This is a genomic window from Streptomyces sp. bgisy159, assembly GCF_965341775.1.
Taxonomy (GTDB): Bacteria; Actinomycetota; Actinomycetes; order Streptomycetales; family Streptomycetaceae; genus Streptomyces.
The window spans coordinates 54514-110080 of sequence record NZ_CBDQZH010000015.1 but is presented as its reverse complement, the minus strand read 5'-3'; the positions used below and the strand labels follow the sequence as shown (position 1 = coordinate 110080).

At 74.4% G+C, this 55567-nt stretch carries 54 protein-coding genes (2 of these 54 running past the window's edge); 23 read left to right on the top strand and 31 right to left on the bottom strand.

Annotated features, from left to right (window positions below; genetic code table 11):
• Positions 1-87 carry the 5' portion of an undecaprenyl-diphosphate phosphatase gene (locus ACSLTV_RS17230; protein WP_432157092.1) on the bottom strand. The gene continues 789 nt to the left of window position 1, outside the view, so only the first 87 of its 876 coding nucleotides appear in the window; it begins with the start codon at positions 85-87; the stop codon falls past the left edge of the window.
• Between the two features lie 149 nt (positions 88-236).
• A complete protein-coding gene (locus ACSLTV_RS17225; protein ID WP_432136852.1) occupies positions 237-1022 on the bottom strand; it encodes a TVP38/TMEM64 family protein in 786 nt (261 codons plus the stop codon).
• Positions 1023-1380: 358 nt separating this feature from the next.
• Here ACSLTV_RS17225 and tuf point away from each other — a divergent pair, with 358 nt between their 5' ends.
• A complete protein-coding gene (gene tuf, locus ACSLTV_RS17220) occupies positions 1381-2550 on the top strand; it encodes an elongation factor Tu (RefSeq protein WP_432136853.1) in 1170 nt (389 codons plus the stop codon).
• A 154-nt stretch (positions 2551-2704) separates the two neighbouring features.
• Entirely contained in the window at positions 2705-3550 is an 846-nt protein-coding gene (locus ACSLTV_RS17215; protein WP_432136854.1) for a spermidine synthase, read from the top strand.
• On the opposite strand, the gene ACSLTV_RS17210 is transcribed toward ACSLTV_RS17215, so the two are convergent.
• From ACSLTV_RS17210 to ACSLTV_RS17200, 3 genes are all read right to left on the bottom strand, one after another.
• Positions 3512-4846: an MFS transporter gene (locus ACSLTV_RS17210; protein ID WP_435612438.1), complete on the bottom strand. Its 1335-nt coding sequence runs from the start codon at positions 4844-4846 to the stop codon at positions 3512-3514. The genes ACSLTV_RS17215 and ACSLTV_RS17210 overlap by 39 nt on opposite strands.
• A 60-nt stretch (positions 4847-4906) precedes the next feature.
• The gene (locus tag ACSLTV_RS17205; RefSeq protein ID WP_435612437.1) at positions 4907-5968 is read right to left on the bottom strand and encodes a hypothetical protein; all 1062 of its coding nucleotides are present in this window, start codon (positions 5966-5968) and stop codon (positions 4907-4909) included.
• Between the two features lie 78 nt (positions 5969-6046).
• Complete coding sequence (locus tag ACSLTV_RS17200; protein WP_435612436.1) at positions 6047-7027, bottom strand: hypothetical protein; 981 nt, start codon at positions 7025-7027, stop codon at positions 6047-6049.
• A 416-nt stretch (positions 7028-7443) separates the two neighbouring features.
• On the opposite strand from ACSLTV_RS17200, the gene ACSLTV_RS17195 reads away from it, so the two are divergent.
• Complete coding sequence (locus tag ACSLTV_RS17195; protein WP_432136955.1) at positions 7444-7881, top strand: DUF4442 domain-containing protein; 438 nt, start codon at positions 7444-7446, stop codon at positions 7879-7881.
• Between the two features lie 175 nt (positions 7882-8056).
• Here the strand turns inward: ACSLTV_RS17195 and galU are convergent, their stop codons facing one another.
• Positions 8057-9028 carry a UTP--glucose-1-phosphate uridylyltransferase GalU gene (gene galU / locus ACSLTV_RS17190; protein ID WP_435612435.1) on the bottom strand — a complete coding sequence of 324 codons (972 nt, stop codon included), beginning with the start codon at positions 9026-9028 and terminating at the stop codon, positions 8057-8059.
• Positions 9029-9354: 326 nt separating this feature from the next.
• Between galU and ACSLTV_RS17185 the strand changes: the two genes are divergently transcribed.
• Both ACSLTV_RS17185 and ACSLTV_RS17180 read left to right on the top strand, forming a co-directional pair.
• The gene (locus tag ACSLTV_RS17185) at positions 9355-10680 is read left to right on the top strand and encodes a hydrolase (RefSeq protein ID WP_435612434.1); all 1326 of its coding nucleotides are present in this window, start codon (positions 9355-9357) and stop codon (positions 10678-10680) included.
• An 86-nt stretch (positions 10681-10766) separates the two neighbouring features.
• On the top strand, positions 10767-11405 hold the full coding sequence (locus tag ACSLTV_RS17180) for a DedA family protein (protein ID WP_432157098.1): 639 nt from the start codon (positions 10767-10769) through the stop codon (positions 11403-11405).
• Between the two features lie 110 nt (positions 11406-11515).
• Here the strand turns inward: ACSLTV_RS17180 and ACSLTV_RS17175 are convergent, their stop codons facing one another.
• Positions 11516-12043 (bottom strand): gamma carbonic anhydrase family protein, encoded by a 528-nt coding sequence (locus ACSLTV_RS17175; RefSeq protein WP_432136862.1) that lies wholly within the window; start codon positions 12041-12043, stop codon positions 11516-11518.
• 109 nt (positions 12044-12152) lie between these two features.
• Here ACSLTV_RS17175 and ACSLTV_RS17170 point away from each other — a divergent pair, with 109 nt between their 5' ends.
• From ACSLTV_RS17170 to ACSLTV_RS17160, 3 genes are all read left to right on the top strand, one after another.
• Positions 12153-13049: an acyltransferase gene (locus tag ACSLTV_RS17170; protein ID WP_435612433.1), complete on the top strand. Its 897-nt coding sequence runs from the start codon at positions 12153-12155 to the stop codon at positions 13047-13049.
• Positions 13050-13209: 160 nt separating this feature from the next.
• Complete coding sequence (locus ACSLTV_RS17165; RefSeq protein WP_432136863.1) at positions 13210-13782, top strand: helix-turn-helix domain-containing protein; 573 nt, start codon at positions 13210-13212, stop codon at positions 13780-13782.
• 43 nt (positions 13783-13825) lie between these two features.
• The gene (locus tag ACSLTV_RS17160) at positions 13826-14383 is read left to right on the top strand and encodes a YbaK/EbsC family protein (RefSeq protein ID WP_432136864.1); all 558 of its coding nucleotides are present in this window, start codon (positions 13826-13828) and stop codon (positions 14381-14383) included.
• Positions 14384-14636: 253 nt separating this feature from the next.
• Here ACSLTV_RS17160 and ACSLTV_RS17155 read toward each other — a convergent pair whose 3' ends face one another.
• Positions 14637-15755, bottom strand: a complete 1119-nt coding sequence (locus ACSLTV_RS17155) for a cation diffusion facilitator family transporter (RefSeq protein WP_435612432.1) — start codon at positions 15753-15755, stop codon at positions 14637-14639.
• 66 nt (positions 15756-15821) lie between these two features.
• Here ACSLTV_RS17155 and ACSLTV_RS17150 point away from each other — a divergent pair, with 66 nt between their 5' ends.
• Positions 15822-16205 carry an ArsR/SmtB family transcription factor gene (locus tag ACSLTV_RS17150; protein WP_432136866.1) on the top strand — a complete coding sequence of 128 codons (384 nt, stop codon included), beginning with the start codon at positions 15822-15824 and terminating at the stop codon, positions 16203-16205.
• A gap of 56 nt (positions 16206-16261) precedes the next feature.
• Here ACSLTV_RS17150 and ACSLTV_RS17145 read toward each other — a convergent pair whose 3' ends face one another.
• Entirely contained in the window at positions 16262-16675 is a 414-nt protein-coding gene (locus tag ACSLTV_RS17145; protein ID WP_435612431.1) for a CoA-binding protein, read from the bottom strand.
• Positions 16676-16869: 194 nt separating this feature from the next.
• On the opposite strand from ACSLTV_RS17145, the gene ACSLTV_RS17140 reads away from it, so the two are divergent.
• The 5 genes from ACSLTV_RS17140 (at position 16870) to ACSLTV_RS17120 (ending at position 23157) form a co-directional block, all read left to right on the top strand.
• Complete coding sequence (locus ACSLTV_RS17140) at positions 16870-17604, top strand: hypothetical protein (protein ID WP_432136868.1); 735 nt, start codon at positions 16870-16872, stop codon at positions 17602-17604.
• Between the two features lie 27 nt (positions 17605-17631).
• On the top strand, positions 17632-18225 hold the full coding sequence (locus ACSLTV_RS17135) for a SixA phosphatase family protein (RefSeq protein WP_432136869.1): 594 nt from the start codon (positions 17632-17634) through the stop codon (positions 18223-18225).
• A gap of 67 nt (positions 18226-18292) precedes the next feature.
• Entirely contained in the window at positions 18293-18919 is a 627-nt protein-coding gene (locus ACSLTV_RS17130) for a YigZ family protein (RefSeq protein ID WP_432136870.1), read from the top strand.
• Between the two features lie 51 nt (positions 18920-18970).
• On the top strand, positions 18971-20134 hold the full coding sequence (locus ACSLTV_RS17125) for an exonuclease SbcCD subunit D (RefSeq protein WP_432136871.1): 1164 nt from the start codon (positions 18971-18973) through the stop codon (positions 20132-20134).
• Positions 20131-23157: an AAA family ATPase gene (locus ACSLTV_RS17120; RefSeq protein ID WP_435612430.1), complete on the top strand. Its 3027-nt coding sequence runs from the start codon at positions 20131-20133 to the stop codon at positions 23155-23157. The genes ACSLTV_RS17125 and ACSLTV_RS17120 overlap by 4 nt, the downstream gene beginning before the upstream one ends.
• Here the strand turns inward: ACSLTV_RS17120 and ACSLTV_RS17115 are convergent.
• Positions 23118-23564 (bottom strand): Lrp/AsnC family transcriptional regulator, encoded by a 447-nt coding sequence (locus ACSLTV_RS17115; RefSeq protein ID WP_432136873.1) that lies wholly within the window; start codon positions 23562-23564, stop codon positions 23118-23120. The two genes, ACSLTV_RS17120 and ACSLTV_RS17115, sit on opposite strands and share 40 nt — an antisense overlap.
• Before the next feature lie 94 nt (positions 23565-23658).
• Here ACSLTV_RS17115 and ACSLTV_RS17110 point away from each other — a divergent pair, with 94 nt between their 5' ends.
• Positions 23659-24162, top strand: coding sequence for a rhodanese-like domain-containing protein (locus ACSLTV_RS17110; protein ID WP_432136874.1), 504 nt, complete (start codon positions 23659-23661; stop codon positions 24160-24162).
• Positions 24163-24164: 2 nt separating this feature from the next.
• On the opposite strand, the gene ACSLTV_RS17105 is transcribed toward ACSLTV_RS17110, so the two are convergent.
• The 3 genes from ACSLTV_RS17105 to ACSLTV_RS17095 form a co-directional block, all read right to left on the bottom strand.
• Positions 24165-24959 carry an ATP-grasp domain-containing protein gene (locus ACSLTV_RS17105; protein WP_435612429.1) on the bottom strand — a complete coding sequence of 265 codons (795 nt, stop codon included), beginning with the start codon at positions 24957-24959 and terminating at the stop codon, positions 24165-24167.
• 174 nt (positions 24960-25133) lie between these two features.
• The gene (locus ACSLTV_RS17100) at positions 25134-26828 is read right to left on the bottom strand and encodes a DUF885 domain-containing protein (protein ID WP_432136876.1); all 1695 of its coding nucleotides are present in this window, start codon (positions 26826-26828) and stop codon (positions 25134-25136) included.
• 63 nt (positions 26829-26891) lie between these two features.
• Complete coding sequence (locus tag ACSLTV_RS17095; protein WP_432136877.1) at positions 26892-27386, bottom strand: Lrp/AsnC family transcriptional regulator; 495 nt, start codon at positions 27384-27386, stop codon at positions 26892-26894.
• Positions 27387-27446: 60 nt separating this feature from the next.
• On the opposite strand from ACSLTV_RS17095, the gene ACSLTV_RS17090 reads away from it, so the two are divergent.
• Positions 27447-28682 carry a trans-sulfuration enzyme family protein gene (locus ACSLTV_RS17090; RefSeq protein ID WP_432136878.1) on the top strand — a complete coding sequence of 412 codons (1236 nt, stop codon included), beginning with the start codon at positions 27447-27449 and terminating at the stop codon, positions 28680-28682.
• Here the strand turns inward: ACSLTV_RS17090 and ACSLTV_RS17085 are convergent.
• The 3 genes from ACSLTV_RS17085 to ACSLTV_RS17075 form a co-directional block, all read right to left on the bottom strand.
• Positions 28672-30063, bottom strand: coding sequence for an N-acetyltransferase family protein (locus tag ACSLTV_RS17085; protein ID WP_435612428.1), 1392 nt, complete (start codon positions 30061-30063; stop codon positions 28672-28674). The two genes, ACSLTV_RS17090 and ACSLTV_RS17085, sit on opposite strands and share 11 nt — an antisense overlap.
• A 232-nt stretch (positions 30064-30295) precedes the next feature.
• The gene (locus ACSLTV_RS17080; protein WP_432157104.1) at positions 30296-31870 is read right to left on the bottom strand and encodes an alkaline phosphatase D family protein; all 1575 of its coding nucleotides are present in this window, start codon (positions 31868-31870) and stop codon (positions 30296-30298) included.
• Positions 31871-32000: 130 nt separating this feature from the next.
• The gene (locus ACSLTV_RS17075) at positions 32001-33560 is read right to left on the bottom strand and encodes a PLP-dependent aminotransferase family protein (protein ID WP_435612427.1); all 1560 of its coding nucleotides are present in this window, start codon (positions 33558-33560) and stop codon (positions 32001-32003) included.
• Positions 33561-33607: 47 nt separating this feature from the next.
• On the opposite strand from ACSLTV_RS17075, the gene ACSLTV_RS17070 reads away from it, so the two are divergent.
• Entirely contained in the window at positions 33608-34606 is a 999-nt protein-coding gene (locus ACSLTV_RS17070) for a DMT family transporter (protein WP_432136882.1), read from the top strand.
• Between the two features lie 52 nt (positions 34607-34658).
• Here the strand turns inward: ACSLTV_RS17070 and ACSLTV_RS17065 are convergent, their stop codons facing one another.
• Positions 34659-35489: an alpha/beta fold hydrolase gene (locus ACSLTV_RS17065; protein WP_432136956.1), complete on the bottom strand. Its 831-nt coding sequence runs from the start codon at positions 35487-35489 to the stop codon at positions 34659-34661.
• A 242-nt stretch (positions 35490-35731) separates the two neighbouring features.
• On the opposite strand from ACSLTV_RS17065, the gene ACSLTV_RS17060 reads away from it, so the two are divergent.
• A complete protein-coding gene (locus tag ACSLTV_RS17060) occupies positions 35732-36493 on the top strand; it encodes a GntR family transcriptional regulator (protein ID WP_432136883.1) in 762 nt (253 codons plus the stop codon).
• A gap of 171 nt (positions 36494-36664) precedes the next feature.
• On the opposite strand, the gene ACSLTV_RS17055 is transcribed toward ACSLTV_RS17060, so the two are convergent.
• The 3 genes from ACSLTV_RS17055 to ACSLTV_RS17045 form a co-directional block, all read right to left on the bottom strand.
• On the bottom strand, positions 36665-37834 hold the full coding sequence (locus ACSLTV_RS17055) for an ROK family transcriptional regulator (RefSeq protein ID WP_432136957.1): 1170 nt from the start codon (positions 37832-37834) through the stop codon (positions 36665-36667).
• A 100-nt stretch (positions 37835-37934) separates the two neighbouring features.
• Positions 37935-38597 carry a response regulator gene (locus tag ACSLTV_RS17050; protein WP_435612426.1) on the bottom strand — a complete coding sequence of 221 codons (663 nt, stop codon included), beginning with the start codon at positions 38595-38597 and terminating at the stop codon, positions 37935-37937.
• 102 nt (positions 38598-38699) lie between these two features.
• On the bottom strand, positions 38700-39854 hold the full coding sequence (locus ACSLTV_RS17045) for a sensor histidine kinase (protein ID WP_432136885.1): 1155 nt from the start codon (positions 39852-39854) through the stop codon (positions 38700-38702).
• Positions 39855-39962: 108 nt separating this feature from the next.
• Between ACSLTV_RS17045 and ACSLTV_RS17040 the strand changes: the two genes are divergently transcribed.
• Genes ACSLTV_RS17040 through ACSLTV_RS17030 form a run of 3 tightly spaced genes read left to right on the top strand, consistent with a single transcriptional unit; the run spans position 39963 to position 42111 of the window.
• Positions 39963-40883, top strand: coding sequence for an ATP-binding cassette domain-containing protein (locus ACSLTV_RS17040; RefSeq protein WP_432136886.1), 921 nt, complete (start codon positions 39963-39965; stop codon positions 40881-40883).
• 2 nt (positions 40884-40885) lie between these two features.
• Complete coding sequence (locus ACSLTV_RS17035) at positions 40886-41611, top strand: ABC transporter permease (protein WP_432136887.1); 726 nt, start codon at positions 40886-40888, stop codon at positions 41609-41611.
• A 56-nt stretch (positions 41612-41667) separates the two neighbouring features.
• Positions 41668-42111 (top strand): hypothetical protein, encoded by a 444-nt coding sequence (locus ACSLTV_RS17030; RefSeq protein ID WP_432136888.1) that lies wholly within the window; start codon positions 41668-41670, stop codon positions 42109-42111.
• Here ACSLTV_RS17030 and mug read toward each other — a convergent pair.
• From mug to ACSLTV_RS16990, 8 genes are all read right to left on the bottom strand, one after another.
• Entirely contained in the window at positions 42089-42667 is a 579-nt protein-coding gene (gene mug / locus ACSLTV_RS17025) for a G/U mismatch-specific DNA glycosylase (protein WP_432136889.1), read from the bottom strand. The two genes, ACSLTV_RS17030 and mug, sit on opposite strands and share 23 nt — an antisense overlap.
• Positions 42668-42680: 13 nt before the next feature.
• On the bottom strand, positions 42681-44123 hold the full coding sequence (gene purB, locus ACSLTV_RS17020; protein WP_432136890.1) for an adenylosuccinate lyase: 1443 nt from the start codon (positions 44121-44123) through the stop codon (positions 42681-42683).
• A gap of 73 nt (positions 44124-44196) precedes the next feature.
• The gene (locus ACSLTV_RS17015; RefSeq protein ID WP_432136891.1) at positions 44197-44988 is read right to left on the bottom strand and encodes an SGNH/GDSL hydrolase family protein; all 792 of its coding nucleotides are present in this window, start codon (positions 44986-44988) and stop codon (positions 44197-44199) included.
• A 165-nt stretch (positions 44989-45153) separates the two neighbouring features.
• Positions 45154-46167, bottom strand: coding sequence for a hemolysin family protein (locus ACSLTV_RS17010; protein WP_435612425.1), 1014 nt, complete (start codon positions 46165-46167; stop codon positions 45154-45156).
• Positions 46164-47621, bottom strand: coding sequence for a hemolysin family protein (locus ACSLTV_RS17005; RefSeq protein WP_432157110.1), 1458 nt, complete (start codon positions 47619-47621; stop codon positions 46164-46166). Before ACSLTV_RS17005 ends, ACSLTV_RS17010 begins: the two co-directional genes overlap by 4 nt.
• A 174-nt stretch (positions 47622-47795) precedes the next feature.
• Positions 47796-48221 (bottom strand): GNAT family N-acetyltransferase, encoded by a 426-nt coding sequence (locus ACSLTV_RS17000; RefSeq protein ID WP_432136894.1) that lies wholly within the window; start codon positions 48219-48221, stop codon positions 47796-47798.
• A gap of 120 nt (positions 48222-48341) precedes the next feature.
• Complete coding sequence (locus ACSLTV_RS16995) at positions 48342-50909, bottom strand: ABC transporter permease (protein ID WP_435612424.1); 2568 nt, start codon at positions 50907-50909, stop codon at positions 48342-48344.
• A 4-nt stretch (positions 50910-50913) separates the two neighbouring features.
• Entirely contained in the window at positions 50914-51756 is an 843-nt protein-coding gene (locus tag ACSLTV_RS16990; RefSeq protein ID WP_432136896.1) for an ABC transporter ATP-binding protein, read from the bottom strand.
• A 222-nt stretch (positions 51757-51978) separates the two neighbouring features.
• On the opposite strand from ACSLTV_RS16990, the gene ACSLTV_RS16985 reads away from it, so the two are divergent.
• Entirely contained in the window at positions 51979-52230 is a 252-nt protein-coding gene (locus ACSLTV_RS16985) for a toxin-antitoxin system HicB family antitoxin (protein WP_435612423.1), read from the top strand.
• Positions 52231-52234: 4 nt separating this feature from the next.
• Positions 52235-52609, top strand: coding sequence for a fic family toxin-antitoxin system, toxin component (locus ACSLTV_RS16980; RefSeq protein ID WP_432136898.1), 375 nt, complete (start codon positions 52235-52237; stop codon positions 52607-52609).
• A gap of 3 nt (positions 52610-52612) precedes the next feature.
• Here the strand turns inward: ACSLTV_RS16980 and ACSLTV_RS16975 are convergent, their stop codons facing one another.
• The 3 genes from ACSLTV_RS16975 to ACSLTV_RS16965 all read right to left on the bottom strand — a co-directional run.
• Positions 52613-53278 carry a class I SAM-dependent methyltransferase gene (locus tag ACSLTV_RS16975; protein WP_432136899.1) on the bottom strand — a complete coding sequence of 222 codons (666 nt, stop codon included), beginning with the start codon at positions 53276-53278 and terminating at the stop codon, positions 52613-52615.
• A 491-nt stretch (positions 53279-53769) separates the two neighbouring features.
• Complete coding sequence (bioD, locus tag ACSLTV_RS16970; RefSeq protein WP_432136900.1) at positions 53770-54489, bottom strand: dethiobiotin synthase; 720 nt, start codon at positions 54487-54489, stop codon at positions 53770-53772.
• On the bottom strand, positions 54477-55567 hold the 3' portion of the coding sequence (locus tag ACSLTV_RS16965) for an adenosylmethionine--8-amino-7-oxononanoate transaminase (protein ID WP_432136901.1). It continues 220 nt past the right edge of the window; 1091 of the gene's 1311 nt are visible here — the last part of the coding sequence; the start codon falls outside the window, past its right edge; it ends in the stop codon at positions 54477-54479. Before ACSLTV_RS16965 ends, bioD begins: the two co-directional genes overlap by 13 nt.

The following is a 55567-nucleotide window of genomic DNA, read 5'->3' as shown; positions in this document are numbered from 1 at the left end:
GAGGCGCAGGTGCGCGCTGGAGGAGACGGGAAGGAACTCGGTCAGCCCCTGGACGAGTCCGAGGATGAGGGATTCAAACCAAGACATGAAGTTACGGAGTCCAAGTGCCGATCGGTGGGAGGGGCGACAGACGGACGCGGCGTTCGCCGCGACTGATCACGTGTGCCGGGGGCAGCCTAGCGCCCCGGTATGACTGGTCCGTCACAGGGGCTTCGTGAACGCCCCCGTACCGCCTCTCACTTCGCGCGCAGATGGTGCCGCTTGCGCCAGGCCACCACCGCGCCCGCCACCGCCGGCACCGCGATCCCGGCCAGCGCCACCAGGAAGGCCGGTGAGGTCGGCGCCGACGCCCGGGCCCCCGCCACCGCGTACGCGGCCGTGTTCGGCACCGAGCCCAGCCCGGTCGCCACGAGGAACGGCAGCCAGCCCATCCGGGAGACCGCCGCGCAGTAGTTCGCCGCCCAGAACGGCACCCCGGGAAACAGCCGTACCGCCATCATCGAGCGGAAACCCCGCCGGCTGAGTTGTCCGTCCGCCGCGGTCAGCCACCGCCCCCGCAGCAGCGGCCGCAACGCGTCCTGGCCCAGCAGTCGGCCCAGCCCGAAGGCCAGGCCGGCGCCGATCACGGTGCCCGCCAGCGCCGCCCCCAGCCCCAGCTGGGAACCGAACAGCGCGCCGGCCGCCAGGTTCAGCAGCGGGCGCGGCACGAACGCCACCGTGCACAGGCCGTAGGCGACCGCGAACACCGCCGCCGCACCGACCCCGCCCAGGTGGGGTGGCCAGCCGTCGGCGAGCAGCCGTTGCGGCTCGAACATCAGCACCCCGGTCGCGGCCGACGCCAGCAGCGCGACCAGCAGGGCGAACCGGGACCACGGCGACAGCAGGACACGCGTGCAGCGCGTGGCGAACCCGGGGGACGGCGTGGGGACGACGACCGAGGCGGGGGCGAGAGCGAGCTCCGCGACGGCGGCCGGGGGTGCGGCCGCGCCGGTGCTCCCAGAGCGGATGGGTGCGTCGAGCATCCGGCGACAGTAACCGACGAACATGTCTGATCGCCGTATGGTCCGTCTCACGGGCGCCATCGATCCGGCCGTCGGCGACAGGACACCACCGGTCCGGGCGTTCGGAAAACCGTTCGACTACGGGCGGTGGGTCGGCGAGGATCGACGCCATGGTCCGGTACGCCTTCGTCGTCGCAGCATCCGCCGTCGCGGATGCTCCGAAGGCTGCCGCCGCGCACCTCCCGGCCGCCCTCGACGGCGCCCGAGGCTGACCCTCCCCGGATCGTCCGGCGGACCCCCCAGGGGGAGGGTCGGCGAGTGACTGGGGTCCCGCTTCCTTCTCACCGCGCACCGCGCGGAGGCTTCGAGGTACCCAGCCATGCCCAAGACGGCGTACGTCCGCACCAAACCGCACCTCAACATCGGCACCATGGGCCATGTCGACCACGGCAAGACCACGCTCACCGCGGCCATCACCAAGGTCCTCGCCGACCGCGGCAGCGGCACCTTCGTACCGTTCGACCGGATCGACCGGGCGCCGGAGGAGGCCGAGCGCGGCATCACCATCGACATCGCGCACGTCGAGTACGAGACCGACACCCGCCACTACGCGCACGTCGACATGCCCGGCCACGCCGACTACGTCAAGAACATGGTCACGGGTGCCGCGCAGCTCGACGGGGCGATCCTCGTCGTCTCCGCGCTCGACGGGATCATGCCGCAGACCGCCGAACACGTGCTGCTCGCCCGCCAGGTGGGCGTCGACCACATCGTCGTCGCCCTCAACAAGGCCGACGCGGGCGACGAGGAGCTCGCCGACCTCGTCGAACTGGAGGTCCGCGACCTCCTCTCCGCCCACGGCTACGGCGGCGACTCCGCGCCGGTCGTACGGGTCTCGGGCCTCAGGGCGCTGGAGGGCGACCCCCGGTGGACGGCTGCCGTGGAGGCGTTGCTCGACGCCGTGGACACCTACGTGCCGATGCCGGAGCGGTACGTCGACGCGCCCTTCCTGCTGCCGGTGGAGAACGTGCTGACCATCACCGGGCGGGGCACCGTGGTGACCGGTGCCGTCGAGCGGGGCGCGGTGCGCGTCGGCGACCGGGTCGACGTGCTCGGCGCCGGTGTGCAGACCGTCGTCACCGGCCTGGAGACCTTCGGGAAACCGATGGCCGAGGCGCAGGCCGGGGACAGCGTGGCGCTGCTGCTGCGCGGCGTTCCCCGGGACGCCGTCCGGCGCGGACACGTCGTCGCCGCGCCGGGCAGCGTGGTGCCGCGACGCCGCTTCACCGCGCGGGTGTACGTGCTCTCCGCGCGCGAGGGCGGTCGCACGACGGCGATCACCAGCGGGTACCGGCCGCAGTTCTACATCCGTACCGCCGACGTCGTGGGGGACGTGGACCTCGGTGAGGCGGGCGTCGCCCGGCCGGGGGAGACGGTGACGATGACCGTCGAGCTGGGGCGGGACGTCCCGCTGGAGCCAGGGCTGGGCTTCGCCGTCCGCGAGGGCGGCAGGACCGTGGGTGCGGGGACCGTCACGGCCCTCGGGTGAGGACGACGCGGACGGGGAGGGGAACCGCTGGCCGGACGGCACCGGCCGCGCGGTTCCCCGCGCCTCCTCGGGCTGCCTGCCGCCGGCGCCTCCTCGGGCCGACTGCCCGCCCGCGGCCGGCCGGGAGCCGGCCGGCCGCGGGCACAATGGGACGGTGAACGAAGCCGTCCCCGTCTCCCGCGCCGTCGACCACGGCACCGCCAAACTGATGCCCGACGTCGACCGGGCGCGGGCCTGGCTGCTGACCGTGGACGGGGCGCCCCAGTCGTACGTGGACCTGGACGACCCGACCCATCTGGAGTTCGAGTACGCCCGGCGGCTCGGACACGTACTGGACACCGCCGCTGAGGCGGGCCGCCCGCTGGACGTGCTCCACCTCGGCGGGGGCGCGCTGACCCTGCCCCGTTACGTCGCCGCCACCCGGCCGGGGTCCCAGCAGGACGTGGTCGAGGCCGACGGGGCGCTGCTGGCGCTGGTCGCCGAGTTCCTGCCGCTCGGAGAGGGCTCGGGGATCGTCCTCCACCACGGCGACGCCCGGCGCGGGCTGGAGAACGCCCCGGACGGCTCCGCAGACGTGGTGGTCGGCGACGTCTTCGGCGGCTCCCGGGTCCCCGCGCACCTGACCACCCTGGCCTACGCCCGTGAGGCCGGCCGGGTGCTGCGCCCCGACGGGGTCTACGTGGCGAACCTCCCCGACGGGGCGCCGTTCACCTTCCTGCGTTCCCAGCTCGCCACCCTCGCCGCGGTGTTCCCGGAACTCGTCCTCATCGCGGAGCCGGGCGTGCTGCGCGGGCGGCGGTTCGGCAACGCGGTGCTGGCCGCCGCGCACCGCCCCCTCGACGTCGCCGCGCTGGCCCGGCTGACGGCGGGCGACGCGTTTCCGGCCCGGGTGGAGTCGGGGGCCGCGGTCCGGGCGTTCACCGGGGACGCCCGGCCCGTGCGGGACGCGGACGCGGTCCCGTCACCCCTGCCCCCCGAGGGCTCCTTCGGGATCGGCTGACGACTCGGCCGGATACCCGCCCGGCGGCGGTCCGGCCTCGGGGGTCCGGCCCGTCACCCGCTGGGTGCGCCGGGTCAGGTGCCGTACGTCGGGGACACACAGCACCGCGGCCGTGACGACGACGACCAGCCCGGCGCAGCCCCACAGCGCCGCCGGCCGGCCGAACGCCGACTCCGCGGGACCGGCCAGCGCCGTCGCCGGCGGCACCAGCGCCACCGAGCCGAACCAGTCGTAGGCCGAGACCCGGGACAGCTTGTCCTCCGGTATCTCCTGGTGCAGCGCGGTCATCCAGGACACGCCGAACACCTCCAGGGTGACGCCGGTCAGGAACATCACCGCACACAGCACCGCGACCGGGACGGGGACCGCGAGCGCGGCCGACGGCAGCGCCAGCGGGAAGACGCACAGGGTGCCCACGAACAGCAGGCGGCGCGGCTTCCACCGGGTCATCAGCAGGGCGCCGGCCACGGTGCCGGCGCCGAAACAGCCCAGGGCGAGACCCCAGGGGCCCGGTCCGCCGAGGTGATCGTCGGCCACGAGCGGCCCGTAGACGGCGTCGGCGGCGCCCACGACGGCGTTCGCGATGGAGAACTGCAGCACGATGCCCCACAGCCAGGGCCGGCCGCTCACCTCCCGCCAGCCCTCACGCAGGTCGGCGAGCAGCCCGCCGCCCGGCGCGCGCCGCGGCAGGTCCCGGACGTCGAGGAACGCGCGCAGCGCACCGGCGACGGCGAACGCGGCGGCGTCCGCCGCAAGGACCCAGCCGGGGCCGACGACCGCCACCAGGGCCCCGCCGAGTGCCGCACCGCCCACGGCCGCGCCCTGCATCGCCATCCGGAACACCGCGAAGGCACGGCCGGCCTGCTCGCCCTCGACCGAGGACAGCAGCATGCCCTCGGCCGCCGGGCTGAAGAACGCCTGGCCGGTGCCGCCCAGCGCGGTCAGCAGCATCATCTGCCACAACCGGGGCTCGCCGAGCAGCACCAGCGCGCCGAAGGCGCCCTGCGACAGGAAGTTGAGGGCGTTGGCCGCGACCATCACCCGGTGTCGCGGCAGCCGGTCCGCGACCGCGCCGCCGACCAGCAGGAACAGCACCAGGGGCAGCGTGCGCGCGGCGGCCACCAGACCGACGTCGCCGCCGTCGCCGCCCGCCTCCAGCACGGCGAAGGCGGCGGCGATGAGAGCGCCCTGACTGCCCAGGTTCGTCACGAACGCGGCGGCGGTCAGCAGGCTGTAGTTGCGGCCCGCCCAGGAGGGTCGGCGCAGGCGGCGGCGGGTTTCGGCGGCTGGGGTCACCGGGTGACTATCGCCGCCGGGGCCCCAGTGTGCCAAACCGGATCCCGCCGGGGTCGCGGCTCAGTTCTGGGTGGGCTCGCCGTGCAGCCGCACCGTGCTGAGGATCTTCAGGATCGTCTCCTTGGGCAGCTCGTCCTTCACGCCCTTGGCGGTGTGCAGGTTCCAGGACACGAAGTCGCCGTTGGAGTTCTTGAAACCGAACGTGATCGCCTTGCCGTCGCTGGCGCACTTGCCCTTCTGGGGCGTGTTCGTCGACTGGGCCCAGGCGTAGCTGCCCTGGATGCCTGAGGCCGTCTTGAAGGGCGTGGCCTTCTTGTCGAAGGTGATGCTCTTGCGGTCCGGCTCGGTGTAGCCGCCGAACACCCACCACGCGGGCGTGTTGATCGCGATCTCGTCGGTGTTCTTGGCGCCCGACGCGCCCTTGGTGCCGACGACGGCCAGGGGGGTGTCCTCGGTCTCGCCGTCCTTGTCGCTGTCGACCGAGCACCACTTCGACTTGTACTTGGCGGCGCCCGACATGAGGATCGAGCCGTAGCCGCTCGGCTCCTTGTCGTCCTCCCACTCGAAGCCGAGGCCCACGCCCGGCGACTGCACCTCCCAGTCGGCCGGCACGTCGAAGGCGATGCCCCACTTGGGGTTCACGACGACCTTCCAGCCGGCGACGGTCGGCTTCTCCGTCTCGTTGCTGCGCGGGTTGGCACCCCCGGTCGTGGCCGGTGCGGTCGGCTCCGGGCTGGCGGTGCCGGTGGCGGTCGGGCTCGGGCTCTGGCCCTTGCCGGTGACGTCGGTGTCGTCACCGTCGCCGCCCAGCACCAGGAAGCCGGTGACGCCGGCGGTCACGACGACGGCCGAGGCCGCGATGATCGCGACGAGCTTGGTGCGGTTGCCGCCGCCTCCGCCGGCCCCGCCCCCGGGCTGCGGCTGCAGCGTGCCCGGCACGGTGGGGGCACCCCACTGGGGCTGCTGGGGCTGCTGCTGCGGCTGCTGCTGCGCGTAGGGGTTGGGCTGCTGATAGCCGGGCTGCTGGTAGGGATTCGGCTGCTGGTATCCCGGCTGCTGGTACGGGTTGTTCTGCGCCTGCGGGTTCTGCTCTCCCCCGGGCGGCTGCTGTCCTGGCCACATGCGCAGCAACCCTAGTGCCGCCCGGAACCGGAGTCGGTCACCGCCCCTTGTCAGGGACGTACCGAATCGGTATCCGGCTCAGGAGCCGGACGGCTCGTAGAGGCGGATGGTGGCCATGACCTCGCGGAGGGTGGCGTCGGAGACCTCGTCCTTGACGCCCTTGGCGCCGGAGAACGACCACGAGGCCAGGTCCCCGTCGGGCGTCTTGAACGCGAAGGTGGTGGACTTGCCGTCGGAGTCGCACTTGTGCTTCTTCTCCACCCCCGCGGACCATGAGGTGGCCACGCTGCCGGACAGTCCGGAGGTGGTGGTGAAGGGGGTGACCGGGCCGGTGGTGACCTTCTTCCGGTCCGGCTGGGTGTAGTCGCCGTAAACCCAGTTGGCGGAGTCGGCGCGGGCGATCTCCTCGGTGGAACGAGCGCTCTTGTTGGCCCGCGTGCCCATGATGGCCAGGGCGGTGCTGTCCTCGCGGCCGTCGCGGTCGTCGTCCGACAGGCACCACTTGGACTTCAGTACGGCGGGGGCCTTCATGCCGACGAGGATCTTCTCGTCCGGGTCGCCGTCCTCCGAGACCCACCAGGCCCACGACGTCGACTGCACCTCCCAGCCGGCGGGCACGTCGAAGGCGACGCCGAGGTCCGGGTTCACCACGACCTTCCAGCCGGCGACGGTCGGCCGCACGGTGTCCTCGCCGCGCGGGTCGGCGGAGGCGGAGGGCTGGCCGGGGGCTGGTGCGGAGGTGGCCGTCGGCCCCGGCTCGGGCGTGCCGCCGTCACCGTCGCGCAGCAGCACCACGCCGGTCACCGCCGAGGCGGCGACCACCGCGGCGGCCGCCGCGATCGCGATCACCTTCGTGCGGCGTCCGCCACCCGGGCCGGCCGGGGACGGACCCATGGTGGCCGTGGGGGCGGTCCAGGGGCCGGACGGCTGTCCCGCGCTCGGCTGTCCCGCGTGCGGGTGCTGTTGCGGGGTCTGCTGGTAGCCCGGCTGCAGATACGGGTTCGCGGGCTGGTTCGCCGGGTTCCGGCCGTCCGCCGGCGGTTGCTCTCCTGGCCACATGGGCGGCAAGCATACGGCGATCATGCGGGGGTCCCGCGCCCGGTCCGGGGCGGCCGGTTCCGCGGGGGCCGGTTCCGCGGGCGCCGGGAAGCCCTTCGGGCGGAGGATCGCGAGGGTGCTCGACAGGCTGCTCGCAAGACCGGTTCGGCGGTCGTCCGGGAGGCTGACCGGGCCAGCGGGCGGCCGGGCCACCGGGCCACCGGGCAGCCGGGCCACTGGGCGGCCGGGCGAGTGGGCGGCCGGGCGAGTGGTCGAGTGGCCGGGAGATGTTGCGGAGTGGTCTGCACGGGAGGTCCCCGGAGGGGGCCGGGAAGGGGGCGGGAGCAGGTCCGATGCCGGCTCGGGTGTGGGTTGGGGCCGGGCTCTGGCGAGCAGAGGCTACTCGTGGGTAACATCTCGCCATGAGCGCAGACCAGATGTCCGTCGGCGAGATGCTCGCCGCCACGGTTCCCATGGCCCGGACCCTGAACCTCCAGTTCCTGGAGACCACCCCGGACAAGGCCGTGGTCGCCCTGCCGGACCAGGGCGATTTCCACAATCACGTGGGCGGGCCGCACGCCGGCGCCATGTTCACGCTCGGGGAGTCCGCCAGCGGGGCCATCGTCCTCGCGGCGTTCGGAGACCAGCTCTCCCGCGCCGTGCCGCTCGCGGTCCGCGCCGAGATCGCCTACCGCAAGCTCGCCATGGGTCCGGTCACGGCCACCGCGACCCTGGGTCGGCCGGCCGCCGAGGTCGTCGCCGAACTGGACGCGGGGGAGCGGCCCGAGTTCCCGGTCGCGATCGAGATTCGCCGCGGCGACGGTGCGGTCACGGGAGAGATGACCGTCGTCTGGACCCTACGGCCCAACGGCTGAGCGGCGCCCGGCCGGGTGACCGGCCGGCGGTCGGGTGGCGCGGTCGGGCCGGCGGGCAGGGCGCGCCAACTGGTCGGCCCGGGTGGGCGGGTGGCCCGGCGGCGCGGCCGTGATGCCGGGCCACCCGGGCCCCGTGGGTCCCTCACGGGTGCGGGCCTGCGCCGCCGGAGCCGGCTCAGGCCGCCTGCCACCCGCCCGGGGCCGGGTCGTCCGCCAGGCCCGCCGCGAACTCCTTCAGCCACGACCTGAACTCCGGTCCCAGATCCGGGCGTTCACAGGCCAGTCGTACCACCGTACGTAGATAGTCCGCCTTGTCGCCGGTGTCGTAGCGCAGGCCTTCGAAGACGACCCCGTGGACCGCGCCGGCGGCTGCCAGTTCCTGCAGGGCGTCGGTCAGCTGGACCTCGCCGCCGCGTCCGGGCCGGGTCCGCTCCAGCACCTCGAAGACGGCCGGGTCCAGGACGTAACGGCCGATGACCGCGTAGCGGCTCGGCGCCCGGTCGCGTGGCGGCTTCTCCACCAGGCCGGTGACCTGGACCACGTCGGCGTCCCCGGAGCCGGACGGTTCGACGGCCGCGCAACCGTACAGGTGGATCTGATCCGGCGGGACCTCCATGAGGGCCACGACGCTCCCGGCGCACCGCTGTCGGACCTCCAGCATGCGGCTCAGCAGGGTTTCGCGCGGGTCGATCAGATCGTCGCCGAGCAGCACGGCGAAGGGCTGGCCGCCCACATGGTGACGGGCGCACAGCACCGCGTGGCCGAGGCCCAGCGGATCGCCCTGCCGTATGTGGTGGATGTCGGCCAGACGCGCCGGATCGCGCACCGCGTCCAGGCGTACGGTGTCGCCCTTGGCCGTGAGCGCCTGCTCCAGTTCGAGCGCGTTGTCGAAGTGGTCCTCGATGGCCCGCTTGTGCCGGCCGGTGACCATCAGGATGTCGTCGAGCCCGGCCGCGGCGGCCTCCTCCACCACGTACTGGATCGCCGGCTTGTCGACGACCGGCAGCATCTCCTTCGGGGTCGCCTTGGTGGCGGGCAGGAAGCGGGTGCCGAGCCCGGCGGCCGGGATGACCGCCTTGCGAACGGCGGGGGCGGCGGGGGCGGCCGGTGCGGAGGGTGTGGAGAGGGGGAAATCCGGGGCGCTCATGCGCGACATGCTGGCCCGCCCGTATGGGAGCGAGCAGGGAGCGGGATCGGAGAATCCTGTGTGTTCCGGCCGGGTCGTTGTTGTCGCGTTGTCGAATACCGGCACCTATACCGTCGGTAACGCGGGTCGTATTCACGCACATTGACCTCGCGTCACTCGAACTTCTTGTTTCCTGCGAGACGTGTGTGCCAAGGTGAGCGTCCCCGCGGGACGGTTCGGACCAGGCCGTGCGGTCTGACGCGCCGTAGGTACGCACCAATCAATCACCTGCTTTCCGGCGGACACGTTTGCGTGTGCCGTCCGTCGGCTTGGAAGGAAATGGTTCAGTGCACTCGCCCAGCCCCCCACGCCCCTCATATCCGCCGGGCCCCGGCCGCGCGCCGGGCGAATCCGACCGTGTTCTCGCCGCCCTGATCGCGGCCGGCGACGACGGCGGCGCCGTCGCGTTGCTGCTGGCCCGGCACTGGCGCGCCGCACAGGACTACGCCGCCATCTGCCTCGCCTCCGCCGGCCCCGCGGCCCAGTTCGTGGCCGCCGCGTCCGTGCACCGGCTGCTCACCCGTCTCGCGAGCGACCGGTCCGCCGGTGCGCTGCGGCCCCAACTCCTGGTCGTCGTACGTGACATGGTCCGGGAATGGGCCGGTGCGGACGGAGTTCCCGCCGAACTCCCGGAGCTGGACAGAACCATCGGAGCGCGCGGACTGCGCGCCGCCCGCGCTGGAACACCGGAAAGGAGGCGGCTCGCCGAACGCGCTTTCCAGTCCCTTCCGGCGGCCTCGCAATGTCTGTTGTGGCACTGCGAGGTCGAGGCCGAGCCGATATCCGTACCGGCTGGTCTGCTGGGTGTCGACACCATCACCGCGACCGCCGGTCTGGACCAGGCCCGCGAGCAATTCCGGGCGAAGTGCGTCCGCGCGCATCTCGACCTCGCGCCGACCGTCGAATGCCGCTTCTACCACCGGCTGCTCGACATTCCCCTGCGGCGCGGCACCGAGTTGCTGCCCGATGTCCGCGACCATCTCGCCCAGTGCCGTCACTGTCGGCACACCGCCGAGCAACTCAGCCATTTCGACGAAGAGTTGGCTGTTCTGCTGGCCGAGGCGGTACTCGGCTGGGGCGCCCGCCGCTACCTCGATTCCCGCCCGGGGCGCCCCCCCGCGCCGCCGTCCTCCGCCCGGGGCACGACGGGCCGGGGGGCCGGTGCGTGGTGGCGCACGGCACTGCGGGCGGTCGTACCCGCCTGGCTCACGGCCCCTCGGACACCCGCGGCCGCGTCCGCCCGGCGTGCCGCGCCCCCCGCGCCCGCCGGCCGTCACCGGGGCGCGCACGGTGCCCGTCCCGCCGGGCCCGGGTCCGCCGCTTCCGGGGCTGCCCGGGCCGGGCGGCGCGCCAAGGCGGCCGGCATCGGCGCCGGTGTGGCCACGCTCGCTCTGCTCGTCGGCGTGCCGGCGGTGCGGGGCGGCTCCGGCGCCAACGGTGTCCCGGGGCCCGAGGCCACCTGGGGGGCGCCGGTCGGTGACACCGTCCGGCCCGCCGCTCCCGGCGAGCCCCACGCAACCGGCGCCTCCTCGTCCGCCGCGGTCTCCGTCGTGGGCCGCGAGCCCCGAGCCTCCCCGGTCCCGCGCCGGGGACAGGCCGGCGCGCCCCGGTGACCGGGTAGGCTTCGCCAGGGGGTGTGCCGGTCGACCATCGGGCGCCCGGCCGGCAGCACGAGGAAAGCAAACGGGAGGGACCGGCGGTGCACGTCCAGGAGTGGCTCGACACGGTGCCTCCGGCGGCCGTCTACGCGCTGGTGGGACTCGTCATCGGACTGGAGAGCCTGGGCATCCCGCTGCCCGGCGAGATCGTCCTGGTGTCGGCGGCCCTGATGTCCTCGCAACACACCGGCGTCAACCCGGTCATCCTGGGCGCCTGCGCCACGGCCGGAGCCATCATCGGCGACTCCATCGGCTACGCGATCGGCCGCAAGGGCGGCAGGCCGCTGCTGGCCTGGCTGGGTGGCAAGTTCCCGCGCCACTTCGGCGAGGCGCACGTCGCCACCGCCGAGCGTTCCTTCCAGAAGTGGGGCATGTGGGCCGTCTTCTTCGGCCGCTTCATCGCCCTCCTGCGCATCTTCGCCGGACCCCTGGCCGGCGTCCTGCACATGCCGTACTGGAAGTTCCTCATCGCCAACATGCTGGGCGGCGTGGTGTGGGCCGGGGGCACGACGGCCGTCATCTACTACCTGGGCGTCGTCGCCGAGTCCTGGCTGAAGAAGTTCTCCTGGCTGGGCCTGGTGGCGGCCGTGCTCATCGGCGTCACGTCCATGCTCGTCATGAAGCGCAAGGCGAAGCGCGCCGCCGACGAGGCCGAGAAGGACCTGGTCGCGGCCGAGTAGCCGGGCGGCGCGGACGGCGCGGGGCGGACCGCGCGGTCCGCCGCGCCGCTCCCCGGGCGGGCGCCACATCTGGACGCGGCGGGCACCACGCCTGACACGGGGGACGGGTGCTACGCCTGAACGTCCCGGTGCGCCCGCGCCAGCTCCGCGTACATCGTTCCGTTCAGGGTGACGCCCTCCCGTTCCTCCTGCGTGAGTTCCCGCCTGACCTTCGCGGGCACCCCGGCGACGAGCGATCCCGGCGGCACCACCATCCCCTGCGGCACCAGCGCCTGCGCGGCGACGAGCGAACCCGCCCCGATGACGGCACCGTTCAGCACGGTCGCACCCATGCCGATCAGGCAGTCGTCGCCGACCGTCGCCCCGTGGACGACGGCGTTGTGACCGACGGACACCCGCTCACCGACGCTGACCGGGAACCCCGGGTCCGCGTGGAGCGTGCAGTTGTCCTGGATGTTGCTCTGCACGCCGACGGAGATCCGCTCGACGTCGCCGCGTACCACCGCGCCGTACCAGACGCTCGCGCCGGCCGCCAGGGTCACGTCCCCGATCACCGTGGCGTTGGGGGCCACGAAGGCCGCCTCGTCGATCTTCGGCTCCTTGCCGCCGATGCCCGCGATCAGCGCCCTCTGCGTCATCACCGTCTCCTGTCGGTCCGGGTACCCCGGCACCGTACGCCACCCGGTGGGGCGAAGATCACAGGCCCTGCGCCCGATGGGCACCGCCCGACCTGAGTACGGTGTCCGGGTGCCCAAGCGCAAGAACACGTTCTCATCCTGGCGGGGCCGCCTCACCCAGCGCGCCGTCCACGCGGGCTGGGCCTGGCTGCAGCGCACGGGCTCGGTGACCGCCGACCGCCCCGGCCGGTTCCGCTTCGGCTCAATCGGTGAGGCCACGCGTCTCGCCTTCCCGCTCGGCACCGTCTTCGGCGAGCCCTGGATCCATCTGGGCGCGCACTGCATCGTCGGCGAGCAGGTCACCCTCACCGCCGGCCTGATGCCCGATCTCGACCTCGGTCCCGAGCCGATCCTGCGCATCGGCGACGGCGTGGTCCTGGGCCGGGGCAGCCATGTCATCGCGGACACGACGGTCACCATCGGCAGCGACTGCTACTTCGGGCCCTATGTCTACGTGACCTCCACCAACCACTCCTACGACGACCCGCACCAGCCGATCGGCAAGCAGTGGCCGCGCATGGAGCCCGTGGAGATCGGGTCCGGCTGCTGGATCGGCACCGGCGCGGTGATCCTTCCGGGCGCGCGGATCGGGCGGAACGTGGTGGTGGCCGCGGGGGCGGTGGTGCGCGGCACCGTGCCCGATCACGCGGTGGTGGCCGGCGCGCCGGCCCGGGTCGTACGGCGCTGGACGCCCGAGGCGGGCTGGCAGCCGCCACTGCGCACCCCGGCGCCCGTGCCGATACCGGACGGTGTCACCTCCGAGCAACTGGTCGCCCTCTCGGGGCTGGACGAGGAGACCGTGACACGGCTCGCCGAGCTCGACGAGGAGAGCGCGGCGGGGCTGGCGGAACTGGGCGGCGAGAGCGCGGGGAGGCTCGCGGAACTGGGCGGCGAGAGCGCGACACGGTTCGCCGGGGTCGACGGTGAGGCGGCCGCGGGGCTGCCGGCGCTGGAACGCGAGAGCTGAGCGCGCGGGCACCCGTCCGCGCCGCCGATCCGCGCAGTACAGTTCGGTGGACGTTGTGGTGCACCAGGCCGTGCGCGTCGCGCCGGCTTCCCACCGGAGCGTCCACCAGAACACTCGGACAACATCGCTCACCCCATCGGACTCCGGAACGGGACGAAACGTGTCGGACCTCGACCTGCTGACCCAGTCCCTGGCTCGCAACGTCAAGCGCTGGCGCACCGAACGGGGCTTCACACTGGACACGCTGGCCACCCGGGCCGGGGTCAGCCGGGGCATGCTGATCCAGATCGAGCAGGCCCGCACCAACCCCAGCCTCGGCACGGTCGTCAAGATCGGTGACGCGCTCGGCGTCAGCATCCCCACCCTCCTCGACTACGAGCAGGGACCCACGGTCCGGATCGTCCCGGCGGACCGGACGGTACGGCTGTGGCAGACCGACGCGGGCAGCTACAGCCGGCTGCTGGCCGGGGCGGAGGCGCCGGGGCCGCTGGAGCTGTGGCAGTGGCGGCTGATGCCGGGCGAGGGCAGTTCCTCCGACGCGCACCCCGCCGGCACGGTCGAGGTCCTGCACGTCACCGCCGGCGAGCTGGCGCTCACGGTCGGCGGCGAGGAGTACCGGGTCCCGGCCGGCGCCTGCGCCACCTTCGACGCCGACGCGCCGCACACGTACGCCAATCACGGCGACACCGTCGCCGAGATGGTGCTGGTCTGGGCCGCGCCGCCCGTGCGCTGAGACGCCTCGCCGGCCGCCGTCGCACGGCTGTTACGGTGCGGCCATGCGCGCACCGATCGGAGACTTCGACACCGCCACCCCGGCCCCCGACTGCCTCGACGAGCTGATCGCCCCGGTGGCCGACGCCGTACGCCGGTTCGGCGAGGACGTCCCCGCCGACCAGATCCTCCACGTCGACACCGACCCGCGGTGGGCCGACACCGCCGTCTTCGTCGAGCACTACGGCCGGGAACTGCTGGAGCGGTCCGCGAACTGTGTGGTCGTGGCGGGCAAGCGGGGCGGCGAGACCACGCTCGCCGCCTGCCTGGTGCTGTCCACCACCCGCGTCGACGTCAACGGTGTGGTGCGCCGTCAGCTGGGCGCGCGGAAGGCATCGTTCGCGCCGACGGAGACGGCGACCGGGGAGACCGGCATGGAGTACGGCGGCATCACGCCGATCGGACTGCCGGCCTCCTGGCCGCTGCTGGTCGACGCCGCCGTCGTCGAGCTGCCGTGGGTCCTCGTCGGCAGCGGTCGCCGTCGCGGCAAACTCCTGGTCCCCGGCAAGGTGTTCGCCGCCCTGCCCGGCGCGGTGGTGCTGGAGGGTCTGGGCGTCGCCTGAACCGGGGTGCCGGACCGGTGACGTCCGTCGCCCGGTGTGCCCGAGGTACTGCTCCGGAGATGTCCGTCGCCCGGTGCGACCGCGGCGCCGGTCCGGTCTCGTGCGTGGCGGGTGGCGGGTGGCGGGTGGCGGATGCCGGGGTGCCGGTCCGGTGGGTCCGCTGTCGGCGCCAGGAAAGGTGCGTCGTCCCCGCCCCGGTGCCCGTCCGGCACTGTGGGCCGGCGGCGCGGACGGTGGCGGCCGGCCCCGCTCGTCAGGCCGCGCCGTGGTGCGCCAGGGCCAGGTGCGGATCCGCCTCGCCCGGCAGGGGCGCCGGGTCGGCGTGCACCAGGGCCGCGGTCAGCCGGGGCACCGCGTGCAGCAGTGCGTGCTCGGCGGCCACCGCGATCGCGTGCGCCTCACGGACCGTCACCTCGCCGTCCACCACCAACGCCACCTCCGCGCGCAGGCGGTGCCCGATCCAGCGCAGCCGCAGCTCGCCCACACCGCGCACCCCCGGCACCACCCGAAGCGTGCGCTCCGCCCGCTCGGTGAGGGCCGGGTCCACGGCGTCCATCACCCGCCGGAACACCTCCCGGCCCGCGTCCCGCAGCACCAGGGCGATCGCCGCCGTGATCGCCAGCCCGACGACAGGGTCGGCGCGCTGCCAGCCGAGTGCGGAACCACCCGCGCCCAGCAGCACGGCCAGGGAGGTGAACCCGTCGGTCCGGGCGTGCAGTCCGTCCGCGACCAGCGCCGCCGAACCGATCGACCGGCCGACACGGATCCGGTGCCGGGCCACCCATTCGTTGCCCGCGAAGCCCACCAGCGAGGCGACCGCGACCACCCCCACGTGCTCCACCGGGCGGGGGTCCAGCAGCCGCCCCACCGCCGTCCAGCCGGCGAACGCCGCCGACGCGGCGATCGTCAGCACGATCACGATCCCCGCCAAGTCCTCCGCGCGCCCGTACCCGTAGGTGAAACGGCGGGTGGCGGCCCGCCGGCCCAGCACGAAGGCGACCCCGAGGGGTACGGCGGTCAGCGCGTCCGCCGTGTTGTGCACCGTGTCGCCGAGCAGCGCCACCGACCCGGAGGCCAGGACGACCGCCGCCTGAGCCAGCGCGGTCGCGGCGAGCACCGCGAAGGACACCCACAGGGCGCGCAGTCCGCGGGCCGAGGACTCCAGGGCGGGGTCGATCCGGTCGGCGGTCTCGTGGGAGTGAGGGGTGAGGAGGTGGGCGAGACGGCGGCGCGAGGGACGGGGTTCCCGCCCCCGCCCGTGTTCGTGATCGCCGGGACCGGAGTCGTGCTGGTGCCCGTGGTGCCCGTGGTGCCGGTGGTGCCCGTGGTGCCCGTGGTGAGGAAGATGAGCAAGGTCATCGTGGTCGGTCACGTCGGTCCCCTTCCGGCCGCTGCCTCACACTGGACGTCTTCCCGTCCGCAGCGCCAATATGTGCGTATGAGCGCACGCATGCACCTGTCATCTGCACACGATGCGCACCCGCGCACCCCCGGCGATGTCCACCCGCGCACACCCGGCGAAGAGCACTTCGCGCTCGCGGCCGAGATCCTCGCCCTGCTCGGCGACCGCACCCGCCTCACCCTGTTGCACGCCCTGACGACCGGCGAGGCCGACGTCGGCACGCTGACCGAGGTCTGCGGCGCGGCCCGCCCGGCGGTCAGCCAGCACCTGGCGCGGCTGCGGCTGGCCGGCCTGGTGAGCACCCGCAAGGAGGGCCGAAGGGTGATCTACGCCCTGTGCGACGGCCACCTGCGCCGCCTGGTCGGCGAGGCGCTGAACGTGGCCGACCACCGGCTGGGCGACCGGCCGGTGCACGACTGACAGGGGTGACCGGCGACGGCACCGCTCAGCCGGTCACCCGCCCCGCGCCACGGCCGTCACGGTCGGCGCAGCCGGGGGAACTCGATGGCCGGGCAGCGGTCCATCACCATGTCCAGACCCGCCGCACGCGTGCGCGCGTAAGCCGCCTCGTCGACCACACCCAGCTGGAACCACACCGCCTTCGCACCCCGGGCGACCGCCTCGTCGGCCACGGCCCCGGCGAGCCGACTGTTGACGAACACGTCGACGACGTCCACGTCGAAGGGGACGTCCGCGAGGGAGGCGTATCCCCGCTCCCCGTGCACGGTCTCCGCCTTGGGGTGGACGGGGACGACCCGTTTGCCGTGGCGCCGCAGCACCTCGGCCACCCCGTACGCCGCCCGCGCCCGGTTGGTGGACAGGCCCACCACCGCCCAGGTACCGCCGAGCTCGGTGAGGATCTTGCGGACCGTTGCGTCGTCGCCGTGCACGGCGTGCCTCCTGTCGGGTGGCCGGCTGGGGAACCTTGGAACCTCAGGTCGGACAACATCTGATCACAACCGGTCATTCCGAGTCGGAAGCGGTTCGTGCGGGCCGGCCCGGGCAGCCGTGCGACGCCCCGGTACGTGTCCGGAAATCCCGCCGCCCGCCTGCGCGCGGCCGCCGGCCCGCCTACGCTCGGGCCGTGCTCCGCATCACCGACGCCCGAACCGGCGCAGACGTCCCCGCCGCCCCCGTCCGCCGGGGCCTGACCCGGGTCGAGGCCCATGCCGACGGCTGCGGTACCGGCGATCTGCGCGTCCTGCTCGTCGCCGACCTGCTGGTGCGTGCCCTGGAACTCGGCGGCACACCCGTCTGGGGCCTGCTGACCGGGCGGGGTGAGCAGACCCGGCTGCGTACGGACGCCGACGAGCTCGGCATCCGCCCCTTCGAGGACAACCGGGACATGGGCACCGGACTCGGCGAGGCGCAGGTCGTGCACGTGGCGCGGCGGGCGTCCGACGTCCCCGACGGGGTGGTGGTGGCCGTGGCCCCGGTGGACGGTCCGCCGCTACCGTCCGCGGGCCCGCCGGACCGTGCGGAGCCGGCCGCCCTGCGCCTCGCCCTGCTCACCCGCCCCCGGGACACCCCCGTACGGCTGACAGCGGCCGACCTGGCGGAGGCCCGCGACACCCTCGTACGCTGGCGGCAGGACGTCGCCCGGTGGGCGCGGCAGCCCTCGCGGCCGGTCCCCGAGGAGGTGCGCGGGCGGCTGCGGGCCGCCTGGGAGGACGACCTGGACGTACCGGAGGTGCTGCGCGTGCTGCGGCGGATCGAGCAGGACCCGGACGTCGCGCCCGGGGCCCGCTTCGAGACGCACGCCTACGCCGACCGCCTCCTGGGCCTCGATCTGACCCGGGACCTCGGGTCGCCGGTGTGACACGTCAGGGGAAGGCGGTCGGTCGCAATGGGCGGTGACGCGACGGCGCGGCCGACCGCGTCCCGGCCCGGGGCCCGCGCCGGCAGCGGGCCGCTGCGGCGGCTGGTGATACTGCGGCACGCGAAGTCCGCCTGGCCGGAGGGCACCCCGGACCACGGGCGGCCCCTCGCCCCGCGTGGCCGGCGGGACGCCCCCGCCGCCGGACGCGCGCTCGCCGAGGCCGACTGCCTGCCCGACCTCGCCCTGTGCTCCACCGCGCTGAGAGCCCGCCGCACCTGGGAACTGACCTCCGCGCAGTGGGGCACCCCGCCGCCGGTGCGGTACGACGAACGGCTGTACGCGGCCGACGCGCCCGACCTGCTGGACGTGCTGCACGAGACACCGCCCGAGGTGCGGACCCTGCTCCTGGTCGGCCACAACCCCGGCCTCACCGACCTGGTGCTCACCCTCGCCGGCGACGGCCTCGGCGACACCCTGGACACCGTCCGCACCAAGTTCCCCACCTCCGCCCTCGCCGTGCTCTCCTGGTACGGCCCCACCTGGCGCACCCTCGTACCGGGCGCGGCCCTGCTCACCTCGGTCACGGTCCCGCGCGGCAGGAAACACGGCAAAAGCGGGTAGAGCATGCCGGAACGGGGCGGATTGACCGGGTGGGGGGAGCTTCCGCACCACCGCATAGGCTGGTCCGATGCAGGACGAGTACCGCACCGTCGCGCGCGCGGGTGTGCACGAGACAGAGGTCAACCGCTCGCGATTCCTGTGCGCGCTGGCGCCGGCCGGCAGCGAGCGGGAGGCGCGGGAGTTCATCGCGGCGGTTCGCAGGGAGCACGCGGACGCCACGCACAACTGCTGGGCGTACGTCATCGGCGCGGACGCCGCCGTCCAGAAGGCCAACGACGACGGGGAGCCGGGTGGCACCGCCGGCCTCCCCATGCTGCAGATGCTGCTGCGCCGCGACATGCGGTACGTGGTCGCCGTCGTCACCCGCTACTTCGGCGGCGTCAAGCTCGGCGCGGGCGGCCTCATCCGCGCCTACGGAGGGGCGGTGGGGGAGGCCGTCGACGCCCTCGGCACCCTCACCCGGCGCCGGTACCGACTGGCCACGGTCACCGTCGACCACCAGCGCGCCGGGAAGGTGCAGAACGACCTGCGCGCCACCGGGCGCGAGGTGCGAGACGTGCGCTACGGCGAGGCCGTCACCCTCGAGATCGGACTGCCGGACGCCGACGTCGACGCCTTCCGGGCCTGGCTGGCGGACGCGACGGCCGGGACGGCCGGGTTCGAGCTGGGCGGGGAGGCGTACGGTGATGCGTGAGGCCGCCGTATCCGCCCGTGCTGTCAGTCCCTCCCGTTAGTCTCGGGGATCATGAGGCTGCTGCACACTTCCGACTGGCATCTCGGCCGGGCGTTCCACCGGGTCAACCTGCTCGGGGCGCAGGCCGAGTTCATCGGTCGTCTCGTCACCACCGTGCGGGAGCGCGAGGTCGACGCGGTGGTCGTGTCGGGGGACGTCTACGACCGGGCGGTCCCGTCGCTCGCCGCGGTCGAGCTGTTCGACGACGCCCTGCACCGCCTGGCCGGCCTGGGCGTGCCCACGGTCATGATCTCCGGCAACCACGACTCGGCCCGCCGTCTCGGCGTCGGCGCCGGCCTCATCGACCGCGCGGGCATCCACCTGCGCACCGACCCGTCGGCCGCCGGTACCCCCGTCGTCCTGTCCGACGCGCACGGTGACGTCGCCTTCTACGGCCTGCCCTACCTCGAACCGGCCCTGGTCAAGGACGAGTTCGGCGTCGAGCGGGCCGGCCACGAGGCGGTGCTGGCCGCCGCCATGGACCGAGTCCGCGCCGACCTCGCCGCACGCCCGACGGGCACCCGGTCCGTGGTCCTCGCCCACGCCTTCGTCACCGGCGGCCGGCCCAGCGACAGCGAACGGGACATCACCGTCGGCGGAGTGGCCGCGGTGCCGGCCGGGGTCTTCGACGGCGTCGACTACGTGGCGCTGGGTCACCTGCACGGTTGTCAGACGATCACCGAGCGGGTGCGCTACTCCGGCTCCCCGCTGGCGTACTCCTTCTCGGAGGCCGACCACCGCAAGAGCATGTGGCTGGTCGACCTCGACGCCACCGGCGCGGTCACCGCCGAGCGGATCGACTGCCCCGTGCCGCGCCCGCTGGCCCGCCTGCGCGGCACCCTGGAGGACCTGCTCGCCGACCCGGCCCTCGCCCGGCACGAAGGGGCTTGGGTGGAGGCGACCCTCGTCGACGCCGTCCGTCCCGCCGAGCCCATGGCCCGCCTCACCGCACGGTTCCCGCACACCCTCAGCCTCGTCTTCGCCCCCGAGCGCGCCCCCGACGACCCCGACGCCAGCTATGCGAGCCGCCTCGCCGGGCGGGACGACCAGCAGATCGCCGAGGACTTCGTCGCACACGTACGCGGCGCCGGACCCGACCCGAGCGAGCGCCGCGTGCTGCGGGCGGCGTTCGACGCGGTCCGTGCGGACGACGCCGTGCGGGAGGTGGCCCGGTGAGACTGCACCGGCTCGACCTCACCGCCTTCGGACCGTTCGGCGGCACCCTGTCGGTGGACTTCGACGAACTGTCCGCCGCCGGCCTGTTCCTGCTGCACGGCCCGACCGGCGCCGGCAAGACCTCCGTCCTCGACGCCGTGTGCTACGCCCTGTACGGCGCGGTCCCCGGGGCTCGCCAGAACGGCCAGGGCCTCACCCTGCGCAGTGACCACGCCGCCCCCGGCACCCGCACCGAGGTCACCCTCGACCTCACCGTCGCGGGCCGCCGCCTGGAGATCACCCGGCAGCCGCCCTGGGAACGCGCCAAGAAACGCGGCCACGGCACGACCGTCGACAAGGCCCAGTCCTGGCTGCGCGAGTACGACGCGGCGGCCCGTGCCTGGAAGGACCTCAGCCGCTCCCACCAGGAGATCGGCGAGGAGATCACCCAGCTGCTCGGCGGCATGAGCCGGGAGCAGTTCTGCCAGGTGGTGCTGTTGCCCCAGGGCGACTTCGCACGCTTCCTGCGCGCCGACGCCGAGGCGCGCGGCCGACTGCTCGGCCGCCTGTTCGACACCCAGCGCTTCACCGACGTCGAGAAGCGCCTCGCCGACCGCCGCCGCGCCGCCGAGGCCAGGGTGAAGGAGGGCGACACCGCGCTGCTCGCCGACGCCCACCGCATGCAGCAGGTCGCCGGCGACACCATGGAGCTGCCCGAACCGGCGCCGGGCGAGCCGGGCCTGGCCGAGGCCGTCCTCACCGCGGCCGCCGTCGCCCGTTCCACCGCGCGCGAGCAGCTTGCCGTCGCCGACTGCGGGCGCCTCGCCGCCGAATCCGCCCACGCGGCAGCCCAGCGCCACCTGGACGACACACGCGAACTAGCCCGCTTGCAGCGGCGGTTCGCCGATGCGCAGGAGCGCGCCGCGCGCCTCCAGGAGCGGGCGGGCGCCCACCGGGAGCAGCGGGCTCGGATGGAGCGGGCGCGCAAGGCCGAGGCGGTGGCTCCGGTCCTCGCACTGCGCGCGTCGGCCGACTCCGAGCACCGCGCGGCCGCCGAGGCCGAGGCACGCGCGCGTGCGCAGCTGCCGGAGCGGTTCACCGACGCCGGGGCCGCCGGCCTCGCCGCCGCCGCCCGCCGGGCCGCCGAGGAACTGGGCGGACTGGAGTCGGCCCGGCGCGCCGAGCTGCGGCTGGCCGGCCTCGCCGCCGAGCGCGCCGATCTGGACCGCCAGGAGCGCGCCGACGAGGAGGTCCTCACGGAGGCGGAGAGCTGGCTCGCCGGGTGGGAGGAGACCCGGGCCGCACTCCTGGCCCGCGTCGACAGCGCCCAGCAGGCCGCCACCCGGGCCGAACAGCTCGCCGAGCGGCGGGAACCCGCGCAGGCCCGGCTGACGGCCGCGGCACTGCGCGACCGGCTCGCCGGGGACCTCGACGCCGCCGAGCGGCGGGCCCTCGCCTCCGGCGAGCGGGCGGTCGCCGCCCGCGCCCACTGGCTGGACCTCAAGGAGCAGCGCCTCGACGGCATCGCGGCCGAACTGGCCGCCGGCCTGGTCGCAGGTGCGCCCTGCGCCGTCTGCGGGGCCACCGAGCATCCCGCTCCCGCCCGCAAGGACGCCGGGCACGTCGACCGCGCCGCCGAGGAAGCCGCCCTCGCCGCCTACCGGCAGACCGAGGACGAACACGCCGCGGACCAACGGCGCCTGGGCGCCGTACGGGAGGAGCTGGCCGCCGCGACCGCCGAGGCCGGTGACGCTCCGACGGACCAGCTCCGCGCCGAGGCCGCCGAGCTGGAGGAGCACTACGCGCGCGCCCGCGCGGACGCCTCCGCACTGCACCCGGCGCAGGAGGAGCTGCGCCGGGCCGAGCAGGAGCACCGGCGGCGCACCGCCGTCCAGCGTGAGGCCGCCGTCCGGCTCGCCTCCCGGGTGGGCCACCGCGAGCGACTGGACCGCGAACGGGCCGCCCTCCAGGACGAGGTGACGCACGCCCGGGGCGCCCTGGACAGCGTGGCCGCGCGCGCGGCGCAGCTGGAGCGGCAGGCCGCGCTGCTGACCGACGCCGCCGACGCGGCCAGGGCCGCCGAGGAGAGCGCCGAGCGCCTCAAGGCCGCCGACGGGCACCTCGACGAGGCCGCGTTCCGGGCCGGTTTCGACACCCCGCGGGCCGCCGCCGACGCCCTCCTCGACGACGCCGCCCACCGCGAGCTGCAGCGCGCTCTCGACGCCTGGCAGACCGAGGAGGCCGCCGTGCGGGCCGTGCTCGCCGAGGCCGACACCGCCTCCGCCGCCCAGTGCCCGCCCGCCGGCCTCACCGCCGCCGAGACGGCCGCCCGCGCCGCCGCCGAACGGCTGCGGCAGGCCGCCTCCGCGCAGGACGCCGCCGCCCGCCGCTGCGCGGAACTGGACCGGCTGTCCGAGCGCGCGACCGCCGCCGCGCGCGGGCTGGCGCCGCTGCGTGAGGAGTACGACCGGGTCGCCCGCCTCGCCGGGCTCACCGCGGGCACCTCCGCCGACAACGGGCGCAAGATGCGTCTCGAGTCGTACGTTCTGGCCGCCCGGCTGGAGCAGGTGGCCGCCGCCGCCAGCGTCCGGCTGCACCGGATGTCCTCGGGCCGCTACACCCTCGTCCACTCCGACGACCGCACCGGACGCGGTCGCAGCGGACTGGGCCTGCACGTCGTCGACGCCTGGACCGGCCGGGAGCGGGACACCGCCACCCTGTCCGGCGGCGAGACCTTCTTCGCCTCGCTCGCCCTCGCGCTCGGCCTCGCCGACGTGGTCACCGACGAGGCGGGGGGAGTGCGGCTGGACACCCTGTTCATCGACGAGGGGTTCGGCAGCCTGGACGACCAGACGCTGGACGAGGTTCTCGACGTCCTCGACTCCCTGCGCGAACGGGACCGCAGCGTCGGCATCGTCAGCCACGTCGCCGACCTCCGGCGGCGCATCCACGCCCAGCTGGAGGTCGTGAAGGACCGGTCGGGGTCGGTGGTGCGGCAGCGCGGTCACCGGCCCAGCGGACGCCGGGGCAGCGGCGAGGAGTAGACGACGCTGGTGGTGACCGAACCGAGCGCGCCGATCTTCCCGGACACCTCCTCCAGATGGCGCATGGAACGGGCGGCGACCTTGATCACGAAGCAGTCGTCGCCCGTGACATGGTGCGCCTCCAGGATCTCGGGCGTGACGGCCACCAGGTCGTGGAAGGGCTTGTAGTTGCCGGTCGGGTACCGCAGCCGTACGAACGCCAGGATCGGCAGGCCGATACGCTCGGGGTCCACGACGGCGGCGTACCCCTGGATGACGCCCGCCTCTTCCAGCCGCCGCACCCGTTCGGTCACCGCGCTCGCGGACATGGACACGGCACGGGCCAGCTCGGCGTAACTGGCCCGGCCCTCCCGTTGCAGGACGTCGAGGATGCGCCAGTCGGTGGCGTCCGGGGAATACGCGGTCATGAGCGAGGAATAGCAGGGAAATCCCCGGTGGATCAAGGCAGGTGCCGGGGATCGTCACTTCAACGAAATGATCACCGGCCGTAGATTTTCTGCCATGAACACCTCCACCGAGAACGCGGCCCACGCTGCCGCCCCCGTGAACCCCGTCCTGCGCACCCCTCCCGCAGCCCCTGCCGAGGCCGCCGCCCACTTCCGGGCGAGCCTGGCCTTCCACACCGACGTCTCCGACGTGGCCGCCGCGCTTGCCGCCGGCGGCGACGCCGGCTTCGTCGTGCTGGACTCCCGCTCCACCGAGTCCTGGGACCAGGGGCACGTCCCCGGCGCGGTCCACCTGCCCACCGCGCTCATCCCCGAGCAGGCCGAGCACCTCCTCGACAAGGCGGTGCCGGTCGTCACGTACTGCTGGGGCCCCGCCTGCAACGGCGCCACCCGCGCGGCCCTCGCCCTCGCCGAACTCGGCTACCGGGTCAAGGAGATGCTCGGCGGCTTCGAGTACTGGGTGCGCGAGGGCCTCGCCTACGAGACCCGAGAGGGTGGCGAGCGCAAGCCGGCCGACCCGCTGACCGTCCCGGTGGACGCCGCCGACTGCGGCTGCTGAGGTCAGGCCCGCACCACCGCGGGCGCCGGCCGCAGGAACCCCCGCTCCGCCGCGGTGAAGCCGTCCCGCGGTCGCGCCGCGCGCAGCACCACCTTCAGCGCGGCGTCCGCGTCGCACGCGTAGTGCCCGCTGGCCCATGCGGCGTTGGCCTCCACCACCGCCCACCCGGCGTCCGCCACCAGCCCGACGTCCACGACGATCGCGCTCGGCAGCCCGGTACCGGCCAGCCGGGAGGCGAACGCCAGCACCTCGCCGCGGCGCGGGTCCGCCTCCAGCGGGGCCACGTCGAGGTCGCCCCCGACGGCGTACCGGCTGCCGGTGCGCACCTCGCCGTCCAGCAGGAACAGCCGGTACTCCACGGCGAACGCCACGATGTCGCTGACCAGCACCGGCTCCGTACCGTCCACCGCGTCCGGGCCGGGCAGCCGGCTGCCGTCGGGGTAGACGCGCGCCGGGAAGCTCTTGTCGTTGGGCGGCTTCACGAACGCCGGCCTCCGCAGCCCGCGCGCCGCGTCGATGGTGGTGCACGCGATGTCGCGGCCGGTGAGCTCGCGCGGCAGCCTGGCCAGCCAGTCCGCCGGGGGCTCCAGCAGCCCGACGCCCAGCTCCCGGCCGACGGCGTCCGCGAACAGCGGGCCCGCGTAGAGCGAGGCACCGGGACAGCGCCGCCGCTCCTGGGGCACCCGCCACTCGCGCAGGGTCTCCACCCCCACACCGCGCCGCCGTGCCGCATCCGCGAGGGCGCGGCCGGTGGCGGTGACGCGCGGGGACAGGAACAGGGTGCGGCCAGTGGTCATGGAACCGAAGAGTGCCCGAGAGGCGGCCGGGAGGGACAGCGAATATCCGCGGCCCGGGCAGGACACCGACACGGCGGGTCCGCCGCCCCACCCGGTCGCTCCGCGTGCCCTGCCCGGTCGCCGAGGTCGCCGAGGTCGCCTCGGTCGCCCCGCGTGCCCCGCCCGGCATCCGCGTCAGAGCCGGGACAGCTCGTCCACCAGGTCGTCCAGACCCAGCGAACCCTGCGAGAGGGCCGCCATGTGCCAGGCCTTGAGGTCGAAGGCGGCGCCGTGGCGCGCGCGGGCCCGCTCCCGGCCCAGCAGCCAGGCCCGCTCGCCCAGCTTGTAGCCGATGGCCTGGCCGGGGATGGTCAGATAGCGGGTCAGCTCGCTCACCACGAAGTCGGCCGGGCGGCTGCTGTGCGACCCGAAGAACTCCTCGGCCAGCTCCGGCGTCCAGCGCTCGCCCGGACGGAAGGGGGAGTCCGCCGGAATGTCCAGGCCGAGGTGCATGCCGATGTCGATGATGACGCGCACGGCCCGCATCATCTGCGCATCGAGATAGCCGAGCCGCTGTTCGGGATCGGTGAGGAAGCCCAGCTCGTCCATCAGCCGCTCCGCGTACAGCGCCCAGCCCTCGGCATTGGCGCTGACCATGCCGACGGACGCCTGGTAGCGGGAGAGGTTCCCGGCGACGTGCACCCACTGCGCCAGCTGGAGGTGGTGGCCGGGCACGCCCTCGTGGTACCAGGTCGACACCAGGTCGTAGACCGGGAACCGGGTCTCGCCCATCGTCGGCAGCCAGGTGCGGCCCGGCCGCGAGAAGTCCTCCGACGGCGGCGTGTAGTAGGGCGCCGCGGCGCTGCCGGGCGGCGCGATGCACGACTCCACCTTCCGTACCCGCTCGGCGAGTTCGAAGTGGGTGCCGTCCAGCTTGTCGATCGCCTCGTCCATCAGGCCCTGCAGCCACGCCCGGACCTCGTCGACGCCCTCGATGTGCCGGCCGTGCTCGTCGAGGTGGGCCAGCGCCGCCCACGGCGTCTCGGCACCCGGCAGAATCTTCTCCGCCTCCTGCCGCATCTCGCCGAGCAGCCGGTGGTACTCGGCCCAGCCGTAGGCGTACGCCTCGTCCAGGTCGAGGTCGGTGCCGTTGTAGTAGCGGGCGAACCGGGCGTAGCGTTCACGGCCCACGGTCTGCGGCGCGTCCTGGACGGCCGGCGCGTACACGTCGCGCATCCAGTCGCGCAGCCCGGCCACCGCGGCGGTCGCCGCGCGCGCCGCCTCGTCCAGCTCGGCCCTGAGCGTGTCGGGGCCGGCGGCGGCGAAGTCCTCGAACCAGCCGCGCCCGGACCCGTCCGTGTCGGCCCACTCGGTGAGCTGTCCGACGAAGGTCTCCGTGGGCCGCGGCGCCGCGTACAGCTTGCGCTCCAGACCGAGGGTCAGGGACTCCCGGTACCCGGCGAGGGCGGCCGGCACCGCGCGCAGCCGTTCGGCGATCGCCGCCCAGTCCTCCTCCGTCCGGGTCGGCGTCACGGTGAACACCTCGCGCACGTGGTGCGCCGGCGAGCCCATGTTGCCGACGTGGCGCAGCCCCTCCTCCGCTTCGTGCACGGCGAGTTCGGCGGTCAGCCGCTCGCGCAGCAGGCGCGCGCACCGGCGCTCGATGTCGCTGTCCGCGCCGGGCCGGCTCTCGGCCTCGTCGAGCCGGGCCAGGGTGTCCCGGGCCAGCCGCGCGAGCGCGTCCTGTCCCGCCGGTGAGAGGTCGGGCAGGCGGCCGGCGCTCTCCTGTACGCCGAGGTAGGTGCCGGTGACCGGATCGAGGGCGACGAGCTCGTCGACGTAGGCGTCGGCGACCTGCCGCGGCAGCGGGCTGCTGTTCGTCTCTGACATGCGGACATCGTCGTACGGATACCGGTGCCGCGTCAGCCCCGTTTCGCCGGTCCGGTCGCCGGATCAGCCGGATTTCGCCGAGAGCGTGTCCGGCGGGAGCAGGGGACCGCAGTCCCACCGCTGGAAGATCAGCCTGGTCTCCACCCGGGCCACCTCCCGCCGGGCCGTGAACTCGTCGAGGACCAGCCGCTGCAGATCGGCCATGTCCGCGACCGCCACGTGCACCAGATAGTCGTCCGGGCCGGTCAGGTGGAACACGGTCAGCGCCTCCGGCAGCGCCCGCACCCGCTCCACGAACGGACCCACCAGTTCCCGCCGGTGCGGCCGGACCTGCACCGACAGCAGGGCCTGCAGCCCCCGCCCCAGCCTGGCCGGATCGAGCCGCAGCTGATGGCCGAGGATCACCCCGGACCGCCGCAGCCGCGTCACCCGGTCCAGGCAGGTCGACGGTGCCACCCCCACCTGCGCGGCGAGGTCCCGGTAGGTGGTCCGGGCGTCGTTCTGCAGCAGCCGCAGCAGATGCAGATCCACCGGGTCCAGTACGACAGATTCGGCCATGGCCCGAACGTAGCACGGGATCTGGTCCCCGGAACCCGGTCGGTGTTCACCCTTCCGCCCATGGACACAGCTGGTACGCCCGCGTACGACGACGTACGCCGCCCCGCACCGAGAGCACCCCGGGCACTGGCCACCGAGGCCGTGCACGCCGGCCGGGACGACCTGGCCCGCCAGGGCCTGCACGCCCCGCCCATCGACCTGTCCACCACCTACCCGTCCTACGACAGCCGCGCCGAGGCGGCCCGTATCGACGCCTTCGCCACCACCGGCGCCGACCCCGACGGCCCGCCCGTCTACGGCCGGCTCGGCAACCCCACCGTGGCCCGCTTCGAGACGGCGCTGGCCCGGCTGGAGGGCACCGAGAGCGCGGTCGCCTTCGCCAGCGGCATGGCCGCGCTCAGTGCGGTGCTCCTCGCCCGCGCCGCCTCCGGGCTGCGCCACGTCGTCGCCGTGCGCCCCCTGTACGGCTGCAGCGACCACCTGCTGACCGCCGGGCTGCTCGGCACCGAGGTGACGTGGACCGACCCGGCCGGGATCGCCGACGCACTGCGCCCGGACACCGGCCTGGTCATGGTCGAGTCGCCCGCCAACCCCACCCTCGCCGAGGTCGACCTGCGGGCCGTCGCCCACGCCTGCGGCAGCGTGCCCCTGCTGGTCGACAACACCTTCGCCACCCCGGTGCTCCAGCGCCCCGCCGAGTCGGGCGCCCGGCTGGTGCTGCACAGCGCCACCAAGTACCTCGGCGGGCACGGGGACGTGCTCGCGGGGGTGGTGGCCTGTGACGAGGAGTTCGCCGGACAGCTGCGGCAGATACGTTTCGCCACCGGTGGTGTCCTGCACCCGCTCGCCGGTTACCTGCTGCTGCGGGGCCTGTCGACCCTGCCGGTCCGGGTCCGCGCCGCCTCGGACACCGCGGCCGAGCTGGCCCGCCGCCTCGCCGGCGACCCGCGCGTGGCCCGCGTCCACTACCCGGGCATCGGCGGTGCCATGGTCGCCTTCGAGGTGCACGGCGACCCGCACGAGGTGATCGCCGGCGTCCGCCTCGTCACCCCGGCCGTCAGCCTCGGCAGCGTGGACACGCTGATCCAGCACCCCGCGTCGATCAGCCACCGCATCGTGGACGCCGAGGACCGCAGGGGCGCGGGCGTGAGCGACCGCCTGCTGCGGATGTCCGTGGGCCTGGAAGACGTCGAGGACCTGTGGGCCGACCTGGACACGGCACTGTCCGCGGGGGGCGCGGGCGACCGGGACACCGCGGTGGCCGTCGCCCGCCCCGCGGCGGTGCTCAGGTCCTGACCACCGAGCTCTGCAGGCGGGCCGTGATCACCAGCGTGCCCTCCTCGATCTGGTAGTCGAGCGGCAGCTCCAGCCCCCGCATCGCCGCGACCATGCCCGTGTTGGACGCCTGCGTCACCGCGTACACGCTCTCGCAGCCGGCCTCCCGGGCCATGGCCACCAGCCTGCGCAGCAGTTCCCCGCCGATGCCGCGCCGCTGCCAACGGTCCTCGACCAGCAGCGCGACCTCCGTCTCGTCGCCGTCCCACAGCAGGTGGCCGAGGCCGACGATGCGGCCCGAGGGGGTGCGCACCGCCAGGGTGCGGCCGAAGCGGGGGCTGAGCAGATGCTTGAGATAGCGGTCGGCGTCACCCACCGGCCCGTGGTACCGCATGCCCAGGGTCCGGCTGGAGCACCGTTCGTGCATCTCCTTCGCGGCCTGCAGGTCACCGACGTCGGCCCGGCGCACGGTGATGTCGTTGCCCTCGGGCAGCGTCAGTACGTCCTGGCCGCACGGGACCCTCGGGCCCAGCCGGGCGTCCAGCTCGACCAGGGCCCGCGCGCGGGCGAACTCCGTCGGGGTGAAGGGAAGATACGGCCGCTCCACGGTGATCACCCCGCCCTCCGGCGCCCGCAGTCGCAGCACCGTCTCCTCCAGCACGCCCTCCACGGGCACCCGGTCGGCGCCCCGGCCGTCGCCGTGCGCGGTGGCGGGCAGCGACCGGATCGTGCACCGGCCCAGCAACTGCCGCAGTGCCAGAGGGAGTTCGGCGGCGTCCAGCGCCGTGCGGGTGGCCAGGCCGAGCACCCGGGTCGGCGCGTCCACCAGGTCGTGGGCGTCGGCCCGCTCCATCCAGGTGCCCGAGCCGCCCGCGCCCGCCACGGCACGGGTGATCTCGGCGCAGGCGAGGTCGCGCGGGGCGCGCAGCAGGAACTCGTCGACGGTGTCCGTGCCCAGCGGGTGCGTCTGCAGGGTGAGGATGTCGACGCGCTGCCCGGCGAGCGCGGTGCACAGGGCGGCCAGCGCGCCCGGCTCGTCCTTCACGGTCGTCCGCATCCGCCACAGGGTGCTCGGCCGGGCCGCCTCCTCCGGCAGCGCGGACGGCCCGGCCTGCTCCCGCGCGGAGCCCGGCCGGGCGCTCGTATCGCCGGTATCGCTCACCGGCGGTGCGTGGCCGTGGCGGCGTGACCACCAGGTGTGGAAGCAGGCCGTGGCGGCGAGGGCGGCCGCCGACAGGGTGAGCAGGGCAGGCCCGTCCGGGCCGTGGCCCACCAGGTTCGCCACCACGTCGGCCACCGCCACCGCGGTGAACAGGGCGGCGAGCTCCACGATGTCCCGCCGCCAGTGGTGGACGGGGCGCCCGTTCTTGGCGCGTGTCACGTCAGTCGTCTTCCGGTTCATACGGCCACTGTGGAGGAAGGGTGTTGCGTGATCACGAACGGTTTGTGACTGATGGGTAAATGCTGAATTTGTCCGCTTTGCAACCGCCTCTGCCTGCCCGAGAGGGCGGCGTCCGCGCGAAGGCGTCCGGATGAACGGCGTGCGGCTGAACCGCGTGCGGGCGAACGGAACACCGCGCACCGGGGGATGACGCCGGTGCGCGGTGTTGCGCCGAGCGTACGGGACCCGGGCCCTACTGTCCCACCAGGCCCGGCCGCAGCACCTGGGTGAACAGCACGGTGCCGTCCTGCTCGCGCAGCCGGACCGTCAACTCCCCGCTGCCGCCGTCGATGTCCACCTCGCCGAAGAACTGGTACCCGCCGGCGGGGGAGACGTTCGCGGTCGTCGGCGCCTTCACGAACACCCGCTCCGGCCCGAACGTGCCGTCCAGGGCGTTGGCCGGGAACGCGCCCGCGTTGAGCGGGCCGGAGACGAACTCCCAGAAGGGCTCGAAGTCGTCGAACGCCGCTCGTGAGGGCTGGTAGTGCTGGGCCGAGGTGTAGTGGACGTCGGCGGTCAGCCACACCGTGCCGGTGATCCGGCGGTGCTTGACGAACCGCAGCAGCTCGGCGATCTGCAGCTCCCTGCCCAGGGGCGCCCCGGGATCGCCCTGGGCGACGGCCTCGATGTTCGGCAGGCCGTCGGTGCCGTCCGGCACCACCAGGCCGAGCGGCATGTCCGAGGCGAGCACCTTCCACACCGCCCGGGAGCGGGCCAGTTCCCGCTTGAGCCACGCCAGCTGCTCGGCGCCGAGGATGCCCTCGGGGTCGGTGGTCCGGTCGTCCGGCGAGTTGGCGTTGCGGTAGGTGCGCATGTCCAGCACGAACACGTCCAGCAGCGGTCCGTGGCGCACCACCCGGTACACCCGGCCGCGGGGGCGGCGCAGCGTCGGGATGGGGAAGTACTCCGAGAACGCGCGCCGGGCCCGCGCGGCGAGCACGTCGACGCGCTTCTCGGTGTAGCGGGGGTCGGCGAGGATCTCCCCGGGGTACCAGTTGTTGGTCACCTCGTGGTCGTCCCACTGGACGATCGAGGGCACCTGCGCGTTGAACCGGCGGAGGTTCGCGTCGAGCAGGTTGTAGCGGAAGTTCCCGCGGAACTCGGCCAGCGTCTCGGCGACCTTGGACTTCTCCTCCGTGGTGACGTTCCGCCACAGACTGCCGTCGGGCAGGTTGACGGACGGTGCGATCGGGCCGTCGGCGTAGACGTTGTCGCCGCTGCACAGGAAGAAGTCCGGGTCGAGCGCGGCCATCGCGTCGTAGATCCGGTAGCCGCCGCGGTCCGGGTTGATGCCCCAGCCCTGCCCGGCGAGGTCCCCGGACCACACGAACCGCACCCCGTCGCGGCGCCGCGAGGACGCGGTGCGGAAGGTGCCGGCCACCGGTTCGCCGGTGCGCCGCGGGTCGTCCGGGTCGGCCAGCAGCACGCGGTAGTGGATCTGCTCGCCGGCCGGCAGACCGTGCAGCCGGGTGGTGCCGGTGAAGTCGGTGTCCGGGCCGAGCAGCGGGCCGCACCAGCGGCGCGCGCCCCGGAACGACTCGGTGGCCGACGTCTCGACGACCATGCGGGCCGGACGGTCGGAGCGCACCCACACCAGCCCCGAGTGCGCGCCCACGTCTCCCGTCTGCACGCCCCACGCCGCGCCGGGCCGCCCGGACCGGGCGAGGGCGGGCGCCGCACCGGCGGCGACGGGCAGGGTCAGGGCGGCGGACGCGGCGAGGGTGCCGCGCAGGACGCCGCGGCGCCCCGGGAACGGACGATCGGACATGGAGGGGCCTCCTGGGACGGGAACCGGCCGATGTGTCGTGCCCACACCTACGCGGGCGGCGCGGCGGCCACGCGAACCACGAGTGAACAACTCCTCCCGGCCCCCGCGGAGGCGCCGCGCCGCACCCCGTTCACCGCGCCGTGGCCTCGGCCAGCATCCGTACGCCGTCCCGGATCCGCGCGGGCGGCAGATGCGCGTAGCCGAGCACGAGCTGCACCCGCCCCCCACCGGATCCGCCGGCACGCACGCGTGCCGCGGGCGGAGCGCCGCCCCGCGCGGGTCGTCCGTCCGGTCGTCCGTCCGCTCGGTCGTCCGGTCGTCCGTCCGATCGGTCGTGCGCGTAGTCCGCGAGGGTGCGTACCGACACGCCGGCCGCCTGCGCCCGGGCGGCGAACTCCGCCTCGGGGCCGTGCCGTCCCGGCAGCGAGGCGATGACGTGCAGGCCCGCCGCGATGCCGGTGACCCGCGAACCGGGGAAGTGCTCCCGCAACGCCGCCACCAGGGCGTCGCGCCGCTCCCGGTACGCCCGTTGGCAGCGGCGCAGCTGACGGTCGTAGTCGCCGCGTTCCAGGAACCGCGCGAACAGCGCCTGGTCCAGCGTGGGATGGCCGAGATCCATGGTCCGCTTCCGCTCGACGACGTCCTCCGCCAGCGACTCCGGCACCAGCAGCCAGCCCAGCCGCAGCCCGGGCGCCAGCGACTTGCTCACCGACCCGGTGTACGCCACCCGCTCCGGGTCCAGCCCCTGCAGGGCACCCACGGGCGCGCGGTCGTAGCGGAAGTCGCCGTCGTAGTCGTCCTCCAGGACGTAACCGTCCACCGCCCGCGCCCACTCCAGCAGCCGGGTCCTGCGGCGCGCCGAGTACGCGAGACCGGTGGGGAACTGGTGCGCCGGCGTCGTCACCACGGCCCGCACCCCCGACGCGGCCAGCGGACCGAGAGCCAGTCCCTCGCCGTCCAGCGGCAGCGGTACGGCGGTCATGTCGGCCGCCGCGTACAGCGCGCTGTGCTGCGGGCTGCCCGGATCCTCCACCCCGACGGCGTCCAGCCCGCGCGCGTGCAGCACGCAGCCGAGCAGCGCGCTCGCCTGGGCGACCCCGGAGACCACCACGATCCGCTCGGGGTCGGCGACCACACCCCGGCGCCGGGCCAGCAGCTCGGCCAGCGCGGTGCGCAGCCGGGGCAGTCCGCGCGGGTCGGGATAGCCGAGCTCGTGGTGCGCCAGGTCGGCCAGCACCGCGCGCTGCGCCGCGGCCCAGGCGGGGCGCGGGAACAGCGACAGGTCCGGGGTGCCGGGCACGAAGTCCGCCCGCGCGCCGGGGACCCGGGGCGCGAGGTCCCGGGCGCGCGGCCGGGCCGCCCGAGCGGCACCGCCCACCCAGGTCCCGGCACCCCGGCCGCTGCGCAGATAGCCCTCCGCCGTCAGCTGCTCGTACGCCTCGGTGACCAGGCCCCGGGACACCCCGAGGTCGGCGGCGAGGTCCCGGCTCGACGGCAGCCGGGTGCCCGGCGCGAGCCGCCCCGAGCGCACCGCCTCGCGCAGCGCGGCCTGCAACGCGCGCCCACGCGCGCGTGCCGGCGCCGACACGGCCGGCAGCAGCACCTCCCAGGCGGCGGACGGGGTGGCCGACAGGTCCTCCTCGCCGGCCGACGCGGCGGAGCCCTGCGGATTGGTCCGTGATGACGCCATGGAAGTGGACCTTAAACCGGACCGCCGCCGCTCCTAACGTCAGTGGCATGAACCCCACCGCCTCGCGCGGAGCGCTCCTCGCCGCGCTCGCCTGCGTTCTCGTCGGCGCCTCCTTCACCGCCAACAGCGTCCTCGGCGACTACCCGTACGCCGGCGGGCAGACCCTGCGCTACGGCCTGGCCTGCCTGCTCCTGCTGCCACTGGCCCGCGGGGGCGTCAGAGCCCGCCTGCGCGCCCTCACCCGGCGCCAGTGGCTGCGCCTCGCGCTGCTCGCGGCCGTCGGAAACGTCGGCTTCAACCTCGCCGTCCTCGCCGCCGAACGCACCGCCGAACCGGCCGTGCCCGGCGTCCTCGTCGGCTGCGCACCGGTGGTCGTGGCGGTCCTCGTCCCCCTCCTGGAGGGCCGTCGGCCACGCCGCGCCGTCATGTACGGGGCGTCGCTGGTGGCGGTCGGCGCCTTCACCGTGCAGGGCTGGGGCCGTACCGACGCCATGGGCCTCGTCTGGTCCGTCTGCGCCCTGGGCGGCGAGGTCGGCTTCGCCGTGCTCGCCGTGCCGGTGCTGCGGCCGCTGGGTCCCCGGCTGCTGTCCGCCACGGTGTGCGGGCTCGCGGCGGCCGAGTCCGCGCTGGCCGGCGTGGCGCTGGACGGCGGCGCGTGGCTGCGCCGGCCGGACGCGGTGGAGAGCGCCGCCCTGCTGTGGCAGGCGGTCGTCGTCACCGTCATCGGCTTCGTGTGCTGGTACATGGCCATCCAGCGCATCGGCGCCGAACGCGCCACCCTGTTCTCCGGCCTCATCCCCGTCGCCGCCGCCTGCACCGCTCCCCTCGTCGCCACGGGGTCCTACGGCCCCGCCCAGGCGGTGGGCAGCGCCCTGGTGGGCACCGGGGTCGCCCTGGGCTCGGGTGCTCTCAGCCGGGCCCGGCGGGCGCCCGGCGCGACGGCCGCCGGCCCCGCCGAGGCCGACGCCCCGAGCCCGCAGCCCCGGCCCGCCGAGGGGGACGCCGCTGCCTCCGTGCCGGCGCCGTCGGCCGGCCCCCGCCGCTGAGGCCTGGCGGCCGGGGGCCCGGCGGTGGCGTCGGGCCCCCGGCGGTGCCGGCTCATCGGCTCCCGTCGAGGATCACCCGTGCCACCAGCGCCGGGTCGTCGTTCATCGGGCAGTGCCCGCAGCCCGGGAGGCGCACCAGGCGGGCGTGGGGGACGACCTGCTTCGCCCGGACGCCCTGGCGGGGCACCAGCAGCATGTCCCGGCTGCCCCAGGCCACGGTGACCGGCAGTCCCGCCAGCGGGTCGGTGAACCGTACGGTCGTCCCCGCCCGCAGCGTCGCGTCGAAGCCGGTCGCCCCCGCCAGCGCCCGTGTCTCCGCGACCACGGCCTCGGGCGAACGGCGCGCGGGCCGGGCGTAGATGGTGCTCGTCAGGGCGGCACGGCCGGCCGCCGACCGCGCCATGCGCTCCACCAGCGGCAGCGGCAGCCGCCGGGAGATCCGCCGCATCGCGAGCAGGACCCCGAACGCGTAACGCCGTTCGGCCGGTGACCAGAACCCGGCCGGGGACAGCGCCGTGACCGACCGCACCTGCCGCGTGCGGCCGAGTTCCAGGGCGAGGAGACCGCCGAGCGAGTTGCCCGCCACGTGCGGCCGGTCCAGCTCCAGCGCCTCGCACAACGCGCCCAGCACGGCGTTCGTCGTGGCCAGGTCGTGGGCCAGCGGCTCCGGGAGTGCCGGAGACGCCCCGAACCCGGGCAGGTCCACCGCGATCACCTCCCGCTCGGCGGCCAGGATGTCCACCACCGGATCCCACGCCTGGCGGTGGTGACCGATGCCGTGCAGCAGGAGCAGCGGCTCCCCGCTGCCCACGCGCGCGTACGACACGGTCACCGGTCGTGGACCCTCGGAGGAGGGGACCTTGAAGGTGACGGTCTCGGACACCGGCGACACGGGTGACACGGGTGGCATGGGGGACATCGGTACTCCTCGTCCGGGCGGGCTGACGGATGCCGTGAGACAGCTTGTCAGCTACCGCTACCCGCCGGTAGCCCCCTGCTTCCGCCCGACTCGCATTGGTATTGACCAAGGGTTGGGGCCGCCCTATGGTCGCAGACAAGTGCAACAACCTTTAATAAACAAGGGCGCGAAAACGCCGCCGGGCCACGGCGATTGCGGAGGACAGGGTGGGGACCACGCAACTGGAAACGGTGCCGGAGCCGAAATACTGGCATCTCAGGACCGTGCTCAGCGAAGCGCTGGAGAACGAGTTCTCGGTGGGCGAGATCCTGCCGAACGAACGGGAACTGGCCGCCCGTTACGGCGTGGCCCGTGCCACGCTCCGCCAGGCGCTCGAACAGCTCGAACTGGAGGGCAGGCTGCAGCGCCGGCGCGGCGTCGGCACCACGGTCGCGCCGCCGCGCGTGGGGGTCGCCGTCGGCACCGCCGGACAAGCCTGGCCCGGCGCCGGGGACGACGGCTGGCAGCCCGTCGACTGTACGCTCGCCGCCCCGCCCGCCGCGGTCGCGGAGACCCTGGTCAGCGGACGCGACGAGCCCGTCCACACCGTGCGCCGCTCCCGGGTCTCCCACGGACAGCCCGTCGCCGCGGAACTGCTCTACGTACCGCGGTCCTCGGTGCCCGACCTCACCGCCATCGACACCCCGCCCGGCGGCGCACGCGCGCGCGTGGTGCTGCGCGAGCTGCAACGGCTCCGGCTCGACAGCCAGGAGCGCGCGGTGGAGCTGGGCTCGGCCCGCGCGGACGACGCCAAGGAGCTCGACCGGCTGCCCGGCGCGCCCGTCCTGGTGGTCACCACGCGCTTCGTCGCGGAGGGCCGTACCGCGGCCCTCTCCGTCGCCACGTACCGCGCTGACACGTGTCGACTGACGTTCGGCGACTCGGGCGGCGTCGAGATCCACCACGGACCGCAGCGCCAGGCTTCCTGACACCCCCTCGGACCCCACGACCGTCGGTCACGGCTGCGGTCGTGGGGACGGCCTGCCGCCCGCGCGTCCCCTCCAGGAGTCCGGGACGCGGGCCGTACGGCCGTCACCGTCGCCGCGAGGGCGGATGACCGTCACCCTCGCCCAGGCCGGATGACCGTCACTCCGGCGCCGTCACCGGCGTACCGCCCGCCCCGCCGTCACCGTGCCCTCGACGGCGAAGAGCTGCTCCTCCACGTGGTCCAGCGCCAGCCGCAGCGCGCCCGTGGCCACCGCCGCCTCGCCCAGCAGCGACAGCGCGACCTTGGGCGGGCGCAGACAGTACCGGGCCAGTTCCCGGCGCAGCGGCTCCAGCACACCGTCCAGGCCGGCCGCCCAGCCGCCCACCACGACCAGCTCCGGGTCGAGGGCCAGCACCAGCGCGGCCACGTCGTGCACCAGCCGCTGGATGAACCGGTCCACGGCCGCCCGGGCACCCTGGTCGCCCTCGCGCGCCTTGGCGAAGACCGCGGCGACGGCCTGCTCGTCGAGCGGGTGCAACGGCTCGCCCGTGGTCGACAGCAGCGCCTCCGGCGTGACGTCCCGGCCGAGCAGATGCAGCGCCCCGATCTCCCCGGCCGCCCCGCCGTAGCCGCGGTGCAGCCGCCCCCCGATCAGCGACCCGGCGCCGGGGCTCAGGCCGGCGAGGACGAACACCACGTCGTCGGACTCGGTGGCGGATCCCTTCCAGTGCTCGGCCACGGCCGCCGCGTTGGCGTCGTTCTCCACCAGCACCGGGCACTTGAAGGAGCGGCTCAGCCGCTCACCGAGCGGCAGCCCGGTCCACTCCGGCAGCGCGGTGCCCAGCCGGATCCGGCCATCCGCCTCCACGATGCCCGGGGTGGCCGCCCCCACCGCGCGCAGCGAACCGCGTGGCACGCCCGCCCGGCGCAGCAGCTCGGCGACCGCCGTGCGCAGCCGCTCCAGGCGCTCGTCCGCCGGTGCGGCCGGGTCGACGTCCTTGGCCTGCGCGCCCATCACCCGCCCGTCCAGATCGGAGAGGAGCGCGGCCACCCGGTGGGGCCCGATCTCCAGACCGAGCAGATGTCCGGCCTCCGCCCGGAACCGGAACCGCCGGGCCGGCCGCCCCTGCCGCCGGGCCGCGCCCTCCTCGGCCGCCTTCTCCACCACCAGCCCGGCCGCGATGAGGTCCTCGACCACACCCTCCACGGTCGGCCGGGACAGCCCCGTCACCCGGGTGATCTCGGTCAAGGTCGCGCAGTCCGTGGCACGCAGCGCGTGCAGCACCACCGCGGAGTTGATCCTTCGCAGCAGCGAGGGATCCCCGCCGGTCAGCCGCCCCACCGTCCGTCCTCCCGGGTCGTGCGCGATGTTGGCCGGATCGTACTCGTCGCGGCGCACCCCGGCGAGCGCGGGCACCCGGTGGCATCGCCCGCCGCCGTCCTCACCCCGGTGTCACGAAGCCCGACTCGTACGCCTCGATCACCGCCTGCGTGCGGTCCCGCGCCCCCAGCTTCGCCAGCACCGCGCTCACATGCGACTTGACCGTCTGCGTGCCCACCACCAGCCGGGCCGCGATCTCCGCGTTGGACAGCCCACCCGCCATCAGCCGCAGCACCTCGGCCTCCCGGTCGGTCAGCCGGGCCCGGGCGGGCAGGTCACCGGCCGCGCGGCAGGCGTCGGCGCCGCCGTACTCGGCGGCCAGCCGCCGCACCGACGCCGGGAACAGCAGCGACTCGCCCTCGGCGACCAGCCGCACGGCGTGCACGATCTCGGCCGGCCGGGCCCGCTTCAGCAGGAACCCGTCGGCGCCTGCGCGCAGCGCCTCGTAGACGTACTCGTCGTTCTCGAAAGTGGTCACGACCAGGATCTTCGGCGGGTCGTCGACCGTGCGCAGCACGGCACGCGTGGCCTCTATGCCGTCCAGGAGCGGCATCCGCACGTCCATGGCGACCACGTCCGGCCGCAGTCGCCGCACCAGCGGGATCACCGCCGCTCCGTCGGCCGCCTCGCCGACCACCTCGATGTCGGGCTGCGCCTCCAGTACGGCGCGCAGACCGGCGCGCACCAGGGGTTCGTCGTCGACGAGGAGCACGGTCACCGGCATCCGCCCAGCCTAGTGGCCCCGCAGGACCCTCCTCGGCCGGCCAGGAGCCGCGTCCTTCGCCAGGCCGGGGGCCGCGTCCGACGCCTGCCGCGAGGCACGGGATCAGCCCAGCGGCAGCTCCGTGCGCACCAGCCAGTCGCCCCCGTCGGGGCCGGTCAGCGCCCGGCCACCCAGCAGCGCGGCCCGCTCCCGGATGCCCCGCAGCCCGCTGCCGCGCCCCGGACCGGGAGCGGCGGCGGGCAGCGGACTGCGCACCTCCAGGTCCAGTACGTCGGAGGCGACGTCGACACGCACGCGCACGGGAACCGCCCCCGCGTGCCGCAACACGTTCGTCAGCGCCTCCTGAAGGATGCGGTACCCCTCCCGGGACACCGGTGCGGGAACCCTCTCCAGAGCCCCCGTCAGCTCCACGTCGACCTCGGCGCCGGACGCGCGTGCCGACTCCAGCAGCCGGCCGGCGTCGGCCAGGGTCGGACGGCCGCTCACCGGGCGGCCGTCCTCCCGCAGGACGCCCAGCACCCGATCCAGGTCCTCGAGCGCGGTCCGCCCGGTCTCCTCGATGGCCCGCAGAGCCCGGTCGGTGAACCGGGGGTCGCCCGCCGCGCGCGCCGCGCCCGCCTGGACCACCGCCACCGTCAGCGCGTGCCCGATGGAGTCGTGCAACTCGTGGGCGATGCGGTTGCGCTCCAGCAGCTGCTCGGTGCGCTCCTCCAGCGCGGCCAGCCGTTCGGCCGCCGAGGGGCCGAGCAGGGCACGGGCCGCCGTCGTGATCAGTTCCCCCAGACCGGCCACCGCGCCGTAGAGCGCGACGAGCGGCACGGGCGCCAGGAGCGCCCACGCCCTGTGCGCGGGCAGCTCACGCACGACCGGCACGGCGCCGTCCGGGTGGCCGGCCGCGGCGGCGACCAGGTCGACGGTCAGCATCGGCAGCCACACGCAGACCAGCACGGTCAACGCTCCCAGGGCCATGCGCGTTTCGAGCCACAGCACGGTTCGCGCGCGGTCCTGCCAGGTGACCGACGGCGCGAGCGAGAAGCCCGCGTCCCGCTCGCCGGGGGTGAGCAGCCACTGTGCCTGGACCCCCTCGCCGGCCCGCACCGCCGGGATCAGCCCGACCGGCACCAGCACCAGCGCCGGCACCCACGGTGTCGACAGATCGATGAACAACCACACGCTCACGATCAGCATCGGCACCCACAGGTGCAGCAGACGCGTGTAGGTCGCCCCCCTGGTCAGGGGGCGCAGAAGCCGGGTCATCCGGCCATCGTGCCAGCCACCGCCGACGGCCACCTCCCCCGAGCGGGGGAGACGATCTCCACCGCCGGGGGAGGCCCCCACCGGGCGCGGACGGCCAGGCTGACGGCCATGACCAGCATCGACCTCAAGGACCTCACCAAGGACTACGGCGCCCGCCGGGCCGTGGACCACCTCACCGTCCGGGTACGGCCCGGCCGCGTCACCGGGTTCCTCGGACCCAACGGCGCCGGCAAGTCCACCACCATGCGGCTGGTGCTCGGCCTGGACCGGCCGACCTCCGGCTCCGCGACCCTCGGCGGCCGCCCCTACGCCACCCTTCCCGAACCCCTGCGCCACGTGGGCGCGCTGCTCGACCCGCAGGCCGCGCACGGCTCCCGGACCGGCCGGGACCACCTGCGCGTCCTGGCCGCGGCCAACCGGATCCCGGACCGCCGCGTGGACGAGGTGCTGGAGCGGACGGGCATCGCGTCGGTGGCCCGGCGCCGGGTGCGCACATACTCCCTCGGCATGCGCCAGCGGCTCGGCATCGCCGCCGCCCTCCTCGGCGACCCCGGGGTGGTGATGCTCGACGAGCCGTCCAACGGCCTCGACCCCGAGGGCATCGTCTGGATCCGCACGCTGCTGCGCCGCCTGGCCGAGGAGGGCCGCACGGTCCTGGTCTCCAGCCACCTGATGAACGAGACCGCGTCCTTCGCCGACCACCTCGTCGTCCTCGGCCGGGGCCGTCTGCTGGCCGACACCCCGCTGCGCGACTTCGTCCACGCGCGGGTGCGACCCGGAGTCAGGATCCGCACCACGGACGCCGCCGCGCTCGAGGCCGCCCTCTCCCGCCATGGCCACCGGGCGGCACCGCACGCCGACGGGCACTGGACGGTGGCCGGCGCGCGCGTGGACGACATCGGCCGCATCACGTCCGCCGCGGGCGTGCCCCTGCTCGAACTGGCCGCCGAGGAGGCCACCCTGGAACAGGCGTACCTCGATCTCACGGCAGCCGAAACCGAGTTCACCGCCCGGCCGCAGGAGGTCTGACCATGGAGTTCGCACCGGTGTTCCGCGCCGAGTGGCTGAAGATCCGTACGTTGCGCTCGCTCCTCGGGTCGCTGGCGGCGCTGTTCGTCGTGACGACGGCGTTCTCCGTGTCGGCGGCCGCCGCCGACACCGCGGACCCGGACTTCGACCCGTTGTTCACGGCCCTGGCCGGGGTGCTGCCCGGCCAGATCGCGGCCGTCTCCTTCGGGGCGCTGGCGGTGTCGTCGGAGTACCACGGGGGTGCGCTCCGGCTCTCGCTCGCCGCGGTACCGAGGCGCGGGCGGTGGTTCGCGGCCAAGCTGGCGGCCGTCGCCGCACCGACCCTGCTGGTCGGTCTGTGCACCGCGTGCGCCGCCCTGGCCGTGGCGCGGGCGGGGCTCGGCGGGGCGGCGGACGGGCTCACCGCGGGGCAGCAGACGCGCGGCGTCGTGGGCTGCGGGATCTACCTCATGCTGATGGCGCTGCTCGCGGCGGGCCTGACGGCGCTGCTGCGCAGCGGCGTCGCGACCCTGTCGCTGCTGATCCCGTTCATCCTGGTGGTGTCGTTCGTGATCGGCGACGCGGCGGGCACCGTCGCGGACTTCCTGCCGGACCGGGCGGGGCAGGTCGTCCTCCACGGCACGTCCGACGGTCCTCTCGGGCCGTGGACGGGGCTCGCGGTGACCGCCCTGTGGACGGCTGCCGCCCTCGCGGCGGGCGCGTGGAGCGTGCGGCGCAGGGACGCCTGACACGGCGCCGGGCTGACGCCCCGCCAATTGTCAGTGGCCGGGGCTTTACTGGAGGCATGGACATCGCACGCTGCCTGGACACCATCGACGTGCTGTGTGCCCGTGACCTCGCACAGGCGCCCGGCAGGACGGACGCCGGCGAGGCGGGCCCCGGCTACCTCATAGCGGAGTTAGCGACCAGCGACGACTTCTGGGACGACGACGGGACGGCACGGGAGGCGACAGAGGAGCAGTACGAGGCGGACCGGGACGGTCTGACGGAGCGGCTGACCGCCCGCTGGGGACCCCCGGACCGCTTCGGCCTGGCCGGCGTGCTGATCCGGTCCATGGAGGGCGAGGAGATACCGGAGCCCTGGCACGCCCTCAGCAACCACGTGCCGGACCTGCACCTGTGGCGCCTCCCGGGCTCGGACCGCTGGGTCGCCCTGGGCGTCTCCCAGTGGGACAAGGAACTGCCCTTCCAGCTCCTCGCGGTCGTCACCGAGGTCGATCCGCCCTGAGCGGCTCCTCGCGTGCGGCCGCCCGCAGCCGCGCGAACTCCTCGGCCATGGTCGCCGCCGTCCAGTGCGCGTTCAGCCCGCTGGGGTTGGGCAGCACCCACACGCGCGTGCCGTCGCCGACGGTCCGCTTCTGCGGTCCCACCTGTGCCTTGCGGTCGTCGAAGGCCGCCCGGTAGGCCGTCACCCCGACCACCGCCAGCCAGCGCGGCCGCAGCCGCGCCACCTTCGCGGTGAGCAGCCGCCCGCCCTCCCGGTACTCCTCGGCCGTCAGCTCGTCGGCCCGGGCGGTGGCCCGCGCCACGACGTTGGTGATGCCGAGCCCGTACGACAGCAACTCGCCCTGCTCGGCCGGTCGCAGCAGCCGCGGCGTGAAACCGGACAGGTGCAGCACCGGCCAGAAGCGGTTGCCGGGGCGGGCGAAGTGATGGCCGGTGGCGGCCGTCATCAGCCCGGGGTTGATCCCGCAGAACAGCACGTGGAGGCCCTCCGCGACCAGGTCCGGGACGAGCCGGTCGCGGGCGGCCTCCAGCTGCGCCGGGGTGAAGCGGGGGGTCATCGCCGGCCGGGGGTCAGAGGATCGCCCCGGGCGTGTAGCCGGCCGCCTCGGGACGCTGCTTGACGATCTCCTCGATCCGGCCGACGACCGTGGTGACCTGGTCGGCGGCGGCACCGGTGAAGGACAGCTTGTCGGCCATCAGCGCGTCCAGCTCGGCCCGGTCCAGCGGCAGCCGCTCGTCGGCGGCCAGCTTGTCCAGGAGCTCGTTGCGCTCGGCGCCCTGCTCGCGCATCGCCAGCGCGGACGCCACCGCGTTCTCCTTGATCGCCTCGTGTGCGAGCTCGCGGCCCACACCGGCGCGGACCGCACCCATCAGCACCTTGGTGGTCGCCAGGAACGGCAGATAGCGGTCCAGCTCGCGCGCCACGACCGCCGGGAAGGCGCCGAACTCGTCGAGCACCGTCAGGAAGGTCTCCAGCAGCCCGTCGAGAGCGAAGAACGCGTCCGGCAGGGCGACCCGGCGCACCACCGAGCAGGAGACGTCGCCCTCGTTCCACTGGTCTCCGGCCAGCTCGCCGGTCATCGACGCGTAGCCGCGCAGGATGACCATCAGGCCGTTGACGCGCTCGCACGACCGGGTGTTCATCTTGTGGGGCATCGCCGAGGAACCGACCTGGCCCGGCTTGAACCCCTCGGTCACCAGCTCGTGCCCGGCCATCAGCCGGATCGTCTTCGCCAGCGACGACGGCGCGGCCGCCAGCTGCACCAGCGCGGTCACCACCTCGTAGTCCAGCGAGCGCGGGTAGACCTGGCCGACCGAGGTGAACGCCTGCGAGAAGCCCAGGTGGCCCGCGATGCGCCGTTCCAGCTCGGCCAGCTTGGCGGCGTCGCCGCCCAGCAGGTCCAGCATGTCCTGAGCGGTGCCGACCGGGCCCTTGATGCCGCGCAGCGGGTAGCGGCCGAGCAGTTCCTCGACCCGGCCGTGGGCGACCAGCAGCTCGTCGGCGGCGGTCGCGAAACGCTTGCCGAGGGTGGTGGCCTGCGCGGCCACGTTGTGGGAGCGGCCGGCCATGACCAGCTCGCCGTACTCGGCGGCGAGCTTGCCCAGCCGCGCCAGCACCGCGACCGTACGGTCGCGGATCAGCTCCAGGGACAGCCGGATCTGCAGCTGCTCCACGTTCTCCGTCAGGTCCCGGGAGGTCATGCCCTTGTGCACCTGCTCGTGCCCGGCGAGGTCGTTGAACTCCTCGATCCGCGCCTTCACGTCGTGCCGGGTGACCTTCTCGCGCTCGGCGACGGAGGCCAGGTCGACCTGGTCCAGGACGCGCTCGTAGTCGGCGATCGCCGCGTCCGGCACCTCGATGCCGAGGTCCTTCTGGGCCCGCAGCACGGCGAGCCAGAGCTGACGCTCCAGCCTCACCTTCTGCTCGGGCGACCAGAGCGTGGCGAGCTCGGCGGAGGCGTACCGTCCGGCGAGGACGTTGGGGATGCGGGGCTTGGCGGGAGCAGCAGTCACGTGTCCAGAGTCTACTGGCGGTTCGTGCAGGCCAGCGCCATGGCTCCGTTCGGCGGAAGCTACGAGACGGCCGTCACGCCTCGGCGTCGGCGGCCGGCTCGTACGGCAGCAGCTCGGGCCGCTTCGCCGGCCGGCCGTCACCCGAGGAGCGGCCGGTCAGGCGACGGCCTATCCAGGGCAGCAGATGCTGCCGGGTGAAGCGGGCGTCGGCGGCGCGGCGGGCGACCCACCCGGGCGGCGCCGTCGCCGGTATCGGGGCGTGCCACCGCGGATCCTCCGGCGGGTAGCCGAGGCGTTGCCAGACCGCCTCGGCCACCCGGCGGTGCCCTTCCGCCGTCAGATGCAGCCGGTCGACGTCCCACATGCGCGGGTCGCCGAGCGCGGGAGCGCCGTAGAGGTCGACGACGACGGCGCCGTGCCGCTCGGCGAGGTCGTCGACGCAGGTGAACAGCTCCTCCATGCGCGGCCGGAACCGTTCCAGGACGGGCCCCTGCCGGCCCGGGCTGCGCATCAGCACCAATTGCTTGCAGGACGGGGCGAGCCGCTCGACCGCCTCCGTCAGCAGGCCCTTGACCCGGCCCATGTCGCACTTGGGGCGCAGGGTGTCGTTGAGGCCGCCGACCAGGGTGATCACATCGGCGCCCATCGCGGCCGCGACCCCCACCTGCTCCTCGACGATCTGGCTGATGAGCTTGCCGCGCACCGCGAGGTTGGCGTACCGGAAACCGGGCGCGCCGGCGGCCATCCGGCCCGCCAGCAGGTCGGCCCAGCCCCGGTAGGAGCCGTCGGGCATCAGATCCGACATGCCTTCGGTGAAGGAGTCGCCGACCGCGACCAGGCTGGAGTACATGGGGTTCGTCGTCATGGCGTCAGCGATGGTAACCCGGACACATACCCAGCGGTCGGTCGGCCTTAGGGCGGGCGGGCCTGCGAGGTGGCGGTCTTCATCGAGGACGCGGTCGACGAAGAGCACGTCCGGTACGGCGAAGACCGGCCTCCCCCGCCCGGCGGCGGAGGCCGGTCGGCCCGCTCACGCCCGCTGGCCGAACAGCTCGCGCAGCACGTCCTCCATCGTCACCAGCCCCGCCATCCGCCCGTCGGTGCCGAGCACGGCGGCCAGATGGGTACGGCTGCCCCGCATCGCGGTGAGCACGTCGTCCAGGGGCGTGGCCTCACGTACGCGTGCGATGGCGCGCATGTCCTGCAGTCGGAACGGCATGTCCCGCGGCGAGGTCTCCAGCGCGTCCTTGATGTGGAGGTAGCCGACGATGTGGCGCTCCTCGTCGACGACGGGGAAACGGGAGAACCCGGTCCCGGCGGACAGCCCCTCCAGCTCCTCGGGCGTGACGCCCACGCGCGCGTAGACGACGCGCTCCAGCGGCAGGACGACGTCGCGCACCGGCCGGCGGCCCAGCTCCAGTGCGTCGTGCAGCCGTTCCTGGGCGCGGTCGTCGATCAGGCCGGCCTCACCGGCGTCCTTGACGATCTGCGCCAGCTCGGCGTCCGAGAAGGTCGCCGCGACCTCGTCCTTGGTCTCGACGCGCAGCAGCCGCAGCAGGCCGTTGGCGAACGCGTTGACCGTGAAGATCACCGGGCGCAGCGTCCGCGCCAGGGTGACCAGCGGCGGCCCGAGGAGCAGCGCGCTGCGTACCGGCTCCGCGAGCGCGATGTTCTTCGGCACCATCTCGCCGAGCAGCATGTGCAGGTATGTGGCCAGCGCCAGCGCGATCACGAAGGACACCGCGTGCCCCGCGCCCTCGGGGACGCCCACCGCGTGGAACACCGGTTCCAGCAGGTGCGCGATCGCCGGCTCGGCGACCACGCCGAGGACCAGGGTGCACAGCGTGATGCCGAGCTGCGCGGCCGCCATCAGCGCGGAGACGTGCTTCAGCCCCCACAGCACGCTGCGCGCGCGCCGGTCGCCCTGCTCGGCGTACGGCTCGATCTGGGAGCGGCGGACGGAGATCAGGGCGAACTCCGCCCCGACGAAGAAGGCGTTGAGGACCAGGGTCGCCAGGGCGATCAGCAGCTGGACGGCGGTCACTTGTCGGCCTCCTGCCCGAAGGTCCCGGACGTCTTGTGCGTCCGGTGCGGCCGGTGCGGCCGGTGGCGCGGTTCTCGTGCCTCATGCGGCTCGGGCGGGGGTTGCGGCGCCTGCCGAGTCTCCCGCGTCCCGTACTCCTCCGCCTCGTCGTCGAGCGGCGCGCGCAGCAGGACCCGAGCGGCCCGGTGGCCGGAGGCGTCCACCACGTCCAGCCGCCACCCGGCGACCTCCACGGTGTCGCCGACGGCCGGTATCCGGCCCAGCTCGGTGGCGACGAGGCCCGCGAGCGTCTCGTACGGGCCCTCGGGGGCCTTGAGGCCCACGCGCGCGAGCTGGTCGGTGCGGGCGGCTCCGTCGGCCGAGAACAGCGCGTGGCCGGCGTCGTCGGAGCCCGCCGGGGCGAGGTCGGGCGTCTCGTGCGGGTCGTGCTCGTCGCGGACCTCGCCCACGACCTCCTCGACGATGTCCTCCAGGGTCGCCACCCCGGCCGTGCCGCCGTACTCGTCGATGACGACGGCCATGGTGCGCCGGCCGCCCAGCCGGTCCAGCAGCCGGTCCACGGTCAGGGACTCGGGCACCAGCAGCGGCTCGCGCATGATGTCGGAGACGGGCACGCGCGCGCGGCGCTCGGCGGGAACGGCCAGCGCGTCCTTGATGTGCGCGGTGCCGACGACCGCGTCCAGGCCGCCACGGTGGACGGGGAACCGGGAGAGTCCGGTGGCCCGGGTCGCGTTGGCCACGTCCTGGCAGGTCGCCTGGGCGTCGAGGGCGATGACCTGGACACGCGGCGTCATCACGTTCTCCGCGGTCAGGTCGGCCAGGTTCAGCGTGCGCACGAACAGCTCGGCGGTGTCCGGCTCCAGCGCGCCCTCCTTGGCGGAGTGCCGGGCCAGCGCCGCCAGTTCCTGCGGGCCGCGGGCCGAGGCGAGCTCCTCGGCGGGCTCCAGCCCGAAGCGGCGCACGATCCGGTTGGCGGTGTTGTTGAGATGGCTGATGAAGGGCCGGAACGCCGCGGTGAACCAGCGCTGCGCCGAGCCCACCCGCCGGGCCACCGTCAGCGGTGTCGAGATGGCCCAGTTCTTGGGCACCAACTCGCCGACGACCATCAGGAACACCGTGGACAGGGCGGTGCCCAGCACCAGCGCCAGCGAGCGGGACGTGGAGTCCGACAGTCCGACCGACTCCAGCGGTCCGGAGATCAGCGCGGCGATCGACGGTTCCGCGAGCATGCCGACGACCAGGTTGGTGACGGTGATGCCGAGCTGGGCGCCGGAGAGCTGGAACGTCAGGCTCCGTACGGCCTTGAGGGCACCCGCGGCGCCACGCTCACCCCGCGCCGCGGACCGCTCCAGAGCGCTGCGCTCGACGGTGGTCAGCGAGAACTCGGCGGCCACGAAGGCGCCGCAGGCGAGCGAGAGCAGAACCGCCACCAGCAGCAGAAGCACTTCCGTCATCGGGTCACCTCCGTCCCAGCATCGGACAGGGTGCGCGGGAACGCGCGACGGCGCGTACTGGGAGGTTCGCCCATGGGAGGACGCTCACGACCTTTCATACGGGAGCGAGTGCTCCACCCATGGTAAAGGATCGGCAAAGTGTCGTGCCGTGCGTCAGGTGACGAAGCGTCGGACTCAGTCCGCCAGCGGTCGCACCCAGCGCCGCCACCGCTCCTGCGGCGCGTAGCCCGCCGCCTCCCAGGCCCGGTGCGCCGTCTCGTTGCGGACCAGCACCATCGCGTCCGCGCGCCGCCCGCCCAGCTGGACGAACCGCTCGTGGGCCGCCGCGAGCAGCGCCGAGCCGATGCCCCGGCGGCGCCGGTCCGGATGCACCGCCAGCCGGTACAGGTGGCAGCGCCAGCCGTCGAACCCGGCGATCACCGTGCCGACCAGTCGCCCGCCCTCCTCCGCCAGCAGCAGGGCTTCCGGGTCACGGGAGACCAGCCGCTCCACCCCGTCCCGGTCGTCGCTGATGCTCGTGCCTTCCGCGGCGGTCCTCCAGAAGGCGAGCACGAGGTCCAGGTCCTCGGGCGTGGCCGCCCGTACACGCAGGTCAGTCATGATCGGATCCCAGCAGAGCCCGGGCGGACGCACCGGCGATTCCAGCATGCGGACGGCCGCTCGGGGACCACCCGGAACAAACGGCCGACTCCGCGGCGGGGGCGGACGGCCGCCCCCGCTTCACTCGTGCGCGATCGCCGCCAGCACGTTCATGCGGGACGCCCGCAGCGCCGGGAGCAGGGCCGCGACCACCCCGACGACCGCCGAGCCGATCACCACCGCGACCATCGTGCCCCACGGGATCGCCAGCGCCTCCATGCCCTGCAGCGCCAGAACCTGCTGGATGCACAGGCCCCACACCAGTCCCAGCGCCAGCCCCAGCACCGCTCCGAACACCGCGATCACCACCGACTCCAGCCGGATCATCCGCCTCAGCTGCCGCCGGGCGAGTCCGATGGCCCGCAGCAGCCCGATCTCCCGGGTGCGCTCCACCACCGACAGGGCGAGGGTGTTGACCACGCCGAGCACCGCGATGATGATCGCCAGTCCGAGCAGCGCGTACACCAGGTACAGCAGCACCGCGATCTGGTCGTGCACCAGTTGCTTGTAGTCGGCCTGGTCGCGCACCTGCACCTGCGGATACGGGTCCAGGCTGCGCTCCAGCCGGGTGCGCAGCGTGTCGGCGTCCGTGCCGTCGGCGGCGTTGACGTACAGCACGGAGTCCTGGCCGCGGGGTACGTACTTCTCGGCCGTGGCGATGCCGAAGAACATCCCGCCCTCCATGCCGAAGCCCTCGGCGGCGTCCTGGTCGGTGAGCGCGCCGACCGTCAGCTCGGTGCGCTGTCCGCCCGGGAACTCCACGGGCAGCACGCTGCCCGTGCGCACGTCGTGGTCCTTCGCGAACTGGACGTCCATCGCGATGTGACCCGGCGCCAGCGCCGCCGCCGAGTCGCCGCTCGCGTAGGTGATGTGCGCGATGTCGTCCACCTGCGCGTCGTATCCGGCGGCGGTCGTCGTGACCCGTTTCCCGTCCGGCAGGGTCACGGCGAGGGGAGCGAACCGCTGCCGCACGACCAGCCCGACGCCGTCGGTGTCGCGCACCGCGTCGGTGACCTCCTGGGAGAACGGGGTGAAGTTGGTGTTCTGGACGATGAAGTCGGCGCCCAGCGTCTTGTCGATCTGCTCGTCGAAGGACTTGGTCATGGAAGCGCTCGCCACCGACATCCCGCCCACCAGGGCCAGTCCCACCATCAGAGCCGCCGCCGTGGCACCGGTGCGCCGGGGATTGCGCAGGGCGTTGCGCTGGCTCATCCGGCCGATCGAGCCGAACAGGGCGGGGAAGGCCCCGCCCAGCACCCGGATCACCGGCCGCACCAGCAGCGGACCGGCGATCACGGTCGCGACCAGGGTGAGGACCACGCCCAGGCCGAGAAGCGAGGCGGCCGAGGAGGTCTTGGTGGCTGCGGCGCACCCCGCCAGCGCGGCGGCGCCGAACGCCCCGACGACCGAGCCGACGACCGCCCGCACCTTCAGCGGGCGGCCCACGCCGGCCATCTCGGCGTCCGTCAGCGCGGCCATCGGGGAGACGGTGGCGGCGCGGCGGGCCGGCAGATAGGCGGCGACGAAGGTCACGCCGAGGCCGACGGCGTACGCCGCGACGGGCGTGCCCCACCCGATGACCATCTCGGTGGCCTTCAGGTTCATGCCGAACGTGCCCATCAGCTTGATCAGCCCCGCCGCGAGGCCGATGCCGGTGGCCAGACCCAGCGTCGAGCCGACCAGGCCGAGCAGGACCGCCTCGGTGAGCACCGAGCGGCGCACCTGGCGGCGGTCGGCACCCAGGGCGCGCAGCAGCCCCAGCTCCCGGGTGCGCTGGGCGATCAGCATGGAGAACGTGTTGACGATGAGGAACACACCCACCAGGACGGAGATCCCGGCGAACCCCAGCATGACGTACTTGATCACGTCGAGGAATCCGCCCAGTTCCGCGGCGGCCGACTCGGCCTGCTCGTCGGCGGTCTTCACCTCGTACGTGCCCGAGCCGAGCGCCGCCGCGACCCGCTGCTTCAGCTCGGCGTCCGACACGCCCGGCGCCGCGTCCACCGAGATGGCGGTGGCCCGGTCCGCGGACCCGAGCAGCTTGACCGCGGCGGCCTCCGGATCGAGGAAGACCAGGGCGGCACCGGGGTTGGTGGTGGTGAAGGTGGCGATGCCGACGACCTCCACCTCGAAGGAGCCGGGCTGGGCCAGCACGGTGAGGGTGTCGCCGATACCGAGGTGCTTCTTGTCGGCTGTGTCCGCGTCGAGGATGGCCTCGTCCGCGCCGCGCGGGGCGTGCCCGGAGGTGAGTTCGACCGGGCTGCGGTCGGTGACGTACCAGTCGACGGCGATCGTGGGGGCGCCGGTCGTCGGGCCGACGTTCTCGTTGCGGCTGTCGACGACCGTGATGTTCTCGACGGCCACTTCGGCGTGCGCCGAGGCGACGCCGGGGACACCGCGCACCCGGTCGACGAGCGAGGCGGGCACGGTCTGGACCGCGCCCGTGGGAACGGAGGAGTCGAGGTCGTCCTTCGGCTCCACCGTCACGTCGGCCGCGGTCGACGCGAAGAGCCGGTCGAACGTCCGGGTCACCGTGTCGGAGAAGATCAGACTGCCCGCGACGAACGCCACCGACAGCAGCACGGCGAGGGCGGACAGCAGCAGCCGCCCCTTGTGGGCGAGAAAGCTTCTGAGCGTGGCCTTCAGCACCGGCTCAGTCCTCTCGGCGGGTGTCGTCGGCCGGGCCCGTGCCCGGGGCGGCCTCGGTGCCGTCCGCCTTGCCGCGGATCGCGTCGAAGCGTTTCATCCGTTCCAGCACCGCCTCCGCCGTCGGCTGCTCCATCTCGTCCACGATCCGCCCGTCGCCCAGGAACAGCACCAGGTCGGAGTGGGCGGCGGCGCCCGGGTCGTGGGTGACCATGACGACCGTCTGGCCCAGCTCGTCCACGGACTTGCGCAGGAAGCCCAGCACCTCGAGGCCGGCCCGCGAGTCGAGGTTGCCGGTCGGCTCGTCGGCGAAGATCAGCTCGGGGCGGGAGACCAGGGCCCGCGCGCAGGCCACCCGCTGCTGCTGGCCGCCGGAGAGCTGGGTGGGCCGGTGGCCAAGACGGTCCCGCAGCCCGAGCGCGTCGACGACCTCCCGCAGCCACGCCTGATCGGGTTTGCGCCCGGCGATGTCCATGGGCAGCGTGATGTTCTCGGCGGCGGTCAGCGTGGGGATCAGGTTGAAGGACTGGAAGACGAACCCGACCCGGTCGCGCCGGAGCCGGGTCAGCTCGCGCTCCCGCAGCCCCGTGATCTCGGTGTCGCCGAGCCAGACCTGCCCGGCGGAGACGCTGTCGAGCCCGGCCAGGCAGTGCATCAGTGTGGACTTCCCGGACCCCGAGGGGCCCATCACGGCGGTGAAACGCCCGCGCATGATGTCCACGTCGACCGAGTCCAGGGCCACCACGGCGGTCTCACCCGTGCCGTACGCCTTGGTCAGGCCGCGGGCGCGGGCCGCGACCCCATCGGCCTCGGCCAGACCGGGAGCGTGCTGCGCGACTGGGGTGGACAAGGCGGCCTCCTCGTACGCGGGAACGTTGCTGGATCTCCGGCCGAGCCTAATGTGGCGCACCGGGCGGCCGGTATCGTTCCGGCGGCCGATGTCGTTTCGTGCTCAGGTCTTGTCCCGGATTCTCGTGTAAGGGGCATGCTCCATCCGGGGGAGGAGTCGCGGCCCGGTGCCCCGCCCGGGGCACTCTTGCCGGTACTAGCGCTCCGGCGCTAGCGTCGGGACATGGCCAAGACCCAGCTGAACGTACGCGTCGACGAGGGCACCGCCCGGGCCGCCCGCGAACGCGCGCTCGCGCGCGGCATGAGCGTCAACCGCTACATCGAAGAGCTGGTCAGACAGGACACCGGAGACACCGGGCACACCTTCGTCGAGGCCGCCGCCGACTTCATGAAGCAGTACGAGGCCGTCTTCGCGGAGGAGTTCGGCGCCGATCGCCGGAGCACCCGCGACGGCGCCCGCGAAGACCGCCGCTGAACCGTTGGGCGAGCTGAAGATCGACCTCGCCTGGCTGCTGATGCTCGCCGAGCAGCGGACGCCGGGGGACCCCCAGGTCACCGACTGGGGCGCCCTCGTCGCCGCCGTCGCACGCCATCAGGCCGAAGTACTCGGCCGCCCCGTCTACGGCACGCCGTACGAGCGGGCCGCGTCACTGCTGCAACTCCTCATCCACGTCCCGGCGCTGGAGCACTCCAACGCGCTGTTCGCGTCGGCGGTCGCCTACGCCTGTCTGGTGGCCGGCGGGCTGAAGGTGGTCACCTCCGCCGAGCAGGTCCGTGACCTGGCCCGGCTGGTCAAGAGCGGCGAAGCGTCGGTGGACGACATCGCGCGTGAGCTGCGCGCGTGGTGCGAGTGAGCCTCACGCTCCGGGGTCCGCGGACCGGCGTGCCGAACCCAGCGCACAGTACGAACTGGGCAGCGCGGGACCCTTCTCCGGCACCACCAGCCGCCGGTACGGGCCGGTCTCGAAACCGGCGGCCCCGATCTCGGCCACCGGGTCCCGCCCCACATGACAGCCGCCGAACAGCCGGGGCCACACGGTCCGGTCCAGGGCGCGCTGGGTCAGCCGCATGGCCCGGCCGCCGCCCCGCCCGTGCTCGAAGAACCGCAGTTCACCGCCCGGTTTCAGGACCCGCCGGATCTCCCGCAGCGCGCGCTCCGCGTCCCGCACGCTGCACAGCACGAGCGACAGCACGGCGGCGTCGAACGCCTCGCTCTTGACCGGCAGCGCCTCCGCCATGCCGGGCGCCACGTCCACCGGGACCTCCGCGCGCCGGGCCGCCGTCAGTGCGGCCTCCCGCAGCCGGCGTTCCGGTTCGATCGCCACCACCTCGGCGACGGTGCGCGGATAGTGGGCGAAGTTCAGCCCGTTGCCCGCGCCGACCTCGATCACCCGGCCGGACAGCCCAGCCAGCAGTTCGGTCCGCAGCGGCCCGACCACAGGCTCCGCGGTCACGCTCCAGCGGGCGTAGAAACGGGCGAAGAGGGGGTGGTGGACGGCGTCCTTGGCGGCTGCTGACGACATGACGGACCTCCTGCGGGCGGATACCGCTACCGCGATTCTGCCCTCGCACGCCCGGGGCCACCCCCACGGCCGCGGCCCCGCCGCGGGCGAGCCGGGTCAGGTGCTGCGGCGCCCCGGGCCGCCACGCCCGCCCGGGCGGTGCCGCGACGGCGCCGACGACACCCCGGACCCGTGGGCCGGCCCCGCGCAGCCCTACGCCTTCCTGCCCGCCGCTCCCCGGCCGACGGACCGACGAAACCGGTGGCGGAGCCGTTTCCGCACCGGACAGGGGCGGGGCGTACGGCGTGGCGTCGGCGCTCCCGGGCACCGTCCCGTACGCCGGCTCGCAACCGGAGCGAGCCGGGCCGACCACCCCGAGCGCCGACACCCGCGGATGCGGGGCCCGTCCGCCGGCGTCGCTCACGGCCTGCCCGCTGCCGACCGGCGGTCGAACGGTGGTCCGTCGCAGTCGCCGTCGCCGCCCGCTTCCCTGCGGTCGAACGGTGGTGGGGCTACGCGGTGGCCGCGCGTTCCCGGAACTCCTGGGCGCCCCAGGTGCCGTCCAGCCGCGGGGCCAGCCAGCCCGGGGCCGCCGCGCGGAAGCCGGCGGGGGGCAGGCTGCCGGCGCCCGCCGGAAGGGCGCCGAGCAGGGGGGCACCGGAGACCTCCGGCAGGTCGGTGACGTTGCACCGCATCGCCAGGTCCGGCGCGTCGGGCCAGCTGCCGATCACCACGCCCAGCAGTTCCAGACCCCGCAGGCGCAGCTCACGGGCCGTCAGCTCGGTGGTGTTCAGCGTGCCCAGCCCGGCGGCGGCGACGACCAGCACCGGCGCCCGCAGCAGCCGCGCCGCGTCGGCCAGCGTGCCGCCCGCCTCGTCGAACCGGACGAGCAGCCCGCCCGCGCCCTCCACCAGCACCAGGTCGTGCTCGGCAGCCAGCTTCTGGGCGGCCTCGGCCACCTCGGCCGGCCGCACCGGCGCCAGCCCCGCCCGCCGCGCCGCCGTCGCGGGCGCCAAGGGCTCGGGATACCGGGCGAGTTCGGCCGTGGTCACCGGTCCGGCGAGCCGCGCGACCTCGTCGGCGTCGCCGCGCTCGTCCGGTCGTACGCCGGTCTGCGCCGCCTTCAGCACGGCGACCGAGCGGCCCGCGCCGAGCGCCGCCGCCGCGACGGCCGCCGTGGTGACGGTCTTGCCGACCTCCGTACCGGTTCCCGTGACGATCAGGATCGGCATGCTCGGTCTCCTCCCGCCGCAGGCTCGGCCGCCGCGGCGCACACCGCGCGGGCGATCCGCGCCAGGTCCGCGTCCCCGGTGACGTACGGCGGCATCGTGTAGATCAGATCACGGAACGGCCGCAGCCAGACGCCCTCGCGGACCGCGGCCCGCGTCGCCGCCACCATGTCGACGGGATGGTCGAGCTGGACCACTCCGATCGCCCCGAGGACCCGGACGTCGCGGACGTTCGGCAGTGCGGCCGCCGGCGCGAGCCCCGCGCGCAGTCCCGCCTCGATCCGCTTGACCTCCGCCCGCCAGTCCTGCCCGAGCAGCAGTTCGATCGACGCGCAGGCGACGGCCGCCGCCAGCGGGTTGCCCATGAACGTCGGCCCGTGGGCGAGGACCGGTACCTCGCCCCGCGAGATCCCGTCGGCCACCCGCGCCGTGCACAGCGTGGCCGCCAGCGTCAGATAGCCGCCGGTCAGCGCCTTGCCCACGCACATCACGTCCGGGGTCACGGCCGCGTGCTCCGCCGCGAAGAGCGCGCCGGTGCGCCCGAACCCGGTGGCGATCTCGTCGAACACCAGCAGCACACCGTGCGCGTCGCACGCCTCGCGCAGCACCCGCAGATACGCGGGGGAGTGGAACCGCATCCCGCCCGCGCCCTGCACCACCGGCTCGACGATCACGGCCGCCAGTTCACCGGCGTGCCGCTCGACCGCCGAGCGCAACCGCTCCGCGTACGACTCCTCGTACTCGGCCGGCGGCGCGTCCACGAACACCTGCCGGGGCAGCACCCCGGTCCACAGCTCGTGCATCCCGCCCTCGGGGTCGCACACGGACATCGGCTGCCAGGTGTCCCCGTGGTAGCCGCCCCGCCAGGTCATCAGCCGCCGCTTCTCCGGACGGCCCAGCGAGCGCCAGTACTGCAGGCACATCTTGACCGCGACCTCGACCGACACCGAACCCGAGTCGGCGAGGAACACGTGCTCCAGCCCGTCCGGCGACATGTCGACGAGAAGCTTCGCCAGCCGGACGGCGGGCTCGTGGGTGAGCCCGCCGAACATGACGTGGCTCATCCGGCCCAGCTGCTCGC

Coding starts and splice junctions, on each gene's coding strand:
- ACSLTV_RS17225 (WP_432136852.1), bottom strand. CDS start 1,022: ATGCTCGACGCACCCATCCGCTCTGGGAGCACCGGCGCGGCCGCACCC.
- tuf (WP_432136853.1), top strand. CDS start 1,381: ATGCCCAAGACGGCGTACGTCCGCACCAAACCGCACCTCAACATCGGC.
- ACSLTV_RS17205 (WP_435612437.1), bottom strand. CDS start 5,968: ATGTGGCCAGGACAGCAGCCGCCCGGGGGAGAGCAGAACCCGCAGGCG.
- ACSLTV_RS17200 (WP_435612436.1), bottom strand. CDS start 7,027: ATGTGGCCAGGAGAGCAACCGCCGGCGGACGGCCGGAACCCGGCGAAC.
- ACSLTV_RS17195 (WP_432136955.1), top strand. CDS start 7,444: ATGTCCGTCGGCGAGATGCTCGCCGCCACGGTTCCCATGGCCCGGACC.
- galU (WP_435612435.1), bottom strand. CDS start 9,028: ATGAGCGCCCCGGATTTCCCCCTCTCCACACCCTCCGCACCGGCCGCC.
- ACSLTV_RS17175 (WP_432136862.1), bottom strand. CDS start 12,043: ATGACGCAGAGGGCGCTGATCGCGGGCATCGGCGGCAAGGAGCCGAAG.
- ACSLTV_RS17160 (WP_432136864.1), top strand. CDS start 13,826: ATGCGCGCACCGATCGGAGACTTCGACACCGCCACCCCGGCCCCCGAC.
- ACSLTV_RS17150 (WP_432136866.1), top strand. CDS start 15,822: ATGAGCGCACGCATGCACCTGTCATCTGCACACGATGCGCACCCGCGC.
- ACSLTV_RS17135 (WP_432136869.1), top strand. CDS start 17,632: ATGGGCGGTGACGCGACGGCGCGGCCGACCGCGTCCCGGCCCGGGGCC.
- ACSLTV_RS17130 (WP_432136870.1), top strand. CDS start 18,293: ATGCAGGACGAGTACCGCACCGTCGCGCGCGCGGGTGTGCACGAGACA.
- ACSLTV_RS17125 (WP_432136871.1), top strand. CDS start 18,971: ATGAGGCTGCTGCACACTTCCGACTGGCATCTCGGCCGGGCGTTCCAC.
- ACSLTV_RS17115 (WP_432136873.1), bottom strand. CDS start 23,564: ATGACCGCGTATTCCCCGGACGCCACCGACTGGCGCATCCTCGACGTC.
- ACSLTV_RS17110 (WP_432136874.1), top strand. CDS start 23,659: ATGAACACCTCCACCGAGAACGCGGCCCACGCTGCCGCCCCCGTGAAC.
- ACSLTV_RS17105 (WP_435612429.1), bottom strand. CDS start 24,959: ATGACCACTGGCCGCACCCTGTTCCTGTCCCCGCGCGTCACCGCCACC.
- ACSLTV_RS17100 (WP_432136876.1), bottom strand. CDS start 26,828: ATGTCAGAGACGAACAGCAGCCCGCTGCCGCGGCAGGTCGCCGACGCC.
- ACSLTV_RS17095 (WP_432136877.1), bottom strand. CDS start 27,386: ATGGCCGAATCTGTCGTACTGGACCCGGTGGATCTGCATCTGCTGCGG.
- ACSLTV_RS17090 (WP_432136878.1), top strand. CDS start 27,447: ATGGACACAGCTGGTACGCCCGCGTACGACGACGTACGCCGCCCCGCA.
- ACSLTV_RS17085 (WP_435612428.1), bottom strand. CDS start 30,063: ATGAACCGGAAGACGACTGACGTGACACGCGCCAAGAACGGGCGCCCC.
- ACSLTV_RS17080 (WP_432157104.1), bottom strand. CDS start 31,870: ATGTCCGATCGTCCGTTCCCGGGGCGCCGCGGCGTCCTGCGCGGCACC.
- ACSLTV_RS17075 (WP_435612427.1), bottom strand. CDS start 33,560: ATGGCGTCATCACGGACCAATCCGCAGGGCTCCGCCGCGTCGGCCGGC.
- ACSLTV_RS17070 (WP_432136882.1), top strand. CDS start 33,608: ATGAACCCCACCGCCTCGCGCGGAGCGCTCCTCGCCGCGCTCGCCTGC.
- ACSLTV_RS17050 (WP_435612426.1), bottom strand. CDS start 38,597: ATGCCGGTGACCGTGCTCCTCGTCGACGACGAACCCCTGGTGCGCGCC.
- ACSLTV_RS17045 (WP_432136885.1), bottom strand. CDS start 39,854: ATGACCCGGCTTCTGCGCCCCCTGACCAGGGGGGCGACCTACACGCGT.
- ACSLTV_RS17040 (WP_432136886.1), top strand. CDS start 39,963: ATGACCAGCATCGACCTCAAGGACCTCACCAAGGACTACGGCGCCCGC.
- ACSLTV_RS17035 (WP_432136887.1), top strand. CDS start 40,886: ATGGAGTTCGCACCGGTGTTCCGCGCCGAGTGGCTGAAGATCCGTACG.
- ACSLTV_RS17030 (WP_432136888.1), top strand. CDS start 41,668: ATGGACATCGCACGCTGCCTGGACACCATCGACGTGCTGTGTGCCCGT.
- mug (WP_432136889.1), bottom strand. CDS start 42,667: ATGACCCCCCGCTTCACCCCGGCGCAGCTGGAGGCCGCCCGCGACCGG.
- ACSLTV_RS17015 (WP_432136891.1), bottom strand. CDS start 44,988: ATGACGACGAACCCCATGTACTCCAGCCTGGTCGCGGTCGGCGACTCC.
- ACSLTV_RS17005 (WP_432157110.1), bottom strand. CDS start 47,621: ATGACGGAAGTGCTTCTGCTGCTGGTGGCGGTTCTGCTCTCGCTCGCC.
- ACSLTV_RS17000 (WP_432136894.1), bottom strand. CDS start 48,221: ATGACTGACCTGCGTGTACGGGCGGCCACGCCCGAGGACCTGGACCTC.
- ACSLTV_RS16985 (WP_435612423.1), top strand. CDS start 51,979: ATGGCCAAGACCCAGCTGAACGTACGCGTCGACGAGGGCACCGCCCGG.
- ACSLTV_RS16975 (WP_432136899.1), bottom strand. CDS start 53,278: ATGTCGTCAGCAGCCGCCAAGGACGCCGTCCACCACCCCCTCTTCGCC.
- bioD (WP_432136900.1), bottom strand. CDS start 54,489: ATGCCGATCCTGATCGTCACGGGAACCGGTACGGAGGTCGGCAAGACC.